Here is a 57,671-nt window from a genome sequence, read left to right on the forward strand (position 1 = left end):
ACCGCTCAAGCAATGCTACAGCTATATATTCAAGCTTCAGCGGTATTTTTTATTATTTACTCTTATTCCTCACTCTTTTTAGTATCCAAGGAACGAATGACCTCTCTAAGCTGCTTGCTTGATGCGGCGAATTTCTTTCTCTCCTCTGGATCGATATTTAGTTCGATGATTTCTCGTACACCGTGTTGATCTACGACTGATGGTACACCGGTAAATAGATCCTTTTCGCCATACTCTCCATTGAGATAAGCAGATACAGGCAGCACCGCTTGCTCATTATTCAAGATGGCTTTCACGATTCTCGCGACACTCATCCCGATGCCGTAAAAAGTCGCTTGTTTTCTGTTTATGATTTCATAGGCGGTGTTTTTTACACTATCTGAAATCGTGGTTAAATCATCTACCGTTAGCCGATTGTTCTTCACGATAAATTCCAATAATGGTTTTCCGCCAACTGTAGTATGGGACCAGACAGCTACTTCTGAATCACCATGTTCGCCAATGATATAGCCATGAATACTTCTTGGATCAATTTGTAATTTTTCGGCCAGCTCTTTACGAAATCTAGTGGTATCAAGAGTAGTTCCTGTTCCTACGACTCTGCTGCTTGGTAGGCCAGATGCTTGCCAAGCAACGTAGGTCAAAACATCTACTGGATTTGAGGCGATTACTAAAATTCCATCAAAGCCTGATGCCATGACTTCTTTCACGACACTGGTAATAATTCCGGCATTGATATCGATCAGCTCCAAACGCGTTTGACCGGGTTTTTGATTAACACCTGCTGTGATAACGACAATATCAGCATCTTCACAGTCCGTATAATCGCCGGCCCACACTTTAATATTTTCTTGTGCCCAGGACATACCATCTAACAGGTCAAGCGCTTCTCCTTCTGCCTTTTCTTGATTGACATCGATTAAGACCAACTCATTGATAATCCCTTGATTGATCATAGAATAAGCAATACTTGTCCCGACAAAACCTGTTCCCACTACAGCAACTTTTCTACTTGTACGTCTCATATGAATTCACTCCATTTTTTATTTTTCTAGTATTTATCACTGATTTCACGCTTCAGTGGATCATCTGCATTACGCGCTCCGATATTTTGAAATAGTGAATTCCGTCTTCCCGATGATTGGATCGCTTATTTCTTCTATCGAATCACCCATTTGATATATCTCTTTCTTACAGACAAGCTGCGGAGTTGTTTGACTCAATACTAAAACAGAGTTCGCGTAAATTTTTTTGATTTCTCCAGAGATTATTTCTCCATGGACATTCTTCACAGTGATCGTATCCCCTATGCCAACCATTCTTGTCATCCCTTCTAATTGCTTAAACATTTCTTTTTTCTTAGCTTTATTAAATAGCCCTCAACATCGAAGATCGTCTCTAATATCTCATTTACTTGTTCAAATAAGCGTTTTGTATCTTCAAATTGTTTGGGACTTTCGATGCGTCTCCACTCTTTTTTATAACAGATTTCATGAGCGGTCTCATCCATCGACACTACCTGTGATTTCTTTACAAGATGTACTCGCTCTTCACCTATCCCAATTATTTCTACCCATTCTCTCCAGCCATTTTTTGTCGCGATGGTCCGAACCAATGACGGCAAATCCAACGCGTCCAGAGCCGCACTTCTTCCATCTTCGAAATGAATGGTATAGGTGATGCATTTCACAAATCCACAGGCGTTACACCCACCTTCAGTTATTCGCTCTTTGCTTGTAATTATCGCTTTTTCCATTAATCACATCTCCAATGAATAATCTTTGTTCACTTGAAATTTGATAAGGCTTCCTGCCAAGTTGGAATCTCAAAGCCTAGTGCCTTTGCTTTACTTAGATCCATGGTTGACGTTCGCGGGCGTGCTGCTTTTTGCGGATAATCTTTTGATGCTACTGGGATGATCTCTACATCCGTATCTTTTAGGATTTCCTTGGCAAACTCATACCAAGAACAGCTATTTTCATTTGATAGCTGATAAACACCAAAGGGTGCTTCCTGTTCAATCAAGAAATACATGAATTCGGCCAATGTACGTGTCCAAGTAGGCCGTCCAAACTGATCCTCCACCACGGCTAGGCGTGTCTGTGTCTCCGCCAAATTACGCATCGTGGATACAAAATTGTCTCCAAACCTTCCAAATACCCATGAGGTGCGGACAATGTAATACTCAGTCATTAATTCCTCGACGATTTTTTCGCCTAGATATTTCGTGCGGCCATATTCATTAATAGGGTTGGGCAGCTCTTCTTCTTGATACGATCCAGCTTCTTTCATCCCATCAAATACGTAATCCGTACTGATGTAGACCAAAATAGAACCGGCGGCCTTGGCTGCTTCTGCTACATTGCGTGTTCCTTCGACATTGATTTTTTCGTTTAATTCTTTGTCGACGCCTTCTGCTCTATCAACAGCGGTGTAGGCTGCGCAATGATAAATGATGGCAGGCTTCAGTTGGGTGATGAACTGGTAGGTCCTTTGTCTATCGGTAACATCCAGCTGATCAGAACCAGCCGCCACGTATTCCACCGCTTTTTCATCTAATAGATAACGCAGCTCCGTTCCTAATTGACCTTGACCACCTGTAATTAGAATCATTGAGTTTCCCTCCTTTTTTCGTATGCTCTGTGTATCCAATCACACGTCTTAGTAAACTAAACGTTGATGATAGTTGTTTCCTTTTATTGGATTGCGCCGCTGATTTCCAAACGACCGCGAGAAAAATTCTGTTATTTATTTTAACTCTTACAGTAATGAAAGCACCAGCAATTCACTCTGTTTAAAAATCCCGATTTACCTTTAGGACCTTTGTTTGATCATATAGATGAATCACATACTTCACTAAGACATAGCAAACAACGAGAATTGCTAAAAGCGTTTCTAAAATACTTAACGCTTTAGTAACTGTCAGTAAAATCGGAAGCTCTTCAAAAACTTTGGAGGCTTTGAAGATCGCTGTTGCTGAGATAACTAAAGGAAACGTGAACGCCGCATAGCTTGGATAGAAGCCGACCTTTAGCATTCTTTTCATATTAAAAACGATGCAAAGATAAATCAACTGGGATAAGATCAGCAGCCCAATAACAAATGGAAAAGAGACTTGATTGCAAACAGATAGATAACCAGCTAAACAAAGTGAGCCTGGTGCTGTCAGAATCGTAATCAAAGGAATCGCTGAATCCTCAAATATTTTCTTATGAAGGATTCGTTTAACGATGATTGGCAGCAGAATTAAATACAAAGCTAAAGCGATCCAAACAGCAACCTGCCCTAATTCCTTGATAAACACGGTCGAGGTATTCGGAATGACGCCTATTCCAACAAAGGTAATAAACCAGCTGGGATAAACATATTCAAGTGTGACCTCCACAGGCAGAATATGCACGACAATGAAATAGCCCATCAAAGCCAGATGCAATATGATCGCCGTTACCCATAGCACGTTATTCATGATTTGATTAGGAAACAATCTGTCTAAAAATACGGAAACGACCATTAACGCCATCGTAAATGTCGGAGCTACAGAGGCAATAATCGGATTTCTCAATGCAGCCATCGTATCTTTAAATGTGAAAACGATTTTTAAAAGAAATACAAGGATCATCAAAAGACCTGTATAACAAAAAATATTGCCGATCCCTTCAAAGCCTTCAGAAAATAATAGATTCCCCAGTGACTCCGTTCCTAAGATCAGTCCGCAAATCGGTATTGGTATAGCCTTCAGAAAATTCTTTAGTGTGTTATTCATAGGTATATCCTTTCTAAACGATCAAATTATTTGATAGCACTTGATATATATTTTTTACACCCCTATAATAAACACCAGTAAACTATTTGTAAAATAATGATTTTACATATCCGTTATAAATTTTATTAATAGAAAAGAGGTCATTCCGTTGTTAGAATTATTGCGAACATTCATTATTGTGTATGAAACGAGAAATTTCAGCACCGCAGCCAAACTCATGTTTAAAACACAACCAACCATCTCCGTGCAGATCCAAAGATTAGAAGCAGAACTAGGCTTCAAGCTGTTCGATCGAAAAGGAAAGCAGCTGATCCTGCCTACGAAACAAGCCGAATTTTTATACCCTAAAGTCGTCGAAGCGTTACACTCCCTATCTAATGTATTTGCCCAAGCAAAAAATTCTAAAAACTTTAAAACCGACTGCATCCTTGGCTGCTCCAACACCACCGCCGTACACCTATTACCCAAAATTATGGAGCAGCTGATTGCTGAATTTCCATTAATAGCTTTTGAAATCAAGATTATGAACTCGCAAGAAGTCATCGATGCCGTCGAAGGAAACAAAGCCCATATCGGCTTGATTGAAAAATCCATTGTTTCCCCATTGATCCAAAAGGAGTTCGTTTATAAAGATGAGCTCGTTTTAGCAGGCAATATCGATTCAGATTATTGGATTCTTAGAGAGCATGATTCTGGGATGTATCTTATTAACGAGACCTATCTGTACTCTAATCATCTAAACCCGCAAATCATCAAAGCAAATAACAGTGAAGTAATATTGTCTCTATTAGAAAACAATATAGGCAAATCAATTATCTCCAAATTAGCACTAACAGATTCCTTGAAGTGGCAGGAACTAGAGGATGAATACAGATACAGAGACCTCTTTATCATTCAAAATATCCAAAGCCCGATCTCTGAAACAGCGGACGTTTATGATCGGATCAAAGCATTACTCACCGAATTATATAATCAGTCAAGCGAGTAAGGACGCATTCAAATAGAAAAGAATTATTCTTTCAGAGATTTTAATCTTGAATCCTGAAAAATAGCGATGTATAAATAATTAATTTACTAATTCTACATTCGTATCAAAAAACTTTCTGATAATCTAAGGATGTTAACATTCATCCAGCTTGACGCTTCCAGCGATTTTTCAACGTTAAAGTGAAAAATCGTTATTTCCTATGATGAAGTGTCCTAAATCGCTCCCTTGATACTTGTACAAAGCCTCTCTGGAGTCGATCATATAGCTAAACCCCCAACTCTGATCAGAGTTGGGGGCTTGTTTTTTAGCGACCAAAAATTTTTGTATGATATAGCGTTTTCAAAAAACTAGCCTTTCGCCATTGATGAAAAGAAAAACCCTACTCCTGGCAGAGTAGGGCTTTCGTGTTTCTGGTATTCGAAATCTTCACATTTCGCAAACTTATTATAGCATGGGATTACGGCTATTTCTATTTTTTTAGATTGACGATAGATAAGAAAAGCGATTCTTTTGCTAGGAGAGTCGGTAGCTTATTCATAGGTATTGCATTTGCAATTTCATCGTAGTTTTCATCGGTAAAAAGTGCATTTTCTTTAGAGAACTCAATAATGATCTTTTGCAGAATAAAAATGGATTGTTTCCTTTTCTACTCTATAGATTAGCCGATGTTCGCCTGTAACTCTCCTTGATGGGTTTGCAGATAAATCATGTGTTAGTAGTTCAGGTTTTTCTAAACCAGAAAAATGTATAGAAAAAACACTCAACTTTTCTTTTTTTGAATGTACATGAAGCTATTGCTGTTTATGCAAAAAAATGTAACCGTTTTACAAAACCTTTTATTATACTACATTTTTATCCGCTTTGTAAAATCGCAATTTGACACTTCCCCCCCCTAATTTGACCTGTTTTCATGCAAAAATAAGGGTTTTTCCCTAAAAACAGGTCAATTTGAGGGGGGTAGCGGTTATTTTGCGATTCGCACTTTTTTTAGAAATCGTTTATCTTTTAGTCACCGGCCGGAAACAAAAAAATTAGGAGGAAACAACCATGATTCAAAAAATCGGCAATAAACTACAAGTAGAAATCGATGCAGGCGGAGAAAAAACTAAGAAGATCACCTTTACAAATGTAATGGACGAGCCCAGCGAGGAAAAGGTCCTCGAACTGGGAGAAATTATGAAATCGCTATCAGTGGAAGGCAGCCAGCTAGACGGCGTGATCCTAACCAGTCAATCACGTTATACCAAATAAATCATAGAAAGGAAGAGAAAAAATGCTAAAACTCGTTGCAACCTTTAAAAACAGCTTAGGGAAGAATCACACCTGGAGCTTTAATGATCCCGATACTCAAAAGACCGATACGGAGATCAAAGGATTGTTACAACGCATGACAGAGGTAAAACTTTGTCATAAAGATGGTGCAGACCTCTTCAACACTGTCGAAAGTGCGAAGTACGTCGAAACGATTGAAACAATTATTTTTTAACCAAATACTTTGAGGAGCAGCGGTGCTATCGCCGCCCTCCTCTACTATCTAATGAAGGGATGAGAATCAATGAATGTTATACAAACACTGTCGTTTCGGCAGTTATTCAACTTAAAAGCTAAAACACTCGAACAACGAATCACCAATTTCTACCATGAAACACAAAACAGTAGTGTCACGATTAAATATATCTTAGCCTTGAAAGTACGCTGCCAATTAGGAGCGGCGGAGTTTGATCACTTTCTAAAGGATCTTGTCCGCGAAGTGTTCATGCATACTAAAGCCACACGTACCATGAAACGTCTCTTTTATTATTTTGAAGACTACTTTATGGCACCCGAATGGAAGACTTTGAAACTGAGAGTTTTTCCAGTAAAAAAATTCGGTGAAACAGTCGTCTCTGTTGCCCGCTCCCTTATTTCATTTGTCCGACCTGAAGAAACTAGCGAACCTTGATGAAACCATGAACCAACCTACGTAGAAAAAATCAAAGAAAGGAACAGAACAATGACCAAGGATTTAATTGCCACCTTTGGAAAAAGCGATGGCGGCACCCACAATTGGAAATACAGAGATCTTGATCCCAACTTAACGGCGCCGCAGATCAAAGAAGCTTGCGAATTATTGACGAACTTAGACATTTGTACACAAAACGGCGTAAAACTATTTGATTCTGTGGTCACCGCCAAGGTCTTGACCCATAAGGAAACACTGATATTTGATCCAGAAAATGAGACGAGAGGTGTTCGTTACGATGGAAAGCCTGTTGAGGAAGCGGCCTGTGAAGAAGTCGGTTGCTGTGAAGTCGCGGAAAAACAGGAGAAACCTGCGGTAGTGACGACACCAAAGCCATCTGCACTACCAACAACACCGCATGGTCACTATTTTAAACAATTAACGACTATCGCTCCACCGGAAAAAGCAGCGATTAAAGTAGAAAAAGAGTCGCTTCCACAATCAAGCTATAGCGAAACCAGCGATCAGAAACCAACTGCTACATTCATAGATGAAGATTCATCCAGCCAAGACACGAAAGAACAAAATAGAGTTCTTCAATGGCTGCACAGAATCAGGAAGAAAAACAAGGAAGGGCCGCCTGATTCACCACGGGAATAACTCTTTTCCCAATTAAATCCGATCATTGACAATCACATACTGCGTAGGGATCAACAGCTATTAGCCCCTGCGAAAAGAAATTCGCAGGGGCTATCAATTACTTAAGAAAGCGAGGAATCTATATGATACAAATTCCCTTAATCAATTATTTATTCGGCGGAAGTCTGCCGATCATGGGCGTTTTTTTGACCATGGTTGGACTCGACCTCACCACCGGATACGTCAAAGCGTTGAAAAGTCATACCTGGGTGTCTTCGATTAACCTATATGGCTTGTTTACAAAATTCATTACCTTTTCCACAATCATTTGCGCCGCTGCCTTAGACAAAATCGCGCCAACTGTAGGAATTACTCTGCCAATCAATGCAGCATTAATCTGGACAGCGCTGTTAATTATTTACGAGATCGGTTCGATTTTAGAAAATGCCCATGAATTCGGACTGAAGATCACTTGGCTGCAGAAATGGCTGAGGGTGTTCGAACGGGATGTTGGGAAAACGCCTGATAAGGACGATCAGGAAAACAATGTTCGGTAGATGGCAGTTTTATAAGATTGATCAACTTATTTTCCTGAAAAAATATTAAAGTCGATTTAAGCATCGACGTACTATATGGAGTTTTTTATGAAGAATGACTCCTCGCTTAATCGATTAAAAATATCATTCAAATAGTTACTAATCAAATAACAAAACACTTATCGAAATTAGAAGATGTTCGGTTTACTTGACGTAAAACGTTTTACGTATTACTTTTGATTTGGTTTGTCTATGGATTAATCGTTTAAAATGTTATATCCATAGCACTATTACGTAAAGGGAGATTTTCTAAAATGAAACCGAAATGTTTATTTGTTTTTGGAACACGTCCAGAGTTTATCAAAGTTTATCCGGTCATTATGGAGGCTAAAAAGAAAGGAAATGAGGTTGTTGTCGTGAACACAGGCCAGCATAAAGAAATGCTGGACAATTTATTCACTTATTTTGATTTTAAACCGGATTATAATCTGAAAGTCATGGATCAATCCAATGGACTCACAGAAATATTAACTACGACATTGGCTGGGTTAGATCCAATTTTTAAGAAAGAAAAGCCGGAAATCGTATTTGTTCACGGAGACACCTCCGCAACTTTGGCTGGATCAATCGCGGCCTTTTATCACAAAATAAAAATTGCTCATATTGAAGCCGGGTTACGGACACATAATAAATACTCCCCTTTTCCAGAAGAAATGAATCGACAATTAACAGGTGTATTGGCGGATTATCATTTTACTCCGACATTAACAACCAAGAAAAACTTGCTGAATGAAGGAAAAAAAGAGAATTCTATTTTCGTCGTGGGAAATAGCGCGATCGATATGCTGAAGTATACGATAAAAAAAGAGTATGACCATCCAATACTAACGAGCTTACATGGAAAAAAATTGATCCTTATTACCGCACATCGCCGCGAAAATTTGGATGATCTGAGTTCAATATTTAAAGCCATCAATGCTTTAGCCGAAAAATATAGCGACACTTGCACATTTGTTTATCCAATTCATATGAATCCAATCATTCGTGAAAAAGCCGCAATCTATCTAACAGCGAACAATATTAACATTGTTGAACCATTGAATACCATTGATTTTCATAATATCATGAGCCAGGCTTACTTGATTTTGACGGATTCTGGCGGCATACAGGAAGAAGCCCCAGCATTAGGAATTCCAGTATTAGTGTTGAGGGACACCACAGAACGTCCTGAAGGTGTGGCCGCCGGTACATTAAAATTGATTGGGACAAATGAACAAGCCATTATTGAGGGAGTAACTGAATTGATGAATAATCCCTTACAGTATGATGAAATGAAAAAAGTAAAGAATCCCTATGGAGACGGAACAACAGCTGAAAAGATAATGGAGATAATCAATGAGTAATAAACGCAATTATTTATCGAGCTTTTTGCTCATTGGACTTTTATTTTTCGTTCTAACAGACTATTCTTTTGCCGTTCTTGCTGCAAACATTAATGGGCATGAGCAAAATTGGGCATTGTTATTTTTCATGTTCCCTGTAATATACGTAGTCTACAATATTGTTAAAGACCAAGAAAAACTGCCAAAGCACATTACTGCTCTGGGTCTTTTCTCTGCTGGTTTTTTTGTCGTGTATTCCAGTATGCAGTTGATTGTCAAGTTTAGCTTGATTTTTGGAGGCGAGCCATTCGCTTATAAAAGCTGGGCCTTAAGATTTTTACCGTTAGCTGTTTGGGGAGGATTGTTGATCATTGGCTATATTCGTAAACAGCCTTTGTCCGTTAAGAAAATGCGGCCATTCATTCTGATCCTAGTCGTCTTTCAATTCCTGCTGTCGTTTTTCCTATTATTTCTATTAGTTTATCATCTGTATTTGTCAAAAACAGGAATGAACTTCTTAGTTCAAACCCCAGAATATATACTAAGCTATCTGGGTGTCCTTACCCCACTTAGTTATTTGATTTTTTTGAAGAAAAGCATAGATCCCACTAAGTTCAAACGAAATTACCTTATCGCTATGATCTTATCGTTCAGTTGTATGCTAATTATTATTCTGGTGTTACTAAATGGTTCGCTTGTAAAAAGCCAGTATAACTTCGAACCATCGTATTATTTGAATAGTTTAAAGCTAAATTATGGGTCGCTCTTTTTTAATGTAGCCGGGCTGTTTGGAGCAATCAGTCAACTGTTTATCAGCGGGCTTCTGTATCTAGCTGTCACTGCTACTGTCAATTCACGATGGGATCGTCCTAAAAAAAATCATCTATATTTATTTTCATTTATTCTAATCGTAGGCATCGTCCTTCTGGCTATATATCAACCGAGCGTCGATATGCAGGAGCTTTTTGTTCGAACGAAAACAGTCAATTTTACGGCACAAGCTTTTTATATTTTTATGATTGTCTTGTACGGATTTTATATTGGACTAAAAAAATATCATAACCCTATCATTCAAGCAGGATTGTATATTTTCCCAAGCTTTGTTTTGATTTATTTGGTCTATTACTTGGCAAAAATATGGGATTTCTTGCCAGCATACGTGGTAGCGCGCTTGATTTCGTTACAGCATGTCTTCTTAGTGGTATCTATATTTGTCATTTTATACTATACCTTTGAGACAGCATTGTTATGGTATGCTTATTCCCATCGCAAAACGACGAGTGATCTAGGTCCTATTGCTGTTGAGAAGGACTACGATATTTATGTCATGATTCCTTGTATGAATGAAGAGGTCGTTATTGGAAATACATTAACAAGTATTCTCGAAAGTGATTATGAAAAGCTGCATATCATCGTAATTGATGACGCCAGCGAGGATAACACGGCTCAGGAAGTCAGAAAATTCGGTGATCCAAGAGTACGCTTAATTCAACGAAAAAAACCGCAGGCTCAACAAGGAAAAGGAGAAGCCTTAAATTATGTTTATGACATCATTAAGGCTGAATTAGTCGAAGAACAAAAATCATTTGATGATGTATTGATCGCCATTATTGACGCGGATACACTGCTTCCGGAGCACTATTTTGAAAAAGTAAATTTTGTTTTTAACAATCGCAAGGATGTTACGGGATTGCAATCAAAAGTACGTGTTATCAGCAGTACCAAAAATCGTTCTCAAGATTTGGAATTTGCAGAAATCATCAACGCAACGCAGACACTTCGTTCAATGACAGGAACCGTTGCTTTTGGCGGAAATGGACAATTCTGTAAGCTATCAACTCTGGATACGTTAGAAGATGCGCCGTGGAGTAAAAGCTTAGTAGAGGACTTTGATTTATCAACGCGTCTTTTCTTAGGCGAGACTCCTGCAAAAAATATTCAATTGGATGATATTTATGTGACACAGTCAGGAATTGATCGTGATCCGGCTGCTTTAGTTAAGCAAAGAGTAAGATGGTCTCAAGGTAATATTCAATCAGGTAAATATATCTGGCCGATTATTCGATCAAAAACTCTGGAGGGCAAGCAAAAATTCGAATTCCTGATGACTCTTTTCAAACCTTGGTTGATGATGTTAGAATATTTGATCGTTATCTATACAGGGGTGGTTATTCTAGATCTGTATTTATTTTACGGAATGAATCGCTTAATGTTCAGTATAATAGTTATCTTTTTACTGATGCTGCTTTATATATTATCGATAAACTTCATTTGGGCCTGGCTCTATAATCGAAATAAAGAACGAAAATTTTCTCTAGCAAATGTTTTTCTAGATACGTTCTTTCTCACAGAATTTCTGTTGACACTTTCTCAAATTTATCCTCAGGCCACCATTCGACATTTCAAGAGCGAAAGTGGTTGGGACAAAACGCAAAGACAAAAAGAGTTGAATAAAAAGGACAGCTAAAATCAACGAAATAAAAAAATCTGAAAATTCGTTTATAGCTTTCCTCAATACAATAAACTCCCTATCAAAGACAAAGTGATATTTGTTGTCTTTGATAGGGAGTTTATTCTTTTCTTGCGAGAATTTTTAATCTTCTAAAAATTATTCATCCGTACTTACTAATCGATAGCCTGTTCCTCGCAATGTTTCAATCGAAATATCTAAATACCCATACTCTACCATTTTTCTTCTTATATTTCGAACGATGATTGAAATTTGTGATAGATACGAATTGTTTGGTTCATCTCCCCATAAATAATGACAGAGATCTGTTCGAGAAACAATCCCGGCTTCCGCTTCTCTCAAATGCTTAAAAACAAGTTTTTCTTTATTAGATAGAAAGATATTCAATTTTTCTAGATCCGTATTTCTACAAACCTTTCTAACTTGAGTATTCAATAAAAATTGATCCTCTTCAAAGTCATTAAGATCCTCTAATTTTTCAGATAGCACTTCTCTTGCTTGCTCCAGTAAATTATCGTTGGACAGCCATCCATCAATGCCGATCGTTTTCCATTGCTGTTTTAATCTCTTTGGTGGTGTATTAATATTTTTTCGTAAAATAATTTGATTTTCTGCTTTTAGTTTTGGAACTATTTCCACTATCTCAAATTCACTGATCGTATCACTAAGAACGATTGCTTGATAATTCTTTATCGGATGCTCCAAATTGTTAGTATGAGTCAAAAAATGAAAGGCTTTAACAGAAGAAAAAACCTCATAATCAAGATATTGTAATGTTTCTTGAAGCTGTTGCTCTGCCATTAAATTTTTTGTAAGTATCAAAATTGTCCCCAAGATAATCCCCCGTTCAAAATTCTATGTATTTACAAAAATCCTTCGAAATGAGAGTCAGGCTTTTCCCTCTCATTTCGAAGTTCTATTCTTATATTTGCGATTACATATATTTCGTTTTTTGTTTTCTAATTCGAAGAAGGTAGAGGAAGATGATTAAAAATAAGTAACCATACCAAACAATCCTGTTTTTAGAATCACCTAGCTGGGGTAATTGTTTATCTTCTAAAGAAGAACGATCAATAACTAACGTTTGTTTTCTTATTGGTTGGGAATGATCATTGTCTTTTTTTTGTCTTCCTATTTTCCCAGACACTGGAACTACTGACGTTCCTTCCGTTTCGTTAGTAATGGTGTCCGCATAACATAAAGTACTCATAAACAGAAAACAGAAAATTATTAACCCGTTACTTATTAGATACGACACACGAGATTTCATGCAATTGATCCTCTCTATCTCTTGATAAATACTATTCAGTTACTGCTTCAAAGCTAAGAACTAAATTAAAAGTTGGGTTTACTTCAGTATCAGGATCAACTGGTGTCGCACTTCCGTTGAAGCTAAAAGTTGAGCGTGCTGAAGCTCCCGTGGTGTTATCTCCTAATTCAAATAATTCAGTTGCAGATAATGTCACAGCTCCATCTTTAATCAATTCAATGCTATTGATTTTCAACTCATCAATTTCGTCGATTGCTTGCGGATTACTTACTTGAGAGGCTTCCACGATTACACCTTTTGCTGAATTATTTGTAACGTTATACGTTGGTGATTCAATTGTCTGGTGGTTTGAAGCTTCTGTGGTATAGAATAATACTTTTGTTGGAATCGTAACATTGATCCATTCATCTGGATTTTCTGGATCAGGTCCGGGTGTTGTATTATCAAATGAACCAATAATTCCATTTACTTCCACGTCACCAGAAGTATCCCCGTCTCGTCCATCGATCGTTTGATCCGCGAACGCCACACTACCTAATACTAAACTCAACACTAATGCTCCAGCCGTTAATAATGATTTTGCTTTTTTCATTGCTCATTCTCCATTCAATTTTTTATGATTATCGTTAATTTTGCTTCTGTAGTTCCTTTTTTTTCCTTTGTTTTAGAATCGTAGATATCAACAGTCGCAACAGCTTTATATTCTCCTGCTGCTAATTTTTTCTTCAATTTACCCTTTTGAATCTCTTGATTCGGATAAATTGCTCCTGAAGAATATAATAAATCATTAGATTCTAGTTCGTGAATATTCACTGCGATAGGATAGGCATTCGTTACCGGATTTATAATCCCGATATTTCCTTCATCTTCCGCTCGTTCAAATTCTATAACTGGATTGATCGACAGTGTAAAATAGTTGGCATCGGCAATTTCCTGCGCCTTAACTGCGACAGCTCTATCAGTAGCTTCTTCAACTTCTGGGAGTAAGTCAGCGCTAAGCATTGGTACGTTTGTCTTTCGATTAAAATAGAAATAGCTTGAAATACCTATCAGTAAGATCAGGATAGCTAGAATAAGAAGCTTAAACTTTTTTTCTTTGACTTTTGACATGATTACTCTTCCTTTCCTATTTCTTACTATTCCTCATTAGGTACAAAACGGAAAACTAGATTATATTTCGGTACTAGATTCTCCTCGTAATAACCGCCAGCCTCTTCCTCACTGTCAACGATCCATTTTGGATAATCGCCATAGAAATGCCCACTCAATCCAATCGTCTTTGTAGTTCTTTTATCCATTGTCGCAATATGTTTTTCTGTCATTCGATTATATAGCTGAGTTTCGCCTTCCTCTGTTTTCAAAAATAATTTAAGCAATGGCGATTTGATATCTTCTTCTGTTAGCACTGGATCTTCTTCTTCAGAATCGGATTCCGCATAGTCTAACGGATCTTCACCTTCACGTAATAAAACAACACCAGAATCTTGCTTGACAGCAAATTCATTGACATAGGTATCTACCGCAATCAGGGATTGATTCCTGATTTGATAATCCTTAGAAGTAAAATCGCGGGACATATTATTTGAAGAATATAAAGATTCAAAAATCATTTTCATTGGTATGACAATGTTCATCTGATGTAAATTTGATGTCACTTCAATTGCCAAGGTAAATTGATAGGGCTTGTTTCCTACCTCGATAACAGCGTAGTACGTGCCATCTTCCTTTACACTTCTTGTCAAATTCGTTTCAATGATTTTCGCCTTTGCGGTCAAGTCTTCTTGAGTCAAGATATTTTGTGCTGAAACACGGGTCTCGTTTAAAAGGTATTGATAAAGGTCATCATCATTAGTGAAGCTGTTAATTTTATCTTTACTTACAGTTGCATTGAAGCCCTGATAATCGATGCCTTTTATCACCTTTTCACTCGACGTAATATCAATGAATGTCTCACTAGTTGGTTTGGATAAAAAAATCGTTACTTCTGAATCTGTTGCAAGTCGTCGTTCTCCCAATGGAACAGTGAAATAGCGATATTGTTCTTCTTCATCTCGATACTCTCCCCAAATAATTTCGGGAGAATCCTTCATCACTTGATGTTCTTTTCCAGCCAAATCTGTGTAACGAAGATCAATGATATCGGAATCTTCGTACATGTAGCCAGTAATGCTTTCTGATTGGTCACTTAATGGATCTATTCCCGCGACTAATCCCTCAGGAGTCGATAAAATCAATCGATGAAAATTATTTTTAGCAATCGTCTCATAGACATCTTCACCATTTTTAGATTGCATCGCCCCGCTAATTGATTCTCCGTGAATGAAGCGTGATCTCCCAGAAGCACTTAGAGCAAAATTGGGGCGGACACCATTGTTTCGGTTGATTCTCAAGGAACCAGAAATATTGATAAATTCTTCATTCGGAAGCTCTTGTTGAGATGTCCACAATGAAAGCTTCTGGTCTTCAATTGAGATTTTTAGCCCTTTAGAAGTAGTATTCGACGCTGATCGAATCAGACGTTGAAGTCTAGTATTTCCGCTACCATTTTGCAGCGTAGGGTGACTCAATTCAAAATATTTGGCGTTAGAAACATCTAAGACAGCCGAAGTATTTCTATAATAGATGATCTCCGAGCGATTAATCGTAGTTTTTGCGCGAAACACAGCATCCTCATCTACATGAATCTGATCGCCAATGTCAATCAGCGGACGTCCTGTAAAGCTTGATCCTGATCCAACTCCCGAATCTTCATCGGTAATAGAAAATGCAGCCTTCTTCTGAATAGTCAATTCCTTAAATCTGCGACTGGATTGTGTAAGACCATACTTAGTGACCGCATCAAAGGTGGCGCCTTCTTCTAAGATGAAGCGAGAAGTGGCAACTGGATTAAATATTCCACCCGATTGATTGATTTTCATCACTGCATTTTTTTCCAATTTTACTTCCGAGTTAGCTGAATTCAGTCGCATGAATCGCGAATCCGACGTTGTCCGCTCACGGGTACTTTCTAAAACAGATTCTTCTCCTAGAGTAAATTGTTTCGCCACTCGAATTGCAGGAACATTCAAGCTAGTTGACGGTACATTCCCCGATGTTGGTTCCTTCATTTTGATCGTACTTCTTTTCCCAATGATTAAACTTCGAATGGAAAAATTACTCGTTAATCCGTAGCCAGATTCGATAGATACCTCTGTGTCGTCTCCTATGAACATATCCGTTGAACTTTTCCCATTTAATGTTGCTCCTGCAGCCTTAACCTTTAATTTACTATTTGGCTGCATTGTAAATTTTGATTTAGATCGAGTTAGTCTTATGACCGAGGTGGTCCTAGTGCTTTCTCTGGTAATAGCCAGTTCAGATCGCTCACCGATAGTCAATGAATCACGTAAACGAATAAAAACCTGTGCAACATTTACTGATGGATGCTCGATCAGGGTTACCTTAGTATCCTCTCCAATATCTAATGACTTAATGGAATCCGCGACAGTACCCACACTTCCCGTCAAGCCTCTGCTTGAGGTAATATTCACTACATTTTTATTACCAAATAAGAGTTTCGTTGTACGAAGACCTTCAAAAACAGCACCAACCTGATTTACTGTAATTTGACACTCCTCAGATGATTGAAAATAAGCATCCTTACCGCTAAATGTAATAAGTGAAGCATCTCTAGTTGAGTTTCGATGAACATTCAAGATCGTATGAGGACCCATCGTGAATGATTCCTCAATAGAGAACATCCCTGTATTGGTATTATTATTGTGTTCTGTAAGTATGATTTCCGAAGAATCTTTCATATCAATTTTTTTAACTACTGTTCCGCCTGTAAACCCTTGACCTACTGTCCCTATCACCTTGCTATAGTCATTAAGCGTGACAGTTGCTAAAGAAGCTTGTAGAATCGCCCCTCTTGTCTCAGCACTAATTGTTGACGCCGCTCCGATATTCAATTGACCATCTGTTGCCGACAGACAAAACAACGCATTCGTTGCAGTTGTTCTAGTTTGTTTAAAATCAATTGTGGTATTCTGTCCAATAGAAATTGTTTTTTGAGCTAAAAAAGTCGAGTATGCTGTGCTCGTCGCAGCATTGGCGGGTTCAGTCAAGTTAATAGAACAATTATCACCAATCTCAATATTCTCTACAGCCACAGAACCAGTCAGTCCAAAACTATGTTCATTATCAATCATTACATGATTTCTGATGTCAATGGTCGTCCCGCTAGTTCCGGTGATCATTGGTCCTAATTGTTCCACCGCAATCTGTGTGTAATCCCCAATCGTTATCTCCGCATTTTGCTGGTCCATTTGAATAAATGCTGAGCTGGCTGTGTTTCCTCTTCTTCCGTTAAGCTGTGTAGGCTTTTGTTCCGAACTATCTTCGACAACAAATGAGCGCCTCGCCCTAATGGAAGAAAATCCATTTTCAACGTTGTTTATTTCCATTTGACTGCCTGCACCAACTATTACCGAATCAAAATAGCTATTGCCGTTTCCAGTAAGCCCCTGGCGATTCGTTAAATGCAAGATCGCTTCTTTTCCTAGAGAGAATGAACTATCTGTATTGCTATTTACTAATGCCAATCTACCTGTTTGGTTAACTTCTACAGTCGCTTTGTCTGAAATAACCAGACTTGATAATGAATCCGTCAATTCGAAGGCAGCGCCTTGATTAGCTGTATTCGTTTTTGAAAAAGTTGATATGCTGTCGGAAGTAATACAGACCTTATTCGCAGTAAAAACTGAAGCATTTCCAGACCCTTGAATCTCTGCTAAAAAATGATCATCAATATTTATTTCGCTTGCCAAAATTAAATTTCTAACAGTTCCGCTATAAGTGGAGATACTTGTCTCTCCTGAAAAAAACACTCGTGCTTGATTGTTCAAATGAATCGCCGTAGTCGCTGCCCCAATAAAAAATGAACTATCAATAAACCTTAATTCAAAGGCTCCATCTGTATGAATGAAGTCCTGAGTCGAAATTACATTGGAAAATTCAATTGATTGAAAGACAAGCTGATTTTGAGTAGAAGATTGGTTTTCAAATGACAGCTGACAATTACTGTTGCTTGCCATAATCTGAGTATCCGTACCATTGCCAACAATTTTCAAATTTTCACGTTTGATTCCTCGTATAGCTTCTGATAAATTCAGACTGGTCTTCAATAACAAAACTATTTCTTCGCTGTCATCGATAGTCCCATAATCAATAGCAGTCTGTTCAGACTCTTCATAAACCTCTCCGAGTAATACTGCTTTAAATTGCTGTTCATTTTCAATCTCAAGTGATAACATACTTTCAGCAGAAGACATCACTTTCGTTTCTTTAACAGAAGATTCCTCTGGTACTAATTCTATTTCATTACTATTTTTAAATTCAGGTACAGTATCTAGACTTCCTTCAGTGTTATCCTCTACTACACTATTGCCAGTTTCCTCAGTGCTTTTTTCAATTTCTTTTTCTTCTTTAGAGCTTTCTGATTTAGGGCTTTCTGAGCTGGTTTGCACTGGTTCAGAATTTGAAATCATATCTACAGCACACACTGATACAACTGTCTGTTCAAGCAACATTAAGCAGCATACCAAAAAGATAAACGGCTTACCTTTTTTCATGTTCTACGCTCCTTTCCTAAAAATTTTGACGCGCTTGTAATTCAAAACTTAACTTACTAAAACAAACTTTAATATAACAAAAAAATATGTTATATATACATATATAGCATATTTTTCTAAGTTAATTACGTTTGATTTTTTCTAATAGTCGAAAAGAATATTTTTTTGTCGTTTTAACAATATATAAAAATTAGAAATAACAATTCTTAAAAAACATTCCAGAAAGTTCTCAAATGTCTTCACAGAATCTTTTTAACATCTCTGGAGAAATTTATTCTTTGTAAGATCTTCACCTCAATGCTCACGTTTGTCTAATTAGAAATAAAGAGGATAGATTATTGGCAATTTCATCTAGAGATACTCAAATTCACTAGTGTTGCAAAGATCCCCACTCTAACCAAATCATTGATTTAAAGCTATCTAGATGCAAAAAGTCCTTTATACTGAATCTAGGATAACTTATCCAAGACCAATAAAAAGGACAGCACACATGGATAAGTATAAATCAGAAACTTCGTTTCAGAAATGGTTTTCTTCCATAAATTTTACTGAATTATCTGAAAAAAACCTCAATAGCATCAATAAATATGATTATTACAGTAAAAAACTAGATTTCAAAACATCATTAAAACTCATGCTTTATGCAGTCTATGAAGAAATGCCTAGCTTTCGGGAAATTGATCGAGCCTTTATGGATTCGCGACTTTGCAAGGAACTAGGATTGAGTGGACTTTGTCACAGCTCACTATCTCGTAGGATGCCTCAGATTGATTCAGAAGTCTTGATGGAAATTTTTGTACAACTTGTTCAGAAAATTTCCACCCAAAAACCAAGCTCAAAAACTTCAAGTCTTCAACTCATTGATTCGACAACCATCCCATTGAACAAAACGTGGTTTCCTTGGGCGAAATTCCGAAAAACAAAATCTGGCATCAAACTTCATTTAAATCTCTGTTATCTGGATAAAGAGCATCAGTATCCCGAAAAATTCACTATTACAAACGCGGAAGAACATGATCGAAATCATTTCGAATGCTTCGTTGATAAGACAGAAGCTACGTATGTAGTAGATCGTGGTTATTTTGATTATAAATTATTAGATCAACTAAATACTGATGGCTACTTCTTTGTGACTCGCACAAGGTCGAATACTAAAATCACAGTTTTAGATCAACTTGAAGTCGCAAATCAAAAAACAGCAGATGGACAAATCATCAGTGATCAACAAGTAATTCTGGGTGGTGGTATCAATTACAGTACTGAGCGCTTCAGATTGGTCACGATTCTGACCAAAGGACAACGGCTTTTGCGTCTTGTCACTAATCGGTTTGATGTTTCTCCAAATGAAATCGCAGATATGTACCAAGCACGATGGCATATTGAACTTTTCTTCAAGCACTTGAAACAAAACGTAATGATCCGACGGATCTATTCACAAAAGGAACAAGGCGCCATCAATCAAGTGATTCTTACACTAATAGCAACACTTCTGACCTTTCTAATAAAGATCGAACTGGGGACAACCGCCACACTTTTTGCTTTAAAACGCTCTCTTCATTACCTAATGTTTGCCCCCGCTGAATATTGGTTCGCTCACTATCAATCAGATGGCTGAAGTTAAAACAGTTGGCATCTCACATGTTTTCACTTGAATAGGGCTAAAAATTTCTGGAAAAAGTTATCCTTTGCGTGAGCATTTCCTTTTTTTGTAAATTTTAGCAGAAAGTTATTGTCAGTATATTCTGATAATACCGGTACAATATTTATGCAACACTAGTGACTCAAATTGTCCTTAAACATAGAAAAACTCCTTTCGATAGATAAGCGGTGAGCAATCACCTACTCATATATCGAAGGAGTTTTTTAACTAGGTTTGGCCGTTCTGCGAATGAAGCAGGTATAGTTCATAAATAAAATAGAATCCATATCCCATAGGTAATACTTAGGAAAAACCACCAATCACTATGTAACGTACATTTAACCTAAGTCTTTCATTTGTCTATACTTATCATCTGAAATCTTTGTCAAAACTTCTTGTAGTGACTTAACATCTTTTGCTGGAAGTGACTCCTCAATAATTACTACTGGAATTTTTTCAGGCAGAGCTGTCAGATTGTGCTTACTGATTGCCATATCGGAAATAATCAAATCAGCCTTTTCACTTAAATTGTAGACTATTTCAATGTAGAAATAACTCATTACTGTTTGTAATTTTGAACTAATCAATACTTCAGGAGATCGATTACTCAGTATAAGTACTTTAATTTTCGGATGATATAGATGCCTATCCATTTCAAAGAAAAGAAGTTTGTAATATGCTGCACAAATATACTCAACATACTCCAAGTCAAATCCCTTCTCCTTTTCGCTATAGTTTCTCATAAGAATATGATAAAAGGAACGCTCACGTTCAGAATTAGAAGGAAAATCAAAAGGATGATGAACATATAAATCTAATACCCGTTGCTTCAAAAAATCCCCATAAATAAATATTTGATAGAAAATCCCTACTAATCGAACCCTAAGTAAATCACGTTCTTTAGCTGTCAATGGAGACAAGGAGTATTGCTCAACAAACTCTAGCTTCTTTTCAATTTGATCTAAAAAATTCATGTCACTTAAAATTTTTGATTCTTTAAAAAAAGTGGGAACTTCATCAACTTGATAAGACAGGCTGTGTGTAAAAAGGCAACTAATTAGAAACTTTGCCTCGATTCTCAGTGAATCCAATGTTATCGTAGGAATTTTCTGATGAAGCTTACTAACAAACTCATTAAAAATATTGATTTCGTGAGCTGAAGAAGGTTCCCAATAATAAACATTATCAACAATCGGTTTTTTGGAGCATCTCAGGAGAGTTATCGCTACTCCGTAATGAATCAGTGTAAAACGATTTGTATGCATGCCATACAAATCTGGACTAAGTTTTTCTAATATTTCATACAGTTCCATTAAATTAATAAAATGAAACGGCCACTTATATCCACCATAAACTTGTTGGAATATCCCAGTGTAAAACATGCGAGTCGTTATTTCATCTCCAGCAATATAGAAAGACTTTTTTGTATTTAATGAAATGTTTTTCGCATATTTAGAGATATACTTTTTTAAGAACGCAAGCTCTTTTCTAGCCACTGAATAGGTTATATTCAATTTCTTAATTATCTCGGCTTGAGTCCATTTTCTGGGTGTTAAGAATAACGAAAATAATTGAAAGCGTACAGATTTCTCTAAATAGAATAAGCGAACTAAATTAATTGAAAAGCTATCAGATATCTTTATAAATATCCTTTTCTGTTCAGCTAAATCGATTATTTCTATGCTATCTTCAAAATCCATTTTTCGAATATCTTCTCTAACATCTAAAATGATCCTTTTCGCAGTTGGATACGATACATCCAGTATTTTTACAAGTTCCATAACTTCAATTGAATCTTTTTGATGGCTATATATGTATTCAAGAAACGTATACCTTTTTTGAAAATGACTATCTATCAATTCATAAACCAACGAAACCACCCCTAACGACTCAAAAATTGTCTGTTCTCATAATACCTAGAATCCAACACGATTATCCGCAGATTTTTTTCACATGTTAGAAAGTAAAATAATAAACTATATCCTATTATAATTCTATATGAAATTAATGAAAATTCCAAAAAATTATATTTAAACACTCCAACCTGTATAGATTATGTGGATTTTCGTGGATCTTAATGGCCCAAAGAGCAACAGTGAATAAATGAATTTCCAATAAATTATTTTTAGTATAATAAACACTCTATTATTTTTTAATTCTCAATGCTCATTTGAAAAGTAAGTGTTGCTATCACTCATTGTTTTTTTGTGTGTTTCTATCTAATCTTTTTATAGCACATGCTATCAGTAATATCGCCTCGCCGTTATTTTACTCATTAACGACTCTACTCCCTTTGGAAAAAACTGAGGCAGCAATCATCTGGGCTGCTTCAATCCCAGCAGAAATGGCTGAAGGTATTTGAACGAGACATTGGGAAAACTTCTGATAAAAAACGATCAGGAAAATAAGGTTCGATAAAGGGCGGTTTTGCGGGTTTTCACTTTGCCTTTTTGCTATGACTTAGCGAGTTTGTGTGAACAAAAACAAGGCATTTTTCGTATTTGAGAAAAATGCCTTGTTAGATCGAGGATGATTTTCTGTTTGTAAACTAGAGAAACGATAGGCGGATTGGAAATCGGATGGTGTGACAGTTATTGATAGATTGAATATCTAATTGTCTTTGTAATAAGCAGTATCAGGAATGCCGCCTTTTTCTTTAGGAGCGAACAACGTTGTTCCACCGTTATTCCCCATTATAATCCGATCCCTACTTGAATCTGTACCATCTTCATCTAACCCTTCGGAAGGACTAGTGCCTTTTAATGCAAGCATCAAATTCATTCCATTTGGAGCCGGCGCTGGATCAAATGATAAAAAAATTACATTGCTTTGCTTCACGGGCTCGTTTAATGTAAAGTGAGTCGCCCCTCCGACTCCATCTCCCGAAAGCGTAACTTCACCATTGTTAAATGTTAATTGATACCCATTAGAATTGGTCCAAGTTCCATTCATAGATGTATAATCACCACTCAATATAGCATTCTCTTCTAAACCAGTAGAATCAATTTGTTTTTCCAAACTACTTGAAGTTACAGTAATTTGATTTGAGGAAGTTGAACTCGTAATCGTACTGCGGTTCTCACTGCTAGCAATGATTAAACTAGAACTGACTTTGACTTTATCACTGGACGCCTTTGAAGAACTCGAAGAATTGGCAGAATCATTTGTAGAACATCCCACCAGTCCTATGGAAACAGATACTGTCAGTAGTAATAATTTTCTGTTTTTCATACATATCCTCCTATCTAATTTAAAATAGTAATTCTAGTCTTACGTTTATAAGATATTTTTTATTCGTTTTAAGTATCATTAGACTATTCTATAGAATTATTGTTGCTGATACTCCATGTATTGTCCTTCTTTTCCTACATGAATATCTGGAACTGCTAATGATAGTGTACCGTCTGTAGCATAAAATAAATAAAGTTTTGCACCTTGCCAGTTATCAAATTCTTCTCCCGAGTTTGATAACTGAGTATTTAAGCTTATTTCAGTATTTATACTTATATCTCTTTGAGGAGTCGATCCATAGCCTCGAATAAAAATCTTTTTAGTCGTAGTATTTTTTATTTGGGATTTATAGACAGAACTATCGTTAATATCAGTATCCGCATCGTGATAGCTATGGGCTAACCTAACAGAATAAGCACCATCCATTGGCGTAATCAAAATGGAAATTCCACTGTGTAATGTCCCTACGTTATCGCCTTTAGGTCTAAAGGTCATGTTTTGATTGTTCGTGACATCTACCCCATAAGGATATTCATCTTTAAGCTGATTGGTTGCTGCTTCTTCGGTGCTAGATTGCTGACTAGATACAGTTGATTCACTACCTTTTTGAGATTGCAAAGTTTCATTCCTCGATTCAGGATTATTATTAAAAAATATAATGAATAGCAATATAGCTAATATAATCCCTAGAAGAAAAACAATTACATAATTGAACCAATGAGATTTATGATATTGGTTTCTTGATTTATTCATGTGAGTCCCCCTACTTTAAAATACTTCTACAAGTATATTTTATACCAATGTTCCACGCTGAGAAACATTTTAATAATTAAGGTAGTCAACCACACAAAAATGTCGTCACTTATAATACTGCTTTGAATATCGTAAGTGATGATATTCCTAAAAATCTTTACATTCTAAAAAAAAAACCATTATAATACTGAGTTTCCAGCTTATAATGGTGAGTATATTCACTCCATTGATATGACACCGAAAATAACCAATGTAATAATCCTTCCCGTTTCATCCGGCACATCAATGTAGTCTAAACTAATGAAACCTATAACAGAAAGCGAAGAAACATTTAATTCGTTGCCGTTACGTTAATCCAATAGTTCACTGCTTCTTCCTAACATGCCATAGCAGTTACCCATAGTTCAGCCTGCGGAGAAAGTCATCCTTCTATTCTCCAAAAACGATAATTTTCTTACCAGTATTGCTGCCGTTTTGGAAATCTAAATGCGCTTGTTTTATTCCTGCAAGATCAAATGGATAACGTTTATCAACAAGAACTGCTAATTTTCCCTGACTGTAAAGTTCAATGGCATGTTCCCATTCTTCAAGAGAAATGAAGCCCATTGAATATTGAGCCGTGATTCCTAATTGTTCCGCTTTTTCTTGATCAGGCACTGCGTTCACTGTAGTAATGCGTCCGCCTGGCTTCACCACTTGGTAGCTTTTTTCTAGTGTTGCAGGCCCGGTTAAATTAACAACCAGATCCACATCCGATACGAGCTGTGTAAAATCTTGTGTTTGGTAATCAATGGTTTCATCTGCGCCTAATGATTTCATATAATCGCTTTGTGCAGCCGAACCTGTGGCGAAAACATATGCCCCAGCATTTTTGGCTAACTGGATTGCTTTGGAGCCAACACCGCCAGCTCCGCCATGAATCAACACTTTTTGTCCCGCCTTCACTTGTCCGTCTCTAATCGTGGAGGCCCAAGCAGTCGCAAGTCCTAGATAGAGACCGCCAAGCGGCTCAAGGTCTAGTTCTATAGGGACAACCGAAACATTACTATCCTCTTCAGTCAAAATATATTCCATATATGTATTCATGTTAGAAAAACCAGCGACATGATCGCCTACTTTAAAATGCGTTACCTCTTCTCCAACCGCTGACACTACACCGGAAAAATCTTGTCCCAATGAGTGAGGCAGCGGAGGAAACATGTCTTTAGGCATAGTTGGTGCAGGACCAGATTGACGAATAACCATATCAGGATCATTCACACCGATTGCCGCGGTTTTAATCACTATTTGATGCGCAGAAGGGCTAGGAATTTCTACCTCTTCCATTTCCATAACATCTACTGAGCCATATTCTTTTAATATCATTTTTTTCATAAGCGTACTCCCTTCAACTTTCTGATGATTAGCATAGTCCTTTCTCAATGGTTTGAATAGTACGTTATTTTTTTAGAAATACTATCCTGTGAGATAGAAATGTATAAAATCAATGGTGACTTAGAAAATTAAAAAACTAAAGCACTAATGCTCTAGTTTTTCTTGATCGTATGCTTTTGCAAATTTTTCCAATTCCTTTATGACAGGCAAGAATTTCTCACCCATTGGCGTCAGCGAGTATTCCACTTTAGGAGGCACCTGCGGATAGACTTCCCGACGAATCATCTCATGACTTTCTAACAGCTTCAGATTTTTTGTTAAATTCGCTTGTGTCACCATTGGCAATTTCCTGCTTAATTCACCAAAGCGCAACGTCTCTTTACTTAGAAAATATAAGATGACCATATTCCACTTGCCATTCACGATCTTTTGAATATTAGAGATTGGGCAAGATTCAAAGGTTTCTGTTTCATCAAAATCTTTCATATTAACTTCTCCCTCAGTTTCTCAAACAGCTCTTTCTAACTATATGCTATTTCAACTCAAGTAACAAATCAACGAGAGAAAGATTTTGAGAATCAACCTTCTTCTCCGCCAAACACTTTCTTAGTAATAGCAGATCATCACTTGGAACTAAGTTCTTCGTAAATATAATTCAACCAAAATTCTTCTACCTTTTGATTGAACTCCTTAGTAGGATATTTTCCTCTCAAATCGAATGTATGAGGCAAGTCATCAGAAAACTTTATTTGATAATTGTATACACTATTAGATTTCTTCGATTCTTGTTTAAACAATCCGACATCCGAAATTTCTGACCAAATTTTGGTTTTTAACAGCCATCCTTCCTGGTAAGTAACTCCCCTTTGATCCAGACGATAAAGTATGCCGCCATGTTTCAATACAAAAATAGAATCCTTGATACCTGAATAGATCAGTAAAGAAGCAAAATAAATAAGAAAACCGAAAAAGAAAATAACCCCTGTCGCTAAAGCCATTCCAAGTAAGGTTAAACTAAACAATATATTTAACCTATTAGGCTCATGAAAATAAGGAAATAGAAACCAAAAAGAAACACCAAGTACAATTAATAGGATCATCATACCCGCACAAATTAACATAGCAGCATCTCGCCATGTAATTTTTAGTTCAAAAACTTTATCCATCTTTAGCTGCTCCTGTTATTCTTACTTCTTCTCTTGACTAATCTCGAACGATAATAATGGTAACGAAGAGCGCTTTAATAGTCAAGATAGGAAAAATGAGTAGTGTAGTAAGAAATCATAAATGTCAGTGAGAAAAAGCATCGCTCTCTTTTAAGCGATTTATAAAATACGGACTAATCCTGTATCTTGCCGGATTCTCCCCGATTCTTTCGATAAGATTTATTAGTCTTTGATATGAGGAAATACCCATCCTTTTTCCCTTTATAAATTAGTACTTTATCTACTGAGATTCTTTCTTTTCAAAGTTAAAATTCTCTATCCAAAATCCGCATCTATAAGTTCGAGTAACGTTTGAATGATTAATTATCTATTGAAACGGGTTTTACAGACCCCTCCCATTTCTTCAATATCCATTCCTGTACGTCTTCATCATGTAACACTTTGACAAGTTTTTTAACACGTGGATCATTTTTATCTTCTTTTCGTACAGCGATAATATTTCCATACGGGGAGTTGTCTTCCTCTAAAAGAATTGCATCCTTAACAGGATTCAGCTTTGCTTGATAAGCAAAATTTGCATTGATTGCTACTAGATCGCCTTCTTCATTGTTGTATGCACTAGTTAAAAGTGATGGATCAATTGAATGTTCGAATACTAAATTTTTAGGATTTTCTTCAATATCCTCAAAATTGGCCGTTTCAAGATCAACCCCATCCTTCACTTTGACTAAACCGGCATTTTGAAGAATCGTAATGATTCGACCCCAATCAGATACAGAATTAGAAGTAATGATTGTTGCACCATCCTTTAAATCTGCCACTGATTTTATTTTCTTTGAATAAAGTCCCATTGGTTCAACGTGAACAGCTCCAGCATTCGCAAATTTGTATCCATTTTCTTTTATTGCTTGCTCAAAAAAAGGAACATGTTGAAAATAATTTGCGTCAATATCGTTATCAGCCAAAGCTTTATTAGGAAGGATATAGTCATCAAAGTTTTTTATTTCCAATTTGACTCCTTCTTTTTCTAACATAGGTTTCACATACTCTAAAATCTCTCCATGTGGGGTGGGTAACGTTCCTACCACTAACGTATCTTCCTTTTTTTCATTTGTCGAAGCCTTCGTACATCCTGCTAAAACGAAGATTATCGTTAATAAAATTGAAAAAATGATTGTCTTTCTATTCATAATATTTTCTCCTTATTCATTTCTTATTTTGTCGGATTCACTCCTCTTATAGATTCTTTTAGAAGTGTCCATAATATTTTGATTGAACTACTGCAAAATGCACCCAGTTTATTAAACTAATAAAGTCAAAGACTGGCAATCCGGATACTTGTTGAATGGCATAGGAATACGGAGGAAGATCACTGCACTCAAGTAAAATCGCTCCAATTTCCGCTGACCTATCCAACTCAGTCTGTACCACCTTAACTAAATCTGCTTCCAGTTTTTGATTATCTAACTCGGTTTTCCCCCAACGAATCGGAGAAAAGCTTTCTAGAGTACCTATTTCTCGAATGATACAATCCGATAAATCTGCTCCGGATGAACGGAAAAATACTTCATTTATATCTTTTCCGCTAGCAACTAGGGTTAGTATTTTCTGCTCTTTTTTGAGTCCTAGCTTAATAATAGGCACCTGACTGATGCTAGATAAAAATGCAGGAATATCTACAGCTTCTGAGACAGCTTCTTGAAAATGTCCAAAATAACCGCATGCCCCGACAATCGCTCGAACCCCCTGCTTCTCTAATTTTTTTGCTGCATCGATGACCTGCTCCTGAATTTGTTTACTTCCTTCAAATAGCTGTTCAATTTCAAAATCAACTACTTCATAAAGAACAGGAAAGGCGAAGGTCGTCGCATTCGCTACATTGCCGGGTATTTTAGGATAGATTAAATTGACTGCTATTATGCCAATCGCAAACCCTGAAAATGCGGTTGGAGCGACTTGAATAGTTGAAGTCAAGTCTGCCTCTGTTTGAAGATTCTTGGCTTTTCTCACTCGATCACCCCGCGATTTAAATAATCCAATAACGCATTTTTGTCTAAGCTTCCAATCCCTAAATCATCTAAGGTCAAGCCTTCTTTTGAAAAATCTTGGCCAGTCATAACAGAAGCCAAAGTGATCATGCTGTCGATTACCTTCGTTTCAACGTCGAATTTTTTTCCTAATTCATGATAAACATGGCAGCCTACTGGTATATCTTCGGTAATATAGCGATCATGAATACTGAATGGGCCTGTTCCAATAGCCATCTCAAACTGTTCATCAAACGGCACGATGCACTCATCTCCCATGTATTCAGGCCCCAAAATACTCGTTCGTGAAAGGAAATTTTTCTTAGGAAAACGCTGAAGATCAACACCGATTGCCTCGGCCAAAGCTACTTCTTCCAAATAAAATGCGTATTGGACTTCTGAAATCGATTCACAATAGGCATGCGAATAAATTGAGTAGGTACTTTTGTCATTTCCACCAAAAACTCTGCCCCAATTCTCCATAACTCCGACACCTAAGATTGTTCCTGGACAATGCAGAACTGGATTAACATTGCTGAATCCAATATCCAATACAGTTTTCCCTCCGATTGGTCCATCGCCTTCTGTGATGGTATCAAAGCAGCCCAGCTCTTTTGTACTTTGTAAGAATATCTCTTGATCAGTTGAAGGTAAGGAGGCTCCTCGCAAAGTAATTGCTCGGTACATTAAACTGACTTCAGGAGTCAGCACCCCTCCCTCCTTGACTATTCTCGCTCCATATGGAGCACTCGACCAACCACCGATAACTACTGTTTTATTACAATTATTTTCACGCATTTTCTTTCTCAGTTTTAACGATCCAAAATTATCAGGAATAATATGAACAATCATGTTGTCCTCTAACGCAGGTACCAGCTCTTCAAAGAATGCATCATGTGCAATTGACGGAACCGCAACAATCACCAGCTTACAACCAGCAACACACTCTTTTACATTTGTGGTGATTTTATTCATTATCGCTTTGCCTGAGCGCTTGAATCCATACTTGTTGTTTTGATTCCCCGTAAGTAATATTCCCGTACGCTCTATATTTTTCAGTGTTGTTTCTGCAAACTCCGGCAAATCACAAATATTCACCTTGTTTCCACCTAAAACACAATCAGCTGCGATTGCTTTTGCAGCTGCACCTCCTCCTAAAACAGCGATTGGTGCTCCATTCATTTTTTTTTCATTACTCATTTCTCTTCCTCCTTTTTAATAGAAAACAAAAAAATCGTCCTCGATCTGTATTTAGAATACAAATCAAGGACGATAAAAATACCTTATCGCGGTACCACCTTCATTACTTGTTTTTAAAACAAGCCACTTTTCGGTTACGGAAATATTTCGATAACCTATCACTATATCGGGTGAACCCGTAGCATCTAAAGATCTCTCTCTCGATAACTAATGCTCAAAGACCATTTTCATAACGTTCGACTATCTCTTTTCACCAACCAGAGACTCTCTGAAAATCTAAAATTATTACTTTTCTTTTCATAGCTTAATTATATTTTAATTTAATAGTAATATTACTTGAGTCAATTTTAATTGTCAATACTATTTTTTCTGATATTCTACCTGAGACCCCCTTTTATGACATAAAAATTATTGTCACAATTACAAAAATAAAACTACAAAGGGTTCTATTCAATTCTCCTTAGCAGCCTGACTATAGCCGTTTTTTACTACTAGATAGCCATTCACTAAACAGAAATTGACACAGAAATTACTCGTTTTTATTATTACATTTTTTCTTCATATTAACCGAATAACATATCTTAAAGACCGCTTCAAAGACAAAATTATTGTACTGTTATTTTGAGCGAACTTACAAAATCAAAATCCGCTCGCTGCGGACTTTTGATAATTCTTTGAAAAATTACTCTACTCTATGGAAGAAATCCCACACAACATTTGAATAGAATCAATTTCTCGCATCAATGTTATTCATAACTAATAACAATCTCATCTCAATTTATTAGCAATACTCATGAATCCCATTTCTAAAAATGAAAGAACCTGTAGATCAGTTAAATATTTTTCGTCTGATATAAATTTTCCCAATCACTTGTAAAATGTTCTATCGCTTGTTTTGTCGCCGCTAAATCAAAAAAATCCTCTAATATTGCAGGCGAAAAAGTTACTGCATCAGCTCCAGCTTCTATCGCTTCTGTAATTTGCATGGCATTCTTAATACTAGATGCCATAATTTTTCCGTTCAATGCATTTCTTTTTGCGTACTCTGTGGCTGAGCTGATAATGTCAAAAGGATCAATTCCGATGTTCTCAGATCGATTAGTGTAGACAGCTACATAATCTGCTCCAGATTCTAATGCTAGAAAAGCCTGTAGTTTTGTATAAACAGCTGACGTTGTAATTCGACAATTGGCATGTTCTTTTTTTAAAATACTTAGCGCATTCAGACCAGCTTTTGAAGCCGGAATTTTTACATAGACCTCTTCACCGATTTGGTTCCAAATTCTTTTCGCATCATCGATCATTCCCTCAAGTTCTTTTGCAACGACTTGCATGTGCAATGTGCGATCATCCCCAATTATTTCAAGTGTCCTTTTCATATGAGGAATAAAATCAATTTTCCCTTCTCGTTTAATGATACTCGGTGTAGAGGTTATTCCTTTAATTGGTACTACATTCATATATTTTTCAATACTATTTAAACAAACAGTATCCAACATATACTCCATTTTTATCCACCCTATCCTCTAGATTTTCCACCAGCGATATTTGTGATAATACCGGTTAAATAGCTGGCATGCTCTGATAAATAGAAGGCAACTACTTCTGCAACCTCCATTAGTTTTCCTGCTCTACCGAGGGGTATACTAGAAGCTTTTACATAGCCTTCTCTCAATTCTTTTGGTGATATTCCTCGAACAAAAGCTAAGGTTTCTTCATACTTTTCAGAACGCAGATCCGTTTCCTCCATAATTCCTGGCGCTACTCCTAATACTCGGATATTATACTTACCTAACTCCTTTGCCCAAGTACAAGTCATGCTATTAATAGCTCCCTTTGTACCTACGTAAAAACCTTGTCCGATTGATCCTTCTATAGCACTTTCAGTCGACATGTTTATAATCACTCCAGAATGCTGCAGAACCATCTTACGCGCCACTGCTTGACTCATCAGAAATACACTTTTCTGATTAACTGAGACAGTCCGGTCAAATAGCTCCTCGGTTAATTCATACTTCCCAGTGTTATCAGGATTTATTAACATGCCCGGTAACGCTATTCCTGCATTATTTACCAGACCATCAATTCGCCCAAATTTCCGAAAGACATGAGCTACTTGCTGCTCTATCTCAGTTTTTTTTGATACATCAACTTTATAAAAATAATAATTTTTTTGTTTAAGTTGATTGGCACTCTTTAAATCGAAATTCACCACTTGCGCATTGTTTTTTATCAAATATTTAACGATGCTACGCCCGATTCCGGCAGAACCACCTGTTACAATAATTACCTTATTATCTAAACCCAACCAACTTTCCATGTCTCTCCTCCTTACTTAGCTTTCCATTAATCAGTGAACTCTTCTGGATTGGATTCGATCATTACCTTGATTTCGTTGCCTTCCATCACTTTATCAAAGGCTTCCCGCCATTTAGTCAATGGGTATTTTTTCGTAATCATCTCATCGATATTGATCGCACCTTTCGCTAATAAGTGAATCGCAATCGGCCAGTCATAAGGGTTCTGTGAACGACTGCCGATGTATTCGATCTCGCGTTGGATGATTGATTCTGTGTCTAAATCCACCATTTTATTAGCGAACAAGCCTACTTGAATAAATTGCCCCTGCTTGCGAATCAATGGCAAACTAGCATTGACTGCTGGTACAGCACCTGAAGCATCGTACACTTTATCGACACCGTAGCCATTCGTTACTTCATTAACGACTGCGGCTAGATCTTCCTTCATCGTATCCACGATCACATCCGCACCTAGTTTTTTTGCTAATGCTAAACGATGAGCATCTTTTGTGATCCCCGTCATAATGACGAAGGCTCCAATTTCCTTGGCAATCTGCAAAAGATACAGTCCGATTGGTCCGGGGCCCATGATAATGATCGTATCTTTTAATTCCAAATGACTCTTTTGATACATCGCGTGGACACAGCACGCTAATGGTTCGCTCATCGCCGCACCTTCATAGCTTAAATGATCCGGCAGTAAATGAATGCTTTCTTCTCGAGCCAACACATAGTTCGCCATGGAGCCATTTTGCTGCGTGCCGATTCCTTTTCGATGGGGACACAAATTATACTGCTTTTCCTTGCAATAATCGCATTCGCCGCAGACATAAAAGGTCGTCTCACTGGTTACCCGATCACCAACTTTGACCTTTGTTACATTGGCTCCGACTTCAACTACCTGCCCAGAAAATTCATGTCCTAGTACAACGGGAGTAGTGGGATTTTTGTATTCACCCTTAAAAGTATGAATATCTGATCCGCAAATACCTGTATAAGCAACTTTAATCAAGACCTTGTCATCTGTTGCTTCTGGAACAGATAAATCGATAAATGCCATTTGATCGTAGCCTGGGGCTTGTTTTGAAACACCCTTCATCATTTCTTTTCCTCTTTTCTATCTTCCGGAAAAATCATTACTTTGTTATAGGATTCTTCACGATTCACTGTCAGATCAAATGCTTTTTGAATCTCTGCCAATTCGTAACGATGAGAAATCAATTCTTTTAGCTTTATTTTCCCCTGTTCGATAAACTTCGCAGAATGTATCCATTCTTTTCCCGGAAAAGGTGCTGAATAAGAATTCCAGAAACCGTTTATTGTATATTCTCTTCTAAAAATATTTTCAAAAGCTCGTTGGTGTAATAGAACATCTGAATAAGCGATTCCTTGGTAGCCAATTTTTCCGCCTTTTTTTGTAATTAACAGGCACTGCTCTTCTGTAATTTTGGAACCAGCACATTCGATAGCAATATCTACCCCAAGGTCGTCAGTTAGCTTAAATATTCTTTCTTCTAATGATTCTTCTAAAGAATTTATCGTATCTGTTACGCCGTACTTTTTTGCTTCGTTTATCTTATTTGAGTCGATATCAATGCCAATAATCTTTTTTACACCAGTTAATCGCAACCACTGAACTGTTAATATTCCGATCGTACCTAAACCAAATACCGCTACCGTATCTCCGATTTTAGGATCTAAACCCATTACACCATGAGCTGCTACCGCTAATGGTTCAATCATTGCGGCCTCTTCAAAAGAAATGCTTTCCCCAATGTTGATCACGTTCTCTTCTGGAACAGTCACATACTCTTCAAAACCGCCATACCGGTGAGAACCTATCATTGTATAGTCTTCACACAGCTGATATTTTCCCGATTCACAATAGACGCATTCATGACAGGGGATCAGAGGCGCTACAACCACTCGATCGCCAATCAATATCCTTTTTACTTTACTTCCTATGGATTCAATGACTCCAGAAAATTCATGCCCCATAACCATGGGAAGCTCATATTTCCATTCGTTCTGCATTTTATGGATATCAGATCCACATATTCCTGCAGCTTTAATTTTTACCAAAACCTCATGCTCCTTAGGAATTGGCTTTTCGATAGTTTCTATTTCAAATTGATTCAATCCTTTTAACAATGCGGCTTTCATGACAAAACTCCTCCCTTTCAAAAAATTAAGGGACCCATTTTAGAGTCCCTTAATTCAGTAGTGACTATAAAAAATTAAAGGATTCCAGAAACCAGTTGAGAAAATTTCAAAATTACCCAGTTTAAGAAATTACCGCCCATATCGAGTGTTGATACTTGTGTTGCTCCTTTGGGAAACTCATACACGCCTCGCATCATTTCCGTATGAACAGGAGCAAAATTAGTTGCCATGTATAATGCCAATGCTATTACAACAGTTCCTGTTAATACCGATTGAATAATATTCCCTTTCCGATGAGCAACAATTAAAGAAACATAAAAGGGGATAGTTGCTAAATCACCAAAAGGTAATACTTTGTTCCCCGGCAATATTACAGCGATAAATAAAGTTATTGGAACTAAAAGCAAGCCGGTTGCCAAGTTAGCTGGGTGTCCAGTGGTAACCGCAGCATCTAAGCCTAAATAAATTTCTCTTTCACCATAACGTTCTTGTAAAAAATCTCTGACAGACTCTGAAATCGGGATGAGACCTTCCATTAGGATTTTTACCATCCGTGGCATCAAGAACATTACTGCTCCCATGTTAATGCCCATTTTTAAGATGCCTCCAATATCATAACCGCCTAGTGCAGCAATGGCTGCCCCGATAATAATTCCCATCATCATTGGTTCGCCAAAAATTCCAAACCGTTTTTGGATCGATTCTGGATCAGCGTGCAACTTATTTAAACCAGGAATTTTACTTATAGCAATACCAATTGGGATACCTACTAAGCCAAATGCCACCGTTGATCCAGTTGGTAAACTTACGCCTTCCAACCCATAGAATTTCGCTACTAAAGGTGCTGTTTTATCGGCAATAATCAAGCAAGCAATCTCATACAATACGGCACATAAAATAGCAAACCACCAGTTGCCATTTGTTACAATATAACCTGTTGCTCCCGCAGCGATAAAATGCCAATAGTTCCATAAATCAATATCTAAAGTTTTCGTAACTTTTAACAGTAGTAAGATAACGTTTACAATCAGGCAAATCGGAATTAAAACTGCTGAAACCGGCGAAGCCCATGCAGCAGATGCTGCAGATGGCCACCCAGTATCAATCACAGTCAAATGAAATCCAAAGCGTTCGACCATAGCTTGAGCTGCAGGCCCTAAATTATCTGATAACACACCAATAACCAAATTAATACCTACAAACCCAATTCCTATTGTTAATCCTGATCTTAATGCTTTCCCAAATGGTACTCTAAAAATGAGTGCTATGATTAGGATCATAATGGGGAGCATGACAGTAGGTCCTAAATTAAGGATATACTGTACAACATCGTTAATAGCTTTCATTCAAATAAATCCTCCTTATATATTTATTTTAAATAGCGGCCACTATTTTTAACTAACTTTATTAATTGACAGATCGTGCAATTTCCAAGATTTTTTCATCTAGTTTATCAGCGCCTACTCCACTGATATATCCCAAGGCTGTAATTGCTGGTATTTTGTATTGAGTCGGTAAAATTGTTGTCGAGATAAGCATATCGGCCCCTTCTTGTTTAGATACCGCTTCGGCAATTTTAATTTGTTCAACATCCGCTTCAATGTTGTTATCCTGCAATAGATCTTCAATTCTTTTCATAACTACTGTTGATGTAGCTATTCCTGCCCCACAAGCTACCAATACTTTAATTTTTCTCATATTAATCGTCTCCTTTTATTTTTCAATTTTTTTAATTGCATAAAGTAATTGTTCTGAATCTTTTGCTGTTAAAACTTCTTCTAAAATATTGTCATTTTGTAGTAATTTCATTAATGATTGCAGCATTTCTAACTGTGCGTGTGGTTGATTTAATCCCAAAATGAAAATAACATCCGTATTTACTTTTTTATTTTTGTCCTCCATGCTAGTAAATTGAACAGGCTCCTTATTAGTAATCACTGCCACAAATTCGGTTAAAATACATTCAGCATCCGTATGTGGAATGGCTGCACCAAATTTTTCCAACTGAATTCCAGTCGGAAATGTCTCCTCTCGTTGTTTTATTCGTTCTAGAAAATCACTTCTGACCCATCCTAGATCTAATGCGTGTTCATAGACCTGTTCAAAAATTTCGATAGAATTCGAAAAAGATTCTTGAACAAAAATCAAAGGAGTCTTAACATAAAAACTTAATTTGTCACTTTTGCCCATCTCTTAGTTCCTCCAATATTTTTCACTAAAATCTACTAACAAAGTGCGTATTTCTCTGATAGATGTTGCTTCTTCTATTTTTTTTAGTTGTTCTGAACCTGCTAAGCTCATCAATTCAAAGATCAAATCAACATGTTTATCTTTATCATTAGAGGCCAACAGAACAACTGTGTGTACTTTTGATCCATTTTCAGTAAGTATTCCTTTCTTAACGATTCCCATACTGATTCCTACTCCTAGCGCTCCTGCTTCACTCATCGTATGCGGTAGACCTATGGTATTTCGTAAAACCGTATATTGAGGTAATATGGGCATCTCTTGTTTTAAAACCGTTACAAAATTTTTACTAATAACCTTTTGCTTCTCTAAAGGCCGGGCCAATTTATCAAGGAGTTCTGACCACTCTATGGCATCATCAAATATTTGGATCGTATCCATTTTTAATGTATCGATCAAATGAATACGTTTCTTCTCTAATCTCTCGAAATCTTTTGGAGTAAACAACGTTAATAGTTCGTGATATAAATTTTCTTCGTCAGAAATCACCGCATATTTCTTTATCAATGACATGATCTTTTCTGGATTTATAACGGTGTTTTGAGCTAGTGTCACTGAACGTAATACCCGTTCCCTTAACTGTCTCTTTTCTTGATCAGTTAAGAAATTATTTACGACGAAAACTGGTTTCTCTGTTTCCAGAGGAATAGCTGAAAAAATGAAGTCAACATCGTAATTATTTCGATAGAATTTTCTTTCAGAGATTAACTCTACAAAGTCGATTTCTGGTAATAAGTTCTGTAACGTATTCTTTAGCAATAGCGAGATTGAGATTCCATTCGGACAAACAATAATTGCCCGCCTTCTATTTTCATCTCGAATGATCTCCGTACTTTCAACAATATGACTGCCAATGAATAAAGAAATCAGGAATAATTCTGGATCTGGTATTTCCTCTCCAAAAAATGCCTCAAGAGGTTCACTAGACTCCTTCACTAAATAAAATAATGAAAACAAATCGGTGTCTTTATTCTCTTGATAAAATCGTGTTTGCAGATTTAGATGGTATTTAATGCGATAATACGCTGGCCTCATATGAATCAATAAGCGCTCTAACAATATTTCTTTACGCTCAACACTTAGACCAGATACTTTTTCAAAATTATTCAATACTTCAAATAAGGCTTCTTTTAAATTATCAATTTCTCTAACTGAAAGAATGTTTGCTTGCGATAGATTAGTTGTAAGCAATAACAAAGTTAGGTACACTCGTTCATTTCTACTTATTTCATCTACATCCCAAATAATGTGTTCCGCTGCCAAGAATTCTTTTGTATCAGCAAGTTCAAAATCATCAATTTTGAAATTATAGATTATTTGTTTCCCTCTTTTTGCCCTCCGAATAATTAGAATAATTAATAGTGGCAAAACCTTTAAGCGATCATCAGTAAATTGAATATTTAACTTTTCTTCGACTAACCCGATACGATTCTTGAAAACCTCAATTAGATCTGTATCAATTTTTGAAAATCGAATAATACAATTGATTCCATCATAAATATCTGCCAAATTCATTAAGGTTGCCGACAGTAGTTCTCTTTTATTCCATTCATCTCCATGGAAATAGTATCCTTTCTGTCGTGTATACTTTAGTTTCAGCCCATAATTTTCAATGTCTTCTGCGATTCTTTTTAAGTCTCGTAAAATAGTATTCCTGCTAACCTCTAATTCCACGATAAAATGATTTAACGAAAGATACTCTTCTTTTGCCAAAATCATTAATTCGATTACCCAGATTCTTTCTTGTCCAGAAAATACATAGTGCGCTTTCTTTTCACGTTCTTTTTCTTTACCACCTCCAAATACAGATACCACTACATTAGGAACTAAAAAATGACCTTTTTTTGTTCTTTTGATTTGTGGCAACTTTCCATCTTCTAGAAAATCGTTGATTTTTTTTAAAGCGTAATTCAATTGACTTCTTGATAGACCAAACCTTTCATATAAAACTTTACTAGTAACTTGGGGATTATTTATTAGTTCCATTAATATTTGGTTATTTCTATCTTCTAAGTTCATATTCATCACCCTTACACTCTCAAAATACTTTAAAAACGTTTTCAATTCTACAAACTTTGTTATCCAATAATATGCATACTTTGTGCAACATGAGCTTACACTACCTCCTTATTTGGTTTCCCCATAAAAAAAACAGGTGATTTCCCCTGTTTTACAACCTTTATATCAATTTTTCTTAAATCCTATTGAAATACGTTCAAAATCACAGTAGCTCAAGCCACTAAATACTATCATATTTTTGTTATCCTTACTGTTCAAAATCATCCCGCTAGTTATACATATTTCGCTTGCTCTCATCAAGCAAATTATTAAATCTCTCCCAGAAAAATATCGCTCACAAATAGATAGCATAATAAATATTTACATTTCTTGAATCAAAAAAAACAGCACATCTTTTTGACGATATGCTGTGTATTAATAGTTATATTTTTTTGTTTGAAGCTGTTTTCCTCAGTTCCCACACTACTTCCGATACATCTTAGATTGGAAGTGAGGTGCTGAAATCATTGACCTAATAGCATTCTCAAAGGCTCTGGTAGAAGTCTGGAAAACAATATTTAATAGATTGTTCGATTTTTTCTGAGATAAATTATCAAGAAATCATTGCGTCTAAAACATTGACGACTTTTTCGTCAGACTTAGCATAGAGGTGACCATATGTGCCGAGAGTTATTTGGATATTGGCATGACCCAATCTCTCTTGTATAACTAAAGGTTGAATGTGCTGGTCTACTAACATCGCAACATGAGAATGCCGCAACCCATGAAGTTTAATTGGGATAACTCCAGCTTTTTTAGCATAACCTTTCAACCATGATGAGAAACAATACGGTGGAGTAAAAGTTCCATCCAATTGACAAACAAATTCAAAATTACCTATTCGACTTTGCAAATCTCTCCATTCTTTCAATTTCTTAGAAAGATATTGTCCTATCCCAATTGTACGATATGCTTTTTTAGTCTTCGGAGTTGATAAATGCCAATCGTCTTTAGTTTTGTAAATCAAGGTCTTTTCAACTGTAATTTGTTGCCTTCTAAAATCTACTTGCTTCCATGTTAAAGCTTCTAATTCTCCGATCCGTAATCCAGTATAGAAGAGTACTTCATAGACAAGTTTCCGTTGCTTCAATTCCAATGAATCTTCCGGAATTTCAGCCATAACTTGCTTAAACTCTTCAAACTCCCAGAAATCGACCTTATTATTCTCTTTCGGAAAAGAAGACACATCGTCAACAGGATTTTTCATAATCAATCCTTCCTTAACAGCTCTATCTAGTATTATCTTTAAATGACCCAAAATACGATTGATATAATTCCTAGAGAGTGTCTTGATTTCATCTTTATTTCTTGAGTTCCTAGTCGCGGTTTGACTCAACTCATACATCCAATCCTCAATATCTTGAATGGTGATATCTCTAACTTTGAAATTGTAGAAATAACCCATCTTTTTTTCGAAGATAAACTTAGCATTCTCATATGTCTGACTTTTCACCTGCTTTTCATACCAATTAGTAAAGCGAATATGATAAAACTCCTTAAACGTCATTTGACTCGAATTACTTATTTTTGAAGTAAGGTTATAGTGAAACCCATGCTTGAGAATATAATTATCATATGCTCGCTTTGCTTCTATTTGTGATGGAAACCCTCGTTTCGTTTTCTGATGTCTCTTTCCATCCTCATCCATTCCCAGATAAGCTCGAAAGAACCATGTCTTTGTTTTCTTGTCTCGATAAATATTTGGATACTTAGCCATTAATTTCACCCTTTAAGTGTATTGAGGAATAAGCTTAACTTAATGTTACCGCGTTTCAACCAATTTGTATGCCGAATAATTTTTCCAAAATTCTGGCCGGTACAATGGCAACTTGTCGATTATAATAGAAGCTTATTCCTTCAATATTTGCTAAATATTCTTTACATTCTTTAATGATTTGTTTTGCTTGATAAGGCTTAAACCCTAATTCGATTAAGTCTTTAGCACTCACCATCTCTTCAAAATTTTTTGTCATAAATCCTCCAAAGTCTAGAAGTCAGATTTACGTTTTTCAGTATTAAATTCTGCCATTCTTCGATCAGTTTCACCAGCTAACTGTACCATGCACATTGTCGCTACACCGATGAATCCTCCCACGAAAAATAGTAGTAATCCGATAAATATATTCATCTTATCCTCCTTTTGTGTTCTTGATATTGTCAGGCTTCTTCTTTGCTATCAGAAGAACATAGGATTTTCACCTCTCCGCTTTTTATGCCGAGCTTCACAGAAGTCTCATTATGCTTTCAAAAGTCGTTGCATCATATTGGCCTATGATAGACAGCAATTAGTTTTCCGCTCAGTAACTCGTCTTGGCGATAATCCTGTCTTGGCTCGTTTTGAAAGTTTTAGTACCTGACACACAGTATTCAATTATCAATGAACGATTAGTCCTTACATTGAATACAAACACTATTAAGTTTTCAAAATGAAACCTGTACTCTGTTAAAAATCAAAAGAGTGTATTAAAGGAAGATATATTACTAGCAAGGGCTAATTAAAATAAAGAGAAGTTCTTTGAAATACATCATTTTCTTTTAGGGGAATCAGTATTTTATACTTTTAAAGGCCAAACACTTAATTGTGTCTGGCCTTCGGAAACTCTTTCTTTTATATGTAATCTTGCCATCCAATTATTATACAAAAAGAAAAAATTTTTTTTCAATATTGAAATAGTGTTCAGTTCTTAATAATTAATCTTTCATATTCCAGTGGTTCTAAATATTATTTTAGATCCTAATATATCAAATATTTAAATTTGCTACTTATTCACAGTATAAAACTATGAGACAATTACTTATTCGCATATTTTAAACTGCTTGATTCTACATATAATTGATCAGAAACAGTATCATGTAATTTGTACCCTTGTCCCCAACACGTTTCAACAATGGGCCCTTCTATCCCTTGAGCAGATAACTTATCTTTCAAATGCTTCACTAAAACTGATAATTGTGACATGGTAGAATTACATTTTTCTCTTCCCCACATTTGAAGACATAGGTTTTCTCGTGATACAACTCTTTTGTCCTTTTGGTAAAGAAGCATGAATAGTTTCATTTCTCCACTACTCAAATGGATATTTGATAAAGGGCGTCTTTCGAACGTTTTGGGCAACACAATAATTTTTCCTTCTTTTACAATTCTGTCTTGGCTCATTTTTTCTCTGAGTGCCTCGATGCTTGGACTCTCTTCAATCCAATCATCTATTCCTTGTTCACCCCATTCTTTTAATTGATCCTCATCAATTTCTTCATCAGATTTTCTAAGAATTTTCAGGTGAATATGTTTCAATTTCTCAATTAATTCTCTTACCTCTTTATTAGCAATGGTTTCACTCAAAACTACATGTGTAAACATTCTTAAAAACTTACCGTTTGAATTTTCTAATATGAACATATCTATTAAGTTTTCCGAGGTGAAAACCTCATGGCCTAATAACCTTAATTTATTCTCAAATGATTGCTCGTTTAAAACATTTTTTGTTAATAGTAAAATTTGACTCATATTAATCCTTCTTTCTAATCCTCCAGTAATTGGAAAATAAAATTATTTTTGTCAACGTACTACTGTTTAAACTTTTAATGATTGTATAACAGCTTATGTAAATACTCATCATAACAATTAGCAGTCATAAATAAATTGGCTGCACTAAAATAGTAACGATTTATCATTATACGGACGGGTTAATCACCACAATCATCATTTAGATTACGTGGAAATCTTAACCACATCCGCAAACGGACTATCTAGAATTTATTGACCCTATTTTAATAATTGCCAACACTAGATAGTGTCTTTAACAAATGAAATACGAGTCGTTTCATTTAAATTTGTTCTTGAATAGCAAGATAAAGAAAAATCGTAAGTAAAAACCATCCTATGGAGCAAATAAGTAACAAGCCATTTGGAATGAGATACTTCACTTTCCTAATTTGGTTTCTTTCGCAAAACATGATGTCTTTCATTGATACTACAAGCGCTCCAATGAGTAAAACAATTCCCATGATACCCGAAAACCAAATATAATTATTCATACCTTTACTCCTTTGTTCTTTTTAAGGTGCGTCTGTTAATGTCCAAGTCAAAGCCGACTCATAAGTTTTTCCAGCAACTCCGCTATTCGCCGGGAGAGTAAGTTTTACATTATTCAATGGTATTCTAGCTTGCCATGTGCCATCTCCAATTCCAACAGGGCTGTGCATGACTAGAACATCTGTATTATTTGATACAAGATGCACATTACTATTGATTGTTGGAATACTACCACTAGGGCTAGGATCTATGGATTCCGTTGCTGTTTTAGGGTTATTTACCTTTTCCAAATTCGTTTTAAAATCCATTGTTACTGCACTGCTCAATGTACGAGATGGATGAGAGGTTTGCCTGAATGTATCCAGTTTAGCCGTTAATTTCCAACCAGGGATACTACTTCTTTCGTCAAATAGACGGACAAACAATCCATCACTTATTGTATGACTAGCATAAGAACTCATATTTAATGAGGCTGTCTGCGAAAAATTATTAACAACAACATCCTCGAACGTAAACTTATTTGGTATATTTTCCAAGCCAATATCTACTCCAGGAGGAATTGGTTTGGAGTCCTTATCCTTAATTCTCACATTTCCCCGAGCCATATCTTGAGAAACTTTGGCAGATTTTACACTAATCACCGTTCCATGATATGAGTTTGGCAGTCCAACGTGCTGGGTTTTAAACTGAATAGTGACTTCACCACTAGGTCCAATTGTTGGAATCGAGTTTCCTGTCCAAAAAGAGTCTGGTTGTGGCGTGCCATCTACTACCGTGCTCCCTGCAACGTAATCTGGTACAGCTAGCAGACGCATTTCATTATCATCTAAATTGATAGGATCAGCCGAGGTGTTTTTCACTTTAGCAGTCCAAGTGACTAAATCCCCACTGTCAATAAGCTTGGTATCTGGAGTCATGGTAATGCTTCTAGCAGGTGTTGACTTTTTATAAATATACTTGAAGTCAGTGTTTTGCGTCATTTTTTCATTTGGCTTTCCAGCGCGAGGAGTATTTGCCCCTGGCATTTCAGTATCTTTTAACCATCCCTGATATACATAATAGTCTCCGTTGGATGCTTTTATGACATTTTGAGGATTTCCTGTAAATGTCGAATCTAAAGGCACTTCTTGAGACGCAGTGTCATGAATACCTGATTCTAACGATCCCCCAGAATTATTGTAGTACTTCTCAGTCTTCAATACGTGAGAACTATATACAACCGTTACAGGGAATCCTTCATTTTGCTTAACGGGTACAGTGATTGGATGAGCAGTATTTAGAGTTGTTGGTTTCTTCCAACCAGTGTACCACCCTTCGTAGTTATAGGTGATTCCTCCTGCGACATATTTCATTGGAACATCGGTTTCTTTTGGTCCAACGACGTTTGTTCTACCAAACTCATATAATGTCGTCGGAGTGTTTATATACCACTGTCGGTAGTTCCAAAAACCGCTTGGAGCAGTAATCGTATCACCTTTTTCATTCACGATATACTCTGTTATATAGTTATAGTTAACGGTATGAGAGTATGGATTTGCAGGTACATAAAAGGTCATCGAAACCGGTTCTCCAGTTGTAGTATGATAGCTGGCTGTTCCTGCATGGTTGACGACCCCAAGCCACGATTGATCTGCTTGCTTATACAGATTAACAGGATTACCCGCGATAGGGCCGATTACAACGGAGGTATCAGGATCTCTTGCTGGATAAGAATTCCCTCCCCAGTAACCGCTATATCTAGTACCGCCAAAAAAGGAGTTTGTGTAGTTTTCAGTAATTGAAGTGGCTAAGCCTAAATTTTTTATCCTAATATTACATCCAACTGCAACGTTACTGTACCCACTTGGATATGACAATGGAAACTGATACGGATAGTTCATTACACCTTCATAAAGCTGAGAAACACTATTATATACAAGATGGATGTCCCAACGAAGCATAGGTCCCCCTCCAACAGAACTGTCTTTCAACTCTAAAACAACGTCCAAATTTTCTACCGGGGCTCCCGTTGGATACTGAATCCTGAAACTAACATTATAATTTGATATATACATGTGTTCAGGTCGAAGTGGTTGTCCTGCAGCAAATGGAGTGATTTTAATGTCCTCATCTTCCTTTTTTTCCTTGACTATTTTTTCTTTTTCACCACTGGCTTTAGTCGTTTCCTTTTTCCCTGAGGATTCTGTGGTATCTGGTTCTTCCAGACTTTCACTTGGAGACAGCGTTTCCTTTGAACTTTCCTTCTTCTCCTCAGTAGTAGCTTCACCAATCTCATTGGCATACGTCCTATGATTTATAGGAAATATTGTGATTAATAGAGCCATAAGTAATGAGACTAGAATCACTTTTTTCATTGGTTTCTTCATAGTCTTCTCCTTTCATAAATACGATTTAATGAATACGCACATACAACAAGGAGTAATCCCAATACTAACCATAAACTGCTTTTTTTATCACCTGTAGAAGGCAAAATCTTACTGTCCCCTTCTGACGTAGGAATATTTCTATTTGTCCCTCCTCCAGCTCTCGGAGAATTCGGATTAGTGTAAATACTATCTGTTTCACTGCTCTTTGAACTTTCACTGCTAATCGATGAGCTGCTATCTCGAGTATCAGTAGATTTAGTATCTGAAGAAGAAGTGCTACTGCCAGAACTGCCTTCAACAAATCCAACTCCAACTTCTGTTTCCCCAATTACTGTATTTGGTAAGCAAACACCGCCTACCATTATTAATAGTATTGCCAACGTCAAAATCCGAAAAAAACGTCCCATTTTATTTTTCTTCATTTCTTCCCCTCACTTTCACTCTTAATCCTGGCTTTAAGAATCATTTAGCCACTTTAGTACATCTGACAGTCCTAAAAATTAAGAAGCACACTAGCAAGATAGAGAAGATTCCACAGATTAATGCCCCTTGCTTCCACCAATCGGGTAAAATCAATTTGAAAACTGCTTGGTTGTTCATTTTTTGGGCAGTTTTGGCTGATATCTCAAATTCTTGTTTAAATGACCATTTTTTCTCTTTTACTTTCGCATACCCCTCAAATACATATGTTCCAGCCGTTATCGTGTCTTTTCCCCAATCAATTTGAAATGGCAAGAAGGAATTGGGAGCAATTCTCGCACTATCAATGGCGTGTTCAGCAAGAACTTTTCTGCTTCCCTTCTTAGTTACTTTTCCATTCAATCTTACTGAATCAAACGTTTCAGGATTAGGATTCTGAATATGGGCTTCAATTACCTTGCTCCCGTAATCAACCATTGGTTTCAACTTAATTAATTTCAGTTCAGTATTACCAAAAATATTCGTATTCTTATCTTGAACCAAAGCAATCCCACTAACATAACCATAACGATTAGTAACAGACATTCCTTTTTTGGTGCCCTCTTCAGAATCCTTCATACTAATATGAACTCCTCCAAGAATTAATCCTTCAAAACTTTGATTATTCAACTTAATTGTTAAAACGGCCTCTCCTTCGCCCCATGCTGGAACAGTAACGGTCTCATTATCTGGCTTTACAATTTCCGTAATCGGTAACTTCATTGAGGAATCTAAAGATGTTTCAAAATCGTCATAGACTACAATCCCGTTTTTATTCGTCTTTGCAGAATTTATTTTTACATTATAGGTTTGCTCTTTTTCGGAATTATTATATATTTTCACTTTGATTTTTTGTTCATGATCTTTTCCAACTAACAAATGAAAATAGCTTTTTGCTTGATCCACTTGATTTTCAGGAATTTCAGCATGAATTGTGAATCCAGCTCTTTGTTCAGTATCAGTAATCTGTTTATTATCTTTTGCATTTCCTTCTAAACAATAAGAAAATATCCCAATAAATAAAAAGATGAATAACCCCATTTTAGTTAGTTGCTTCATAAGACTCTCCTAAAAACAGCTGAAGATATTCTGGTATCTCCAGCTGCTGTTATTCGTTTAAATTGCGTCAGTCAATGTCCAATCAACTGTTCCTGAATATTGTTCTCCAGCTGTAACGGCATTCATCGCTGTTGCGGGTACAACTAAATTGATATTTGTATATTCCGTTTCCCAATAACCTTCACCTCGTCCATCAGCAGCTCCTGATGATGTTTCTGCTGAAGCACTAGCAACTACAGAAGAAGCCGTACTAATTGAAACTGAAGTAGGGACAGTGTCCGGAGCATGAACACCACTACCAACAGTTGTAGGTGTTTTAGCCCAAGTTGTAGGGTTTAATTCATTTAAGCTTTGACTCATTTGAATCGTTGAACCGGTCAGCGGTTTAGAACCTGCCGCTAAATCAGATGATAGCTTCGCTTCCAATTTCCAGCCAGCCGCACGCGTACCACGAACATCTCCTACCGCAACATGTTTTGTTGTTGGATTTGATCCCGCAGCCCCGCTAGTATCACTTGCTGGACTACCTTCCCAGTTACTATCGATCGGAATAGACGTATTCGTTGTTACAGTAGCTGTTGGAACTGCTGTTTCTTGGAAGTTAAACTCTTTTGGCACGTACAGCAATCCAAAGTCTGACGCAGGTGGAGTCACCGGCGGTGTGATAGGCGGTGTAATTGGTGGTGTAACAATTGAACCAGACTTAAATGAAACAGAGGCATCTGAAGAACCATTAAAGGTTGCCGCACTTGCTGTCACCCCTGCGTTCACTAGAATACTACTGGCAAGGGCAGTCCCCAATAAACCAGCTACGATCTTACTTTTTTTCATCTTTTTTCTCTCCTTCTCTTTTGTGAGATTTTTATATCAAATGCCCATGGCAGTGATACCGAAATAGTAAAACAAAAGCATTTCACAAAAGTCTTAAAATCAGCTACACTAGTTTTACTTGTTTTACAAAAAAACAAGAAAATAAGAATATATACTGCGAATACGGTATTTCTAGAGCTCTTGACCATTATTTGACGGTATAAAATTTTTTTAGACTATTAACTATCTCTTTATTTTATTTTTTTATCAAACGTTTATGTATAATTTGAAATTTGAAAATAGTCGTCCTCCAGGAAAGCGCTTACTCTGATTTCAAAAAAAGAATACACCAATTTTAAAAAATAACGATTTTTTTATTTTTCTAGTGATCTAATAATTTTGATCCGTTGTTCAATCAATGAATCAGCATATACATCTAATGTCATCTTTGCAGAAGAATGACCCAACAGTGCACTCACAGAGGCTATATCATAGTTTTTCTCTAAACAACGTGTAGCGAACGTATGCCTCAATTGATGAAAATGAACTCCATTTAGTTTGGCTTGCCTAATCATTCGATGGAAATAGTAGGTTAATAACCTTGGTTCGCATGGATTAGAACCAGAAGAAAAAACAAAAGGTGTACTACTCTCCTGTCTCTTTCTTTTTAAACGTTCACATATTTCTCTCGTCATGGGTATAGTTCTCTTAGAGGCATTTGTTTTAGCTTCTTGGTAAACTAGTTGGGTTCGTTGTACATCAGAATGAAAAAAAGGAATACGCTGATAGGTATGCTCCACGGAAATAGAATTACTTTCAAAATCAACTTGATGCCATTTCAATGCAGCTATTTCTCCGATTCTCATTCCTGTTTGAAGTGCCATTAATATGGGTAATCCTTTGTAATCAGAAGCATTTCTTGCTACCTCTTCAAGCCTTCCCTGCTCATCTTTATTTAATGAATGCACTTTTTGCTTCTTTTTTTTGGGTAGCACAACTTGAGAGCAAGGATTAAATAATAGTAAATCCCTTTTTACAGCGGAAGCCAAAATTCGTTTTAAAAGTTGAAAAACTACTTGAATTGTTCCAAAACCTAGTTTCATATCAAACCAATTATTCACTAAATCTTGAATCTTACCTGTAGTTAACTCATTAACTGCATGATCACCTAAATGAGGTAACATATAATGCTCAATTTTGTGCCGATAACTTGAATAAGTAGATGGTTTTAAAGTACTCTGAAAATCATCTAACCAATCATATATCCATTTACTAAACGGGCTTGCACACATTCCATGAGATAATACTCTTGAAGCATATTCAACTTTTAAAGGATATAATTTTTGTTTAACTTCCTGATAAGTTCTACCATAGACCGATCCATACTTTATTTTCCCATCTATTTTTCTTCCCTTCTGAAATCTTCCTTCCCAACGTCCATCTTTTCTTCTATAAATGTTTTCACCACGTCTACTCAAATTTATTCTCCTCTCTCACTGTGACGGCTCAAATGACGGTACATATCTCACAACTTATTTGTCAATCATTTATTAAAATCATTAAAAAGGCTAGTATTAATCGAAACGAAACAACTTATTTTATTTTTTTAAAAAAAAGGTTGCTTGATTAATCGATAAATATTATAATTAACTAGAAAGTAACACAAAAAGTGACTGAAAGATGCTGTACAATTCTTTAATTGAGTCTGATTAATCTTGTTTTTTTGTAAAACAAGACTAACAATAGAGAAAAATAATAACAAATATCACCAGAATATTCCTGAGCTTTCAAATATTTCAAATAAAAAAAATCTTATTTTTTATTTAAAAAGAAGCCTGTAGCTTTTATACCGACCTCCAAAAGTTAGACAAAAATCTAACTTCTGGAGGTCGGTATTTTTATGGCTATATATAGTTTTAAAATCAAGCTAAAAATTGTTCAAGAATACCTCAAAGGAAAGGGACAAGCGTCGTATTTATCAATGAAACACGAGGAAAGTAAAAAATACAGGTATAAAATGGATAAATGCCTATCTAGAATTCGATAAATGAGAGCTACTTCAAAAACGACAAAATCAAAATTATTCTGTTCTTTTCAAGTTGGATGCGATAAAGCTATATCAAACAAGTAAGGTGCCCTATTGCGAAGTGGCGAATCATTTAGGAATAAATAATCCTGCACTAATCTTCAACTGGGAAACCTTTCGAGCAGAATGAGAATAGATATGCTCTCAAAAGTAGGTGCATTCTCTTCAGATAGAAAGTTTCTTTTTTAAATTGAGAAAGTCGCAAAAAAAGAAAGCTCAACAAAGAAGAACGAATCATCGACAATTTCCGAGGATCATTCAAATTAGTTGAGCTTCTTGAAACTTTGAAAATTTCCAAAGCGAATTTTATATATGACAAAAAAGGGTTGATTGAGAAAATCCAGATCAAAAAATCAAAAAATGCTTAAGTTAAGAGAAAAACATGAGAATTATGACTGTTTATATATGACAAAAGAATTTCGAAATCAAAGCTTTCATGTAGTAAGAAGAAGGTTCATCATTTGATTCTAAAACTGAAAATTGAAGTCCGATTTTTCTCGAGAAAATCTCTACAATTCTACTCAATTCTCTATCATTAAAAGATTACAACAGGTGCAGCAGAATTAAAAATATTTTGAGTTGGACCAGTCTGGTATTGTTCGTGAAAAGAAACTCTATTGTGACCAATTTCTAGATAAGCTTAACAGCGAGATTTACTCTTTCTCTAATCCTATTTCAGAGAAACCTAATGCATTGACAAGCGGGAAAACTTTAGATGTGTCTATCCAAGAAACTGAGTAAGGTATTCGCACCTACTCGGGATCCTTTACGGTTACAGAACATACTTTGGAAGATTTTATGTTCTTTCACTTTATGATTGTAAGCCTTCATTTGACATGCCTAGCCTTGATCTGAATAGAACGGTAAATAATTCAATCATGGAAAATTTTTTCAGTCTGTTAAAACAGGAAATCTATCATACCTTTGAAGAATTGAAGCAAGTTATTTATCGCTATATCCATTACTACAATCTTGAACGTAAGAGAGGTTAACTCAATTGGCAAAGTCCGTTAGAATTTAGAGAATCGGCTTAGAACAGAATTATCAATAGATACAAAGAAAAACAGAACATTTCTTTCCACTCCAAAAGAAAGTCTAACTTTATGAGGGCACTAATTTTCGATGGTATACTTTTGCTATTTTTAAATATCTGTACACGTATCCGTATGAGAGATTTACACAAGTATATCGTTATAGTGGCATTTGCAAGAATTTTTGAACGCCTTCAACAAGAAGGTTCAATTTTCTAGGCTAGCGATTCTTATAAAATTATTGATACGTCAAATATCCTATCTCGGTTTATCATTTGTAGGCATCTCCAGGTTGTTTAAAGCTTTACTCATTTTAGACATTTCAATTTTATTCTCATTATTTAACTCTCGCAATAAGAATGTATCGTATAGTTGTGTAAGTACATATCAAGTTTTTTTCAATGTTTACTTAACAAGTAGTTCTTATGAGCTCCAGATACACATTTTTTTATCAATTACGAACTTAACACATAATTTTTTTAAAAAATAACATATTTCAACATTCAGTAAAACTTTTTATGCTTACAACTTTTACCAACTCTTATTCGATTATTTCAGAAACGAGTGCTTCTACATGAATTTCCGAAGTATCTAGACATGGAACAGAAGTAATTTGACTATTCAAAATTAGTGGTAGCTCTGTACATCCTAAAATAACAGCTTCTATCTCATCTTCAGAATACATTCTATCAATAATCTGCAACATTCTTTTTTTTGTTTTTATGTTTAATATGCCCAGTTCTAATTCTTTTGATATTTTTTCATCAATAAAATCCATCTCATCTTTTTTTGGTATAACTATATCCATTCCATGATTTAGAAATGGAGTCTTGAAAAAATCTTCTTTCATAGTAAAAATAGTGCCCATGAGTCCAATTTTGTTGATTTTCTTTTTCTTTGCCTCCATTAGACATGTGTCTACAATACTAATTAAAGGAATTGATGATTTTTGTTCAACCTCATTAAAAACAATATGAGGCGTATTTGCTGTAAGTACCGCAAAATCAGCTCCACCATTGACTAAAGTATCCACAGCATCTGAGAGATAATTTGTGAGCTCTTTGAAGTTACCCCTTTTACATAAATCTAAAACCTTGAAAACATCAATACTTTCAATTATAAGTGGTGGGCAAAGTTCCTGACCTATTTTCCTACGAACTCCATCTACAATCTTTTGATAATATACAACAGTAGACTCAGGACCCATACCACCAACTAAACCAGCTTTTTTCATAATAACCTCCATAAAAAAACAATATTAGATTGTATACCTTACAATAATTATTTAATCTATAACATTTTACAATTTCCAGTAATTCATAATACCTTCCAACTTAAAATCCCTTAAAAAAAAGCAGCTCAAAATACTTATTACTCTTTAAAAAATTATTAGTGAGTCTTTTGTATATGCCAGAATAATCCGATACTAAGTTACTTTTATTAAATCTCATCTACTGTATAGAAAATATTATAAATACGATTTTATTTATCTGTATATTTCGATAAAAAATTTGAAATTCGGACAACCGCTTCTTCTAACTCCTCTAACGATACAGCAAAGGATATTCTAATATGACTGTCCCAATCCTGACCAAACGCAACCCCCGGGACTACTGCAATCTTTTCATCCTGTAGTAATTTCATAGCGAAATCTTGACTAGAAAGGCCGAATTTACTAATATTAGGAAACATATAAAAGGCACCCTCGGGTTCAAAACAATTCATTCCCATTTCAATTAATTTATCATACAGATATTTTTTCCTTTTTTGATAGGCTCCTTTCATCGCATTAGTATCCTTTTGCCCGTGCTCCATTGCCTGTATTCCAGCAAACTGACTGATCGAAGTTGAGCAAACAACTGTATATTGATGAATTTTAATCATTTGCTCTATAATTCTAGCATTGCCTAATGCATAACCAACACGCCATCCAGTCATAGCAAAACTTTTAGAGAATCCATTAAGTACTAATGTTCTTTCTTTCATTTCTGGTAAATCTGCAATACTAAAATGTTTTTTTTCATATGTGATATCACTGTATATTTCATCAGAAAGAACAATAAGGTCATTCTTTTTTATTATAGGTAAAAGTCTCTCTAAATCGGCTTTTTCCATAATTGCTCCACTTGGATTATGTGGGTAAGATAAAATTAACACTTTGGTTTTACTAGTTATAGCAGATTCTAGTTGCTCTGGCTGCAATCGAAAACCATTTTTTTCAGATAGTTGGATGGCTATTGGCACTCCATTAGCTAATTTTATACAAGGCAAATAAGAAACAAATCCTGGCTCTAAATAGATAACTTCGTCCTCAGGATTAACAAGTGCCTGTAATGAAAGAAATATTGCCTCACTTCCTCCGACTGTAATCATAATTTCAGTTTCTGGATTGTATTTTTGATAATACCTTTTGCTAATTGCGTTTCTTAATTCAAGTAATCCTGCATTTGGAGTATAATTTGTTTCACCTTTAAATAGGGCTTCAACTCCTTTATCGATAATATGGCTAGGAGTTGCAAAGTCCGGTTCACCAACACTAAGTGATATTACATTTTTTAACTTAGCCGATGCGTTTGAAATAATCCTAATACCTGATGGTTCTATATCCATCACTTTCTGAGAAATTTTCCCTTCCATTTTGATTATTCACTCCTGTTCTAATATTAAATTGTAAGTACATGAAATATAGAACATAGTTTACCATTGCTTTTTTTTATTTGTGCATATAAAATTGTATGCATGACAATTTTATTAGGTGGGAGTCAATTTATGTCCGTGAACTCTTTTGAAAATTTTCCATTGTCGTGGAAACCAGATATTTCTAGCTTAAAATCGCCAATGTATGCTTCACTTTCAAGTTCTCTTGAAAAATCGATATTATCTGGAGCATTGAAACCGAACACAAAATTACCTCCACAACGAGAACTCGCTGATTTCTTGAATATCAATCTTAGCACAGTAACTCGTGCCTTTAAGATTTGCGAAACAAAAGGACTAATTTATGGAATGACCGGTAAAGGTACGTTTGTATCTCCTAATGTGGATTTATCAAATAGATATTTGGATAGAAATAATTTCACAATTAATTTAGGGTTAATAAAGCCTTGCTACAAACTTGATGCTATTATCACTAAAACCACCAAAAAAATCTTAAGAAGCTGTGATTCAGATATTTTGTTTAAATTTGATAATACCCTAAATTCTGATAATAAAGCTAAAGCTTGCTTTTGGCTCTCAAATTTTGGGATTTCTCCTACTCCTGAAAGTATTGTTCTAACTTCAAGCACACAAAATGCACTAGTAGTGACTCTCCTATCTTTATTTAAGCCAGGAGATAAAATAGCTGTTGACAATTATACTTACCCTAATTTTATCTCTTTGGCTAAACAACTTAATATTCAATTAATCTCAATTGAATCGGATGTCCATGGAATGCTTCCTGATGAATTAGAGAAAAAAAGCAACCTACTGAATATTAGGGGCGTATTCTTAATGCCTTCATGCTCAAATCCGACAGGAACTACATTACATCTTGATCGCAGAAAAAAATTAAGTTCTGTTATTCAGAGACATGATCTCTTCCTCATAGAAGATGATACATATGCATTTATTTCTGAACACTCTATACCACCCATGGCTACACTCATTCCTGACAATACTATTTACATTCATGGAGTATCAAAATCATTAGCCTCAGGAATTCGATTAGCCTTCCTAATTCCACCAGATGATTTACGATCATTATTCATACAAACTTCTACCACTGTAGATATAGGGGTATCTCTTCTTCACTCAAAAATCATTAACGACCTTATAGGTTCTGGGGACGCGAAAAAAATTATTGAAGGCAACAAAAAATCATCAAGAAAGAGAAACAAACTTTACAAACAAATTTTTGTAGAAAATGATATCGTGAATATCCAAAGCTTTTTTCAATGGCTCCCACTTCCTGTTGGTTATTCTGGTCGAGAAATCGAGTTGGAGGCAAAAAAACTAGGAGTAGAGGTCTTCTGCTCAGATAGATTCTCCGTTGGAGATTCTAATAAGAACTCTTTCTTAAGAATTTCAACTTGTACTCCTTGTTGTATGAGTGAGTTAGAATGTGGTCTGAAAACTATCCACGATCTTTTAAAAAAAGAGCCCCCCCAAAAAAACAAGCCTTTTTATCAAAGTTATTAGTTGTTGTTCACATATTTTTCTTAACTCTTTCAGCCAATCCAAAGGTAATGGAATAAATCCTCCTTCACCTTGCACGGATTATTAAACTGTTGCAGCCACATCTTCTGGCAAAATACATTCTGAAGGTTCAGTTTAACTGTTCTTCTTTTGGTACTGGGAAACGAAAAGATTACGGATATTCCGCTCGGTGCTCGCCAGAAGTAACATGTCTAGTGCTTTTACTGTAGCTTTCCCAGCGGTCATTGTCATCGTGAACATTGTTCTTCAGTGAAAAGCTCGAGAAAAAACAATAATATTTTCACGCTTCACATATGATTTTGCAATTTTAATTCCATTTTCCATCGTTTCAGCCCCGCTATTCGCTAAAAACACTTTTCCCCATTTTTCTATTGCTTTTGAAACAATTGAAAGTTCTTTCGCAAGTTGTACATTGGCGAATTACGAAATTTACCATACCATGAAGAAAGTCTTTTGATCGGTTAATGATCACCTCGGTCAGATCTAACTAGCTGTAACCAACATTCAATACTCCAACACCTCCTACCCAATACAAAAAAAGATTCTCATCAACATCCCGAATCATAGCCTCAACACCTTTCTTAATAACTACCCGATACTCACAATTAACGCCCTTTAGAACATATTTGTTTCTTAAATTCTAGTATAGCTTTGTCATTCGGACCAGGTAAGGTGCTTGTGATTATTCTTGGCAAGTGCATTAGCTAATTCTATCATACTCCCTAACCTCAATTAATAAGCATCCATTGATAAGATTTTATTATACATTTCAGGTCGTCGATCGCGAAAAACTCCAAAGTACATCGATTTGTTCAAATCTAACTCAGTGACATTTACTTCCAGATGATCTTGGCTGGGTTGCTGGATAACTTCTCAAAACTCATTTTTTATAAATGAAGAACCGTAGAATTTCATACTTCTACAATCGTGTTCAGTCCCACTCTATTCCTAGCAGTTAAAAGCACGATGTTTCCGGCTGCATATTCTTGCATAGTACACCTTCAATGATTTTTTGGAGTCTTCGCCCTTTTTTTCTCTGATCCGATAGCAATGGCACAGCGACTAAGGAAGATAAATATGGTTAATTATTCATAAACATTATAAAATTGATCATTTTGCATACTAAAGTATTTAATTATGGTATTATTAACCAAAATAGTTATCATTAGGAGATGTAAATTTGAAACTCAAAAAATTCACTGTACAAAACTACAAAGTTTTTGGAAATCCCTTTAGTGTTGAATTGATTAAAGACGAGCAACAAGTCAGTACATTGGAAAACGACACTTTTTTTACCATTCTCACAGGAAAAAACAATATGGGAAAGTCAACTTTTCTAGAAGCAATAAATAGGTTTTATCAAGAGTTGAAGGCACCTTATAAAATAGAAGAAGTCTGCTTCAACGACCCTTCACAACCTGTTATTTTCAAAGCTAATATGGTTGTTGACTCCTCAGATCAAGAGATTTGGGAAGGCTTGTTAAAAGTAGGAAAAATCACAGAAGAGACACAAGGTAATTTTGAGGTCACGATAATTAAAACTTATAAGTGTGGGAATAATGGAGTATTTTCAATCTTTATTGCTGGAGAACCTGAAAGTAACAAGCCACTTCTCAAGGCATTTACCACTAGCATTACTAGTCAGCTACCGTACTATATTCGCCCAAATATGACTACAGAAGAAATAGACAAAATAGTTAGTAATATATACAGTGATGCAATCGTCAAAAGTAGTGAAGATAAAAAAGAACAATTAAAAAAAATAAATGCAGATATTCAAACCGCTATGAATGAGCTTAAACAAAAAACAGATAGTTTATTAGACTCTGTCAGCAGTGATGTTTCAGATGTCCTTAATTCACTTTTTACAGAACAAGGTTTAGAACTTAAAATTTCTGGAGGTGAAGTTACGGGATTTTCTATACGAGATTTCATTAAAAATTCTGATACTAAGATCACTGTCAAATCCGATTCAAGAAAGGAAGCAATGTTACTTTCAGAACAAGGTACCGGTGTACAGCGGATGAGTTTGATATACACTATCCAAAAGATTATTGAAAAAGGCTTAGGAGACCTTGGGGAAAGGATGCTGCTAGTTGATGAACCAGAAGCATTTCTGCATCCCGAAGCTGTTCGAGGACTTAGTGCTTCCTTATATCAAATTGGAGATTCTATGCCTATAATTATAACGACTCATTCTCCTATTTTAATAAATCTTGAAAATAACCATACTGTAATTGATGTATTCAAGATAGATAAAGATCAGCCCGATGCAATTACCTTGTTCAACTCTAAATTACACAGTTTTGATTGCGATGATATTGCGAACATGAAAATTCTAAATTACGTTGATTCATATATAAACGAATTCTTCTTCTCTAACAAAAATATTATTATCGAAGGGAATACCGAAAAGATTGTATTGAAATATATACAAAAGACTTATAACATATCATTTCATATTATTGAAGCTCGAGGAAAATCAACAATATGTACTCTTATGAAAATACTAAATCAATTTCAAACTGACTATCATGTGCTTCACGACATTGACAACAATAAGAATACTGATGTTAAACTGAAGACACAAAGAACAAATTGCAGAAAAATTCTTAGCTTAAAAGAAAACAATATAAAAATTTATGCTTGCGAAGCTAATTTTGAAGATGCCTTTTATGGTCATAACGAATCTTCTTCAACTAAGACAAAAAGAATTTATGAAATACTGCATACATCAGAAGGTTCAGAAGATTATAGCTTGAAACAAACTATTTTAGCTACATTTAATAGTATATTTGAACTGGGAATTAATAACTTAGAGGGCATTAATTTGTGTAAGAAAGTTCATATGATAGATGATAACGATAAAA

Annotated in this window: 49 protein-coding genes, 3 pseudogenes and 1 other annotated feature (1 of these 53 running past the window's edge); of the genes and pseudogenes, 12 read left to right on the forward strand and 40 right to left on the reverse strand. The window is 36.0% G+C overall.

Going from position 1 to position 57,671, the window contains the following annotated elements:
* Positions 1 to 62 precede the first annotated feature (62 nt).
* The 5 genes from IGI52_RS07495 to IGI52_RS07515 all read right to left on the reverse strand — a co-directional run bounded on the left by IGI52_RS07495 (position 63) and on the right by IGI52_RS07515 (position 3,763).
* Positions 63 to 1,025: an L-lactate dehydrogenase gene (locus IGI52_RS07495; RefSeq protein ID WP_438780886.1), complete on the reverse strand. Its 963-nt coding sequence runs from the start codon at positions 1,023 to 1,025 to the stop codon at positions 63 to 65.
* A gap of 69 nt (positions 1,026 to 1,094) precedes the next feature.
* Entirely contained in the window at positions 1,095 to 1,349 is a 255-nt protein-coding gene (locus tag IGI52_RS07500) for a hypothetical protein (RefSeq protein WP_240128556.1), read from the reverse strand.
* Positions 1,334 to 1,756 carry a DUF4809 family protein gene (locus IGI52_RS07505; protein WP_438780887.1) on the reverse strand — a complete coding sequence of 141 codons (423 nt, stop codon included), beginning with the start codon at positions 1,754 to 1,756 and terminating at the stop codon, positions 1,334 to 1,336. The genes IGI52_RS07500 and IGI52_RS07505 overlap by 16 nt, the downstream gene beginning before the upstream one ends.
* A gap of 29 nt (positions 1,757 to 1,785) precedes the next feature.
* Complete coding sequence (rfbD, locus tag IGI52_RS07510; RefSeq protein WP_438780888.1) at positions 1,786 to 2,613, reverse strand: dTDP-4-dehydrorhamnose reductase; 828 nt, start codon at positions 2,611 to 2,613, stop codon at positions 1,786 to 1,788.
* A gap of 181 nt (positions 2,614 to 2,794) precedes the next feature.
* Positions 2,795 to 3,763, reverse strand: coding sequence for a TDT family transporter (locus IGI52_RS07515; protein ID WP_438780889.1), 969 nt, complete (start codon positions 3,761 to 3,763; stop codon positions 2,795 to 2,797).
* Between the two features lie 148 nt (positions 3,764 to 3,911).
* Here IGI52_RS07515 and IGI52_RS07520 point away from each other — a divergent pair, with 148 nt between their 5' ends.
* Positions 3,912 to 4,751, forward strand: coding sequence for a LysR family transcriptional regulator (locus IGI52_RS07520; RefSeq protein ID WP_438780890.1), 840 nt, complete (start codon positions 3,912 to 3,914; stop codon positions 4,749 to 4,751).
* A gap of 602 nt (positions 4,752 to 5,353) precedes the next feature.
* Here IGI52_RS07520 and IGI52_RS07525 read toward each other — a convergent pair.
* Positions 5,354 to 5,494 (reverse strand): annotated as a pseudogene (locus IGI52_RS07525) (Txe/YoeB family addiction module toxin); the annotation flags it as partial.
* Between the two features lie 304 nt (positions 5,495 to 5,798).
* Between IGI52_RS07525 and IGI52_RS07530 the strand changes: the two are divergent.
* The 7 genes from IGI52_RS07530 to IGI52_RS07560 all read left to right on the forward strand — a co-directional run bounded on the left by IGI52_RS07530 (position 5,799) and on the right by IGI52_RS07560 (position 11,717).
* Complete coding sequence (locus IGI52_RS07530; RefSeq protein ID WP_438780892.1) at positions 5,799 to 6,002, forward strand: hypothetical protein; 204 nt, start codon at positions 5,799 to 5,801, stop codon at positions 6,000 to 6,002.
* A 22-nt stretch (positions 6,003 to 6,024) separates the two neighbouring features.
* Positions 6,025 to 6,237, forward strand: a complete 213-nt coding sequence (locus IGI52_RS07535; protein WP_016181240.1) for a DUF2922 domain-containing protein — start codon at positions 6,025 to 6,027, stop codon at positions 6,235 to 6,237.
* Positions 6,238 to 6,306: 69 nt separating this feature from the next.
* A complete protein-coding gene (locus IGI52_RS07540) occupies positions 6,307 to 6,693 on the forward strand; it encodes a hypothetical protein (RefSeq protein ID WP_127978001.1) in 387 nt (128 codons plus the stop codon).
* Between the two features lie 51 nt (positions 6,694 to 6,744).
* Positions 6,745 to 7,353: a hypothetical protein gene (locus IGI52_RS07545; protein WP_438780112.1), complete on the forward strand. Its 609-nt coding sequence runs from the start codon at positions 6,745 to 6,747 to the stop codon at positions 7,351 to 7,353.
* A 122-nt stretch (positions 7,354 to 7,475) separates the two neighbouring features.
* Positions 7,476 to 7,889, forward strand: a complete 414-nt coding sequence (locus IGI52_RS07550; RefSeq protein WP_438780894.1) for a phage holin family protein — start codon at positions 7,476 to 7,478, stop codon at positions 7,887 to 7,889.
* A gap of 293 nt (positions 7,890 to 8,182) precedes the next feature.
* Positions 8,183 to 9,271 (forward strand): non-hydrolyzing UDP-N-acetylglucosamine 2-epimerase, encoded by a 1,089-nt coding sequence (gene wecB / locus IGI52_RS07555; protein ID WP_431414183.1) that lies wholly within the window; start codon positions 8,183 to 8,185, stop codon positions 9,269 to 9,271.
* Positions 9,264 to 11,717, forward strand: coding sequence for a glycosyltransferase family 2 protein (locus IGI52_RS07560; protein ID WP_438780896.1), 2,454 nt, complete (start codon positions 9,264 to 9,266; stop codon positions 11,715 to 11,717). Before wecB ends, IGI52_RS07560 begins: the two co-directional genes overlap by 8 nt.
* Before the next feature lie 141 nt (positions 11,718 to 11,858).
* Here the strand turns inward: IGI52_RS07560 and IGI52_RS07565 are convergent, their stop codons facing one another.
* The 4 genes from IGI52_RS07565 to IGI52_RS07580 form a co-directional block, all read right to left on the reverse strand.
* Positions 11,859 to 12,554 (reverse strand): helix-turn-helix domain-containing protein, encoded by a 696-nt coding sequence (locus IGI52_RS07565; RefSeq protein WP_438780897.1) that lies wholly within the window; start codon positions 12,552 to 12,554, stop codon positions 11,859 to 11,861.
* 467 nt (positions 12,555 to 13,021) lie between these two features.
* Complete coding sequence (locus IGI52_RS07570; protein WP_137439826.1) at positions 13,022 to 13,582, reverse strand: hypothetical protein; 561 nt, start codon at positions 13,580 to 13,582, stop codon at positions 13,022 to 13,024.
* Positions 13,583 to 13,596: 14 nt separating this feature from the next.
* Positions 13,597 to 14,100 (reverse strand): hypothetical protein, encoded by a 504-nt coding sequence (locus IGI52_RS07575; RefSeq protein WP_438780898.1) that lies wholly within the window; start codon positions 14,098 to 14,100, stop codon positions 13,597 to 13,599.
* Positions 14,101 to 14,126: 26 nt separating this feature from the next.
* On the reverse strand, positions 14,127 to 18,602 hold the full coding sequence (locus tag IGI52_RS07580) for a hypothetical protein (protein WP_438780900.1): 4,476 nt from the start codon (positions 18,600 to 18,602) through the stop codon (positions 14,127 to 14,129).
* A gap of 490 nt (positions 18,603 to 19,092) precedes the next feature.
* Here IGI52_RS07580 and IGI52_RS07585 point away from each other — a divergent pair, with 490 nt between their 5' ends.
* Positions 19,093 to 20,217, forward strand: coding sequence for an IS4 family transposase (locus IGI52_RS07585; protein WP_438780127.1), 1,125 nt, complete (start codon positions 19,093 to 19,095; stop codon positions 20,215 to 20,217).
* A gap of 362 nt (positions 20,218 to 20,579) precedes the next feature.
* Here IGI52_RS07585 and IGI52_RS07590 read toward each other — a convergent pair whose 3' ends face one another.
* From IGI52_RS07590 to IGI52_RS07720, 27 genes are all read right to left on the reverse strand, one after another.
* On the reverse strand, positions 20,580 to 22,112 hold the full coding sequence (locus tag IGI52_RS07590) for a helix-turn-helix domain-containing protein (protein WP_438780901.1): 1,533 nt from the start codon (positions 22,110 to 22,112) through the stop codon (positions 20,580 to 20,582).
* 739 nt (positions 22,113 to 22,851) lie between these two features.
* Entirely contained in the window at positions 22,852 to 23,472 is a 621-nt protein-coding gene (locus IGI52_RS07595; protein ID WP_326931358.1) for a DUF6287 domain-containing protein, read from the reverse strand.
* 96 nt (positions 23,473 to 23,568) lie between these two features.
* Positions 23,569 to 24,225: a hypothetical protein gene (locus tag IGI52_RS07600; protein ID WP_438780902.1), complete on the reverse strand. Its 657-nt coding sequence runs from the start codon at positions 24,223 to 24,225 to the stop codon at positions 23,569 to 23,571.
* Positions 24,226 to 24,654: 429 nt separating this feature from the next.
* Complete coding sequence (locus IGI52_RS07605) at positions 24,655 to 25,599, reverse strand: NADP-dependent oxidoreductase (RefSeq protein ID WP_438780903.1); 945 nt, start codon at positions 25,597 to 25,599, stop codon at positions 24,655 to 24,657.
* Between the two features lie 144 nt (positions 25,600 to 25,743).
* Positions 25,744 to 26,085 carry a winged helix-turn-helix transcriptional regulator gene (locus tag IGI52_RS07610; RefSeq protein ID WP_438780904.1) on the reverse strand — a complete coding sequence of 114 codons (342 nt, stop codon included), beginning with the start codon at positions 26,083 to 26,085 and terminating at the stop codon, positions 25,744 to 25,746.
* A gap of 137 nt (positions 26,086 to 26,222) precedes the next feature.
* A complete protein-coding gene (locus IGI52_RS07615; RefSeq protein ID WP_438780905.1) occupies positions 26,223 to 26,765 on the reverse strand; it encodes a hypothetical protein in 543 nt (180 codons plus the stop codon).
* A 359-nt stretch (positions 26,766 to 27,124) separates the two neighbouring features.
* Positions 27,125 to 27,955 carry a MetQ/NlpA family ABC transporter substrate-binding protein gene (locus IGI52_RS07620; protein WP_127979398.1) on the reverse strand — a complete coding sequence of 277 codons (831 nt, stop codon included), beginning with the start codon at positions 27,953 to 27,955 and terminating at the stop codon, positions 27,125 to 27,127.
* Between the two features lie 58 nt (positions 27,956 to 28,013).
* Positions 28,014 to 28,775, reverse strand: a complete 762-nt coding sequence (locus tag IGI52_RS07625) for an aspartate/glutamate racemase family protein (protein WP_438780906.1) — start codon at positions 28,773 to 28,775, stop codon at positions 28,014 to 28,016.
* Positions 28,772 to 29,992, reverse strand: a complete 1,221-nt coding sequence (locus IGI52_RS07630) for an NAD/NADP octopine/nopaline dehydrogenase family protein (protein ID WP_016181870.1) — start codon at positions 29,990 to 29,992, stop codon at positions 28,772 to 28,774. Before IGI52_RS07630 ends, IGI52_RS07625 begins: the two co-directional genes overlap by 4 nt.
* A gap of 62 nt (positions 29,993 to 30,054) precedes the next feature.
* Positions 30,055 to 30,302 (reverse strand) — a binding site (T-box leader).
* Between the two features lie 523 nt (positions 30,303 to 30,825).
* Positions 30,826 to 31,500 carry a fructose-6-phosphate aldolase gene (locus IGI52_RS07635; protein ID WP_438780907.1) on the reverse strand — a complete coding sequence of 225 codons (675 nt, stop codon included), beginning with the start codon at positions 31,498 to 31,500 and terminating at the stop codon, positions 30,826 to 30,828.
* Positions 31,501 to 31,511: 11 nt separating this feature from the next.
* Positions 31,512 to 32,312: a sorbitol-6-phosphate dehydrogenase subunit gene (locus tag IGI52_RS07640; RefSeq protein ID WP_176675260.1), complete on the reverse strand. Its 801-nt coding sequence runs from the start codon at positions 32,310 to 32,312 to the stop codon at positions 31,512 to 31,514.
* Positions 32,313 to 32,338: 26 nt separating this feature from the next.
* The gene (locus IGI52_RS07645) at positions 32,339 to 33,394 is read right to left on the reverse strand and encodes a zinc-binding dehydrogenase (protein ID WP_438780908.1); all 1,056 of its coding nucleotides are present in this window, start codon (positions 33,392 to 33,394) and stop codon (positions 32,339 to 32,341) included.
* Positions 33,391 to 34,455, reverse strand: coding sequence for a galactitol-1-phosphate 5-dehydrogenase (locus IGI52_RS07650; protein WP_016181866.1), 1,065 nt, complete (start codon positions 34,453 to 34,455; stop codon positions 33,391 to 33,393). The genes IGI52_RS07645 and IGI52_RS07650 overlap by 4 nt, the downstream gene beginning before the upstream one ends.
* Before the next feature lie 74 nt (positions 34,456 to 34,529).
* A complete protein-coding gene (locus IGI52_RS07655; RefSeq protein WP_010741515.1) occupies positions 34,530 to 35,801 on the reverse strand; it encodes a PTS galactitol transporter subunit IIC in 1,272 nt (423 codons plus the stop codon).
* A 61-nt stretch (positions 35,802 to 35,862) separates the two neighbouring features.
* On the reverse strand, positions 35,863 to 36,153 hold the full coding sequence (locus tag IGI52_RS07660) for a PTS sugar transporter subunit IIB (RefSeq protein WP_016181865.1): 291 nt from the start codon (positions 36,151 to 36,153) through the stop codon (positions 35,863 to 35,865).
* Positions 36,154 to 36,168: 15 nt separating this feature from the next.
* The gene (locus IGI52_RS07665; protein ID WP_311946234.1) at positions 36,169 to 36,645 is read right to left on the reverse strand and encodes a PTS sugar transporter subunit IIA; all 477 of its coding nucleotides are present in this window, start codon (positions 36,643 to 36,645) and stop codon (positions 36,169 to 36,171) included.
* Positions 36,646 to 36,648: 3 nt separating this feature from the next.
* Complete coding sequence (locus IGI52_RS07670) at positions 36,649 to 38,727, reverse strand: BglG family transcription antiterminator (RefSeq protein WP_438780911.1); 2,079 nt, start codon at positions 38,725 to 38,727, stop codon at positions 36,649 to 36,651.
* A gap of 586 nt (positions 38,728 to 39,313) precedes the next feature.
* Positions 39,314 to 40,477, reverse strand: a complete 1,164-nt coding sequence (locus tag IGI52_RS07675; protein WP_438780912.1) for a tyrosine-type recombinase/integrase — start codon at positions 40,475 to 40,477, stop codon at positions 39,314 to 39,316.
* 55 nt (positions 40,478 to 40,532) lie between these two features.
* A complete protein-coding gene (locus IGI52_RS07680) occupies positions 40,533 to 40,733 on the reverse strand; it encodes a DUF3173 family protein (protein WP_438780914.1) in 201 nt (66 codons plus the stop codon).
* Positions 40,734 to 40,747: 14 nt separating this feature from the next.
* Entirely contained in the window at positions 40,748 to 40,888 is a 141-nt protein-coding gene (locus IGI52_RS07685) for a DUF3789 domain-containing protein (protein WP_438780915.1), read from the reverse strand.
* A gap of 663 nt (positions 40,889 to 41,551) precedes the next feature.
* Complete coding sequence (locus IGI52_RS07690; RefSeq protein WP_438780916.1) at positions 41,552 to 42,265, reverse strand: winged helix-turn-helix domain-containing protein; 714 nt, start codon at positions 42,263 to 42,265, stop codon at positions 41,552 to 41,554.
* 320 nt (positions 42,266 to 42,585) lie between these two features.
* A complete protein-coding gene (locus IGI52_RS07695) occupies positions 42,586 to 42,795 on the reverse strand; it encodes a hypothetical protein (protein ID WP_438780917.1) in 210 nt (69 codons plus the stop codon).
* Positions 42,796 to 42,816: 21 nt separating this feature from the next.
* Positions 42,817 to 45,159 (reverse strand): WxL domain-containing protein, encoded by a 2,343-nt coding sequence (locus tag IGI52_RS07700; protein ID WP_438780918.1) that lies wholly within the window; start codon positions 45,157 to 45,159, stop codon positions 42,817 to 42,819.
* Positions 45,156 to 45,581: an LPXTG cell wall anchor domain-containing protein gene (locus IGI52_RS07705; protein WP_438780919.1), complete on the reverse strand. Its 426-nt coding sequence runs from the start codon at positions 45,579 to 45,581 to the stop codon at positions 45,156 to 45,158. Before IGI52_RS07705 ends, IGI52_RS07700 begins: the two co-directional genes overlap by 4 nt.
* A gap of 40 nt (positions 45,582 to 45,621) precedes the next feature.
* Complete coding sequence (locus tag IGI52_RS07710) at positions 45,622 to 46,677, reverse strand: DUF916 and DUF3324 domain-containing protein (RefSeq protein ID WP_438780920.1); 1,056 nt, start codon at positions 46,675 to 46,677, stop codon at positions 45,622 to 45,624.
* Between the two features lie 57 nt (positions 46,678 to 46,734).
* On the reverse strand, positions 46,735 to 47,508 hold the full coding sequence (locus IGI52_RS07715) for a WxL domain-containing protein (protein ID WP_438780922.1): 774 nt from the start codon (positions 47,506 to 47,508) through the stop codon (positions 46,735 to 46,737).
* A 353-nt stretch (positions 47,509 to 47,861) separates the two neighbouring features.
* Positions 47,862 to 48,965 (reverse strand): tyrosine-type recombinase/integrase, encoded by a 1,104-nt coding sequence (locus IGI52_RS07720; RefSeq protein WP_438780923.1) that lies wholly within the window; start codon positions 48,963 to 48,965, stop codon positions 47,862 to 47,864.
* 1,474 nt (positions 48,966 to 50,439) lie between these two features.
* Here IGI52_RS07720 and IGI52_RS07725 point away from each other — a divergent pair.
* A pseudogene (locus tag IGI52_RS07725) lies at positions 50,440 to 50,565 on the forward strand (IS3 family transposase); the annotation flags it as partial.
* A 580-nt stretch (positions 50,566 to 51,145) separates the two neighbouring features.
* On the opposite strand, the gene IGI52_RS07730 reads toward IGI52_RS07725, so the two are convergent.
* The gene (locus tag IGI52_RS07730) at positions 51,146 to 51,838 is read right to left on the reverse strand and encodes an aspartate/glutamate racemase family protein (RefSeq protein ID WP_438780924.1); all 693 of its coding nucleotides are present in this window, start codon (positions 51,836 to 51,838) and stop codon (positions 51,146 to 51,148) included.
* Between the two features lie 248 nt (positions 51,839 to 52,086).
* On the reverse strand, positions 52,087 to 53,241 hold the full coding sequence (locus tag IGI52_RS07735) for a pyridoxal phosphate-dependent aminotransferase (RefSeq protein WP_438780925.1): 1,155 nt from the start codon (positions 53,239 to 53,241) through the stop codon (positions 52,087 to 52,089).
* A 132-nt stretch (positions 53,242 to 53,373) separates the two neighbouring features.
* Here IGI52_RS07735 and IGI52_RS07740 point away from each other — a divergent pair, with 132 nt between their 5' ends.
* The gene (locus IGI52_RS07740) at positions 53,374 to 54,783 is read left to right on the forward strand and encodes a PLP-dependent aminotransferase family protein (RefSeq protein WP_438780926.1); all 1,410 of its coding nucleotides are present in this window, start codon (positions 53,374 to 53,376) and stop codon (positions 54,781 to 54,783) included.
* 264 nt (positions 54,784 to 55,047) lie between these two features.
* On the opposite strand, the pseudogene IGI52_RS07745 reads toward IGI52_RS07740, so the two are convergent.
* Positions 55,048 to 55,197: pseudogene (locus IGI52_RS07745) on the reverse strand (aspartate aminotransferase family protein); the annotation flags it as partial.
* A 784-nt stretch (positions 55,198 to 55,981) separates the two neighbouring features.
* Between IGI52_RS07745 and IGI52_RS07750 the strand changes: the two are divergent.
* Positions 55,982 to 57,671: the 5' portion of an ATP-dependent nuclease gene (locus tag IGI52_RS07750; protein ID WP_438780928.1), read on the forward strand. It continues 35 nt past the right edge of the window; 1,690 of the gene's 1,725 nt are visible here — the first part of the coding sequence; its start codon is at positions 55,982 to 55,984; the stop codon falls past the right edge of the window.

Origin of the sequence: Enterococcus sp. DIV0187 (assembly GCF_051713785.1) — a bacterium.
Classification (GTDB): Bacteria; Bacillota; Bacilli; order Lactobacillales; family Enterococcaceae; genus Enterococcus_A; species Enterococcus_A avium.

Excerpts from the sequence above, each read along its gene's own strand:
- IGI52_RS07495 (WP_438780886.1), bottom strand. The coding sequence starts at position 1,025 with ATGAGACGTACAAGTAGAAAAGTTGCTGTAGTGGGAACAGGTTTTGTC.
- IGI52_RS07500 (WP_240128556.1), bottom strand. The coding sequence starts at position 1,349 with ATGTTTAAGCAATTAGAAGGGATGACAAGAATGGTTGGCATAGGGGAT.
- IGI52_RS07505 (WP_438780887.1), bottom strand. The coding sequence starts at position 1,756 with ATGGAAAAAGCGATAATTACAAGCAAAGAGCGAATAACTGAAGGTGGG.
- rfbD (WP_438780888.1), bottom strand. The coding sequence starts at position 2,613 with ATGATTCTAATTACAGGTGGTCAAGGTCAATTAGGAACGGAGCTGCGT.
- IGI52_RS07515 (WP_438780889.1), bottom strand. The coding sequence starts at position 3,763 with ATGAATAACACACTAAAGAATTTTCTGAAGGCTATACCAATACCGATT.
- IGI52_RS07530 (WP_438780892.1), top strand. The coding sequence starts at position 5,799 with ATGATTCAAAAAATCGGCAATAAACTACAAGTAGAAATCGATGCAGGC.
- IGI52_RS07535 (WP_016181240.1), top strand. The coding sequence starts at position 6,025 with ATGCTAAAACTCGTTGCAACCTTTAAAAACAGCTTAGGGAAGAATCAC.
- IGI52_RS07540 (WP_127978001.1), top strand. The coding sequence starts at position 6,307 with ATGAATGTTATACAAACACTGTCGTTTCGGCAGTTATTCAACTTAAAA.
- IGI52_RS07545 (WP_438780112.1), top strand. The coding sequence starts at position 6,745 with ATGACCAAGGATTTAATTGCCACCTTTGGAAAAAGCGATGGCGGCACC.
- IGI52_RS07550 (WP_438780894.1), top strand. The coding sequence starts at position 7,476 with ATGATACAAATTCCCTTAATCAATTATTTATTCGGCGGAAGTCTGCCG.
- wecB (WP_431414183.1), top strand. The coding sequence starts at position 8,183 with ATGAAACCGAAATGTTTATTTGTTTTTGGAACACGTCCAGAGTTTATC.
- IGI52_RS07560 (WP_438780896.1), top strand. The coding sequence starts at position 9,264 with ATGAGTAATAAACGCAATTATTTATCGAGCTTTTTGCTCATTGGACTT.
- IGI52_RS07570 (WP_137439826.1), bottom strand. The coding sequence starts at position 13,582 with ATGAAAAAAGCAAAATCATTATTAACGGCTGGAGCATTAGTGTTGAGT.
- IGI52_RS07575 (WP_438780898.1), bottom strand. The coding sequence starts at position 14,100 with ATGTCAAAAGTCAAAGAAAAAAAGTTTAAGCTTCTTATTCTAGCTATC.
- IGI52_RS07580 (WP_438780900.1), bottom strand. The coding sequence starts at position 18,602 with ATGAAAAAAGGTAAGCCGTTTATCTTTTTGGTATGCTGCTTAATGTTG.
- IGI52_RS07585 (WP_438780127.1), top strand. The coding sequence starts at position 19,093 with ATGGATAAGTATAAATCAGAAACTTCGTTTCAGAAATGGTTTTCTTCC.
- IGI52_RS07595 (WP_326931358.1), bottom strand. The coding sequence starts at position 23,472 with ATGAAAAACAGAAAATTATTACTACTGACAGTATCTGTTTCCATAGGA.
- IGI52_RS07600 (WP_438780902.1), bottom strand. The coding sequence starts at position 24,225 with ATGAATAAATCAAGAAACCAATATCATAAATCTCATTGGTTCAATTAT.
- IGI52_RS07605 (WP_438780903.1), bottom strand. The coding sequence starts at position 25,599 with ATGAAAAAAATGATATTAAAAGAATATGGCTCAGTAGATGTTATGGAA.
- IGI52_RS07610 (WP_438780904.1), bottom strand. The coding sequence starts at position 26,085 with ATGAAAGATTTTGATGAAACAGAAACCTTTGAATCTTGCCCAATCTCT.
- IGI52_RS07615 (WP_438780905.1), bottom strand. The coding sequence starts at position 26,765 with ATGGATAAAGTTTTTGAACTAAAAATTACATGGCGAGATGCTGCTATG.
- IGI52_RS07620 (WP_127979398.1), bottom strand. The coding sequence starts at position 27,955 with ATGAATAGAAAGACAATCATTTTTTCAATTTTATTAACGATAATCTTC.
- IGI52_RS07630 (WP_016181870.1), bottom strand. The coding sequence starts at position 29,992 with ATGAGTAATGAAAAAAAAATGAATGGAGCACCAATCGCTGTTTTAGGA.
- IGI52_RS07635 (WP_438780907.1), bottom strand. The coding sequence starts at position 31,500 with ATGGAGTATATGTTGGATACTGTTTGTTTAAATAGTATTGAAAAATAT.
- IGI52_RS07640 (WP_176675260.1), bottom strand. The coding sequence starts at position 32,312 with ATGGAAAGTTGGTTGGGTTTAGATAATAAGGTAATTATTGTAACAGGT.
- IGI52_RS07645 (WP_438780908.1), bottom strand. The coding sequence starts at position 33,394 with ATGATGAAGGGTGTTTCAAAACAAGCCCCAGGCTACGATCAAATGGCA.
- IGI52_RS07650 (WP_016181866.1), bottom strand. The coding sequence starts at position 34,455 with ATGAAAGCCGCATTGTTAAAAGGATTGAATCAATTTGAAATAGAAACT.
- IGI52_RS07655 (WP_010741515.1), bottom strand. The coding sequence starts at position 35,801 with ATGAAAGCTATTAACGATGTTGTACAGTATATCCTTAATTTAGGACCT.
- IGI52_RS07660 (WP_016181865.1), bottom strand. The coding sequence starts at position 36,153 with ATGAGAAAAATTAAAGTATTGGTAGCTTGTGGGGCAGGAATAGCTACA.
- IGI52_RS07665 (WP_311946234.1), bottom strand. The coding sequence starts at position 36,645 with ATGGGCAAAAGTGACAAATTAAGTTTTTATGTTAAGACTCCTTTGATT.
- IGI52_RS07670 (WP_438780911.1), bottom strand. The coding sequence starts at position 38,727 with ATGAATATGAACTTAGAAGATAGAAATAACCAAATATTAATGGAACTA.
- IGI52_RS07675 (WP_438780912.1), bottom strand. The coding sequence starts at position 40,477 with ATGGCTAAGTATCCAAATATTTATCGAGACAAGAAAACAAAGACATGG.
- IGI52_RS07680 (WP_438780914.1), bottom strand. The coding sequence starts at position 40,733 with ATGACAAAAAATTTTGAAGAGATGGTGAGTGCTAAAGACTTAATCGAA.
- IGI52_RS07685 (WP_438780915.1), bottom strand. The coding sequence starts at position 40,888 with ATGAATATATTTATCGGATTACTACTATTTTTCGTGGGAGGATTCATC.
- IGI52_RS07690 (WP_438780916.1), bottom strand. The coding sequence starts at position 42,265 with ATGAGTCAAATTTTACTATTAACAAAAAATGTTTTAAACGAGCAATCA.
- IGI52_RS07695 (WP_438780917.1), bottom strand. The coding sequence starts at position 42,795 with ATGAATAATTATATTTGGTTTTCGGGTATCATGGGAATTGTTTTACTC.
- IGI52_RS07700 (WP_438780918.1), bottom strand. The coding sequence starts at position 45,159 with ATGAAGAAACCAATGAAAAAAGTGATTCTAGTCTCATTACTTATGGCT.
- IGI52_RS07705 (WP_438780919.1), bottom strand. The coding sequence starts at position 45,581 with ATGAAGAAAAATAAAATGGGACGTTTTTTTCGGATTTTGACGTTGGCA.
- IGI52_RS07710 (WP_438780920.1), bottom strand. The coding sequence starts at position 46,677 with ATGAAGCAACTAACTAAAATGGGGTTATTCATCTTTTTATTTATTGGG.
- IGI52_RS07715 (WP_438780922.1), bottom strand. The coding sequence starts at position 47,508 with ATGAAAAAAAGTAAGATCGTAGCTGGTTTATTGGGGACTGCCCTTGCC.
- IGI52_RS07730 (WP_438780924.1), bottom strand. The coding sequence starts at position 51,838 with ATGAAAAAAGCTGGTTTAGTTGGTGGTATGGGTCCTGAGTCTACTGTT.
- IGI52_RS07735 (WP_438780925.1), bottom strand. The coding sequence starts at position 53,241 with ATGGAAGGGAAAATTTCTCAGAAAGTGATGGATATAGAACCATCAGGT.
- IGI52_RS07740 (WP_438780926.1), top strand. The coding sequence starts at position 53,374 with ATGTCCGTGAACTCTTTTGAAAATTTTCCATTGTCGTGGAAACCAGAT.